This is a genomic window from Streptomyces sp. RPA4-2 (genome assembly GCF_012273515.2).
In the GTDB taxonomy this organism is placed as follows: domain Bacteria; phylum Actinomycetota; class Actinomycetes; order Streptomycetales; family Streptomycetaceae; genus Streptomyces; species Streptomyces kaempferi.
In genome coordinates this window covers 4,926,655-4,983,366 of sequence record NZ_CP050975.2, presented here as the reverse complement: position 1 = coordinate 4,983,366, position 56,712 = coordinate 4,926,655, and the positions used below count along the sequence as shown (strand labels likewise).

The following is a 56,712-nucleotide window of genomic DNA, read 5'->3' as shown; positions in this document are numbered from 1 at the left end:
CGCGGGCAACGGCTCGCGCCCCAGGGCCCACGCGAGGTCGGCCGCGCGCGTGTCGGTGTAGGCGGTGTTCAGGGTCGTGAGCATGGGTCGGCTCCGCTAGCACGCAAAGGGAGGTGGGGGTCCGGCGCACCCGGTCGGTATGGGGGGATCGACCCGGTCAGCCCGGTCAGCCCTGTCAGGAAGGGACGATCCGAGGGCCGCGTTGGCGTTTTAGAGGGAATCATGAACTGTGGTGCCACCACAGCGTTTTTACCCAACTTCGTAGGGTTTCCATCCCCCCGAGGGCTCCACAGTTCAACTGTTCAACCACGCCGTGCGCCGGGCGCGCGGAAACGGAAGCCCGGTCCGGCCTCCCGGAGCGCGGCGACACGCGCCGGTCACGGCCCCCTCGAAGCCCCCGGACGGCTCATGAAGGGAAGCTCCCGGCGGGCCCGGCGTTTCCTCGTGAAAATTTCCCGGTCGCACCGCTGCACCACCTCCCGGCCGCCCCCCGGCACCACCTCCCGGCCCCGGCCCCGCACACGGAGGTGCCCGCCGGAAGTCGTTCCGGCGGGCACCTCCGCGTTCTGCGGACGCGTGGTCCGTGTGGAGCTCGGCTGCCCCGTGTCAGCTGCCTCCACCGCATCCGCCGCCGCCACCGCAGGACGACCCGCCTCCGCAGGACGAGCCGCCGCCGCACGACGAGTGACCGCCGCCGCACGAGTGACCGCCGTGATGACCCCCGTGGTGCCCGCCGCCGGACGAGTCGCCCCCGCCGTACCACCAGCTGCCGCCACCGCCGGTTCCGCCCCCCAGGAGGCTCCCGCTCGATCGGGAGTTCCCCGCCCTCACCGAACCGGCCTTCCCGCGACCGCGGCCGCGGCGGCCGGCCCGGAGGCCGCCGATCAGGACAATGAAGAAGACCGCCAGGATGATGCCGATGACCATGGCGCCACCCTCCTTTCGTTCCCCCGAAGCGGCCCCCCGTGGGCGCCTCGCGTCGTGCGTGACAGGGGGATGCCCCCGCGTCCCGCCCGCCAAAGCAGAGTTGAGGAAGTCCTGAGCATCAGAAGCCGGGACGACCTCCGCCCGGGGTGCGGGCCGGGGCCCGACGGCTGGTGAGTTGAGGAACTCCGCGGCTTGGGCGCAGGATGACCGGCATGACCTCCAACGGCCGCCGTCCGCTCCTCAACCGCCGCCTCACCGAGTTCGGCACCACGATCTTCGCCGAGATGTCGGCCCTGGCGCTCAGCACCGACTCGATCAACCTCGGCCAGGGCTTCCCCGACACGGACGGGCCCGAGGAGATCCGGGAAGCGGCCGTGCGGGCGCTGCGCGACGGACGCGGCAACCAGTACCCGCCGGGCCCCGGCGTGCCCGAGCTGCGGACGGCGATCGCCGTGCACCAGAAGCACCACTACGGCCTGTCGTACGACCCCGACCGCGAGGTGCTGGTCACGGCGGGCGCCACCGAGGCCATCGCCGCCAGTCTGCTGGCCCTGGTGGAGCCCGGCGACGAGGTCATCGCCCTGGAGCCGTACTACGACTCGTACGCGGCCGGTATCGCGATGGCGGGCGGCACCCGGATCCCGGTCACCCTGCGCCCGCACGAGGGCCGCTTCCGGCTGGACCTCGACGAACTGCGCGACGCGGTCACGGACAACACCCGGCTGCTGCTCCTCAACACCCCGCACAACCCCACCGGCACCGTCCTCTCCCGCGAGGAGCTCGGTGAGATCGCGAAGCTCGCCGTCGAGCGGGACCTGCTCGTCGTGACGGACGAGGTGTACGAGCACCTCGTGTTCGACGACGCCGAGCACGTGCCGCTGGCCTCCTTCCCCGGGATGCGGGAGCGGACCGTCACCATCGGCAGCGCGGGCAAGACCTTCTCCTTCACCGGCTGGAAGGTCGGCTGGATCACCTCCACGCCGGACCTCGTCACCGCCGTACGGTCGGCGAAGCAGTTCCTCACGTACGTGGCCTCGGGACCGTTCCAGTACGCGGTGGCCGAGGCGCTCGCGTTGCCGGACACGTACTTCGAGGCGTTCCGTACGGACCTGCGCGCCAAGCGGGACGTGCTGGCCGCCGGGCTCACGGCGGCGGGGTTCGAGGTCTTCCGGCCGGCCGGCACGTACTTCGTCACCACCGACATCCGCCCGCTCGGCGAGAGCGACGGCTTCGCCTTCTGCCGCGCGCTGCCGGAACGCGCCGGGGTCGTCGCCATCCCGAACGCGGTCTTCTACGACCACCGGGAGGAGGGCGCGCCCTTCGTGCGCTTCGCGTTCTGCAAGCGGACCGAGGTGCTGGAAGAGGCGGCCCGGCGGCTCCGGTCGGCCCGCTAGGGCGTGGGCCCGGCATTAGCACGCGCGGTACGGCTCCCGCGGGCGGCGCGCCGCAGCGGGGGAAACCGCACCCACGCGGACGCGCAACGCTCGCAAACGCCCCGTGACGGACGCAGAGTTCGGGTGTGACCCACGCCAGTACCCTTCCGGCTCCCGTCGTCCAGAAGCCCGCTGACGGGGACCGCGCCCGCGCGGCGCGGTCCGGGCGGAGCGTGCCCGCCGTCGTGTACGCGCTGGGGCTGTTCGTCCTGGCCCGGCTGGTCGGTGTCCTGGTGCTCGCCGGGACCGCCCGGGCCCACGGAAAGCACCCCCTCGCCCTGCTCGGACGCTCCTGGGACTCCCTCTGGTACCTGGGGATCGCGGCGCACGGCTACGTACGCGCCCAGCACTTCAGACCCACCGTCGTCCACAGCGACCTGGCGTTCTTCCCGCTGTACCCGGGGCTCGTCCGGGCCGTCACGGCGGTGACCCCGCTGAGCGGGGGCGCGGCGGGACTGCTGGTGTCCTGGCTGGCCGCCGCGACCGCCGCGTGCGGGATCTACGCGGTCGGGGCCCGGCTGCACGGCCGCGCGGTCGGCACCACGCTCGTCCTGCTCTGGGGCCTGCTCCCGCACTCGGTGGTGCTGTCCCTGGCGTACACCGAGCCCGTCCTCACCGCCTTCGCCGCCTGGTCCCTGTACGCGGTGCTCACCGGACGCTGGCTGTGGGCCGGCACGCTGGCCGCGCTCGCGGGCCTGTCACGGCCGAACGGGTTCGCGGTCGCCGCCGCGGTCCTCGCGGCGGCAGCCTGCGAGGTCTGGCGGCGGCGCGGCCGGAAAGTTCCCCACAGCCTGTGGACGGGCGCCGCGCTCGCACCGCTCGGCTGGTGCGGCTATGTGCTGTGGGTGGGCCGCCGCCAGGGCGATCCGCTCGGCGGCTACTTCGAGGTGCAGCGGCTGTGGGGCTCGCGCTTCGACTTCGGCGTGGGCGCGCTGCGCTTCGCCAGGCACCTGCTGCTGCGCGGGGACCGCTTCGTGTTCCCCATGTCGCTGGTGATCGTGGCGGCGGCCGTGCTGCTGTACGCGCTGCTGATCGCGGACCGGGCCCCGCTGCCGCTGCTCGTCCACAGCGGCGTCCTGCTGCTGATCGCGCTCGGCGGCGCCGGGTTCTTCGAGTGCAAGCCGCGCTTCCTGCTGCCCGCGTTCCCGCTGCTGCTGCCGCTGGCACGGGCGCTGGTGCGGACGGCAAGAGCCCGGCCCTGGCACGCCGTCCTGGTGGTCGGCGCCCTGGCCGGGCTCTCGTTCGCCTACGGCGCGTATCTCGTCGTCATCGCGCACACGCCGCTGTAGAACCTGGCGGAAAACCAGCGGGAGGACTACTCGTCGTCGTCCTCGGGCTTGTCCGCCTCGTTCACTTCCTGCTCCAGGCCGAGCTGCTCGACGAGCCACTTGTCGAACTCGATGGCGGCCCGCACCCAGCTGACCGTCGACGACACGAAGTGTTCGAGGGCGACGCCGGTGCCGATCAGCATCTGCGCCTCGCCGATCAGGCGGACGGTGCCGTCGTCGTGCGTGTGCGTGTAGACCTTCGGCCACAGCGTGCGGCGGTTCCAGTCGTCGATCGACTCCAGCAGCGTCGGCTTCTCGTCGATCTGGTGCGGCCGGTCGTAGAACGTCCGCACCGAGAAGACCTGCTGGTCTCCCTCGCCGCGGAACATGAAGTACGTACGGAACTCCTCCCACGGCGCCGCGAGGTCACCCTCGTCGTCGACGACGTACTTCAGCTCCATCTGGTCGAGGAGCTGCTTCACGAGGTCCTGATCCGGGACGACGGGGCCCGCCGGTCCGCCGGGCTGCGGCTCGGGCTGGCCCCCGAAATTCGGAATCGAGGACGGGTCGATGCTCACCGTGTATTTCCCTTCGTACGGATACCGCCATCCTCCCCCATCCGGGGCGGGGAGTGGCAACCCCTGACGGGGCCTGTCGGCCGGGGCGGCATGTTCTCGTCACCGGCGGCGGGGGCGGAATCCGTCGTCGCAGGGGCGTGGGGCCCGGTACGGCGGCCTCGGGCCCTCTGCGGCGCGGACCCGGCGGGGTGCGGGCGGAGTGCCGTCCCCCTCCGTCCCCGGCGCCGAACCGTTCACGAACGTGAACGAACGGGGTCCGGTACGAGGGCGGGGGCCGCCCGCCCTCGTCACCTTCGGCGCGTCACCTCCGGCACCTACCCGTGCCGAGCGGGCGCACCCGCCGGCGTCACAGCGTCTTGCCGGTGGCGGGCCCCACGATCAGGCCGTCCCCGAAGGCGTCCACCCGGACCGTGTCGCCGTCCTTGATCTCGCCCGCCAGGATCTCCTTGGCGAGCCGGTCGCCGATCGCGGTCTGGACGAGGCGGCGCAGCGGGCGGGCACCGTACGCCGGGTCGTTGCCCTCGGTCGCGAGCCAGGCCAGAGCCGGATCGGTGACCTCCAGGGTGATCCGGCGCTGCGCCAGCCGCCCTGCGAGGCGCTGGACCTGGAGCCTGGCGATGCGCTCCAGCTCCTGCTTGTCGAGGGCGGAGAAGACCACCAGGTCGTCGAGCCGGTTGAGGAACTCCGGCTTGAAGGAGGCCCGGACGACCTCCAGCACCTGCTGCTTCTTCTCCTCCGCGGAGGTCAGCGGCTCCACCAGGTACTGGCTGCCCAGGTTCGAGGTGAGGATCAGGATGGTGTTGCGGAAGTCCACCGTCCGTCCCTGTCCGTCCGTCAGCCGCCCGTCGTCCAGGACCTGGAGGAGGATGTCGAAGACCTCCGGGTGTGCCTTCTCGACCTCGTCGAGCAGGACGACGCTGTACGGGCGCCGGCGCACGGCCTCCGTGAGCTGGCCGCCCTCCTCGTACCCGATGTAGCCGGGCGGGGCGCCGACCAGCCGGGCGACGCTGTGCTTCTCCCCGTACTCGCTCATGTCGATGCGGATCATGGCCCGCTCGTCGTCGAAGAGGAAGTCCGCGAGGGCCTTGGCGAGTTCGGTCTTGCCGACGCCGGTCGGGCCGAGGAAGAGGAAGGATCCGGTGGGCCGGTCCGGGTCGGCGATTCCGGCGCGGGTGCGCCGTACGGCGTCGGACACGGCCTGCACGGCCTCGCTCTGGCCGATCAGCCGGCGGCCCAGCTCCTCCTCCATGCGCAGCAGCTTCTGCGTCTCGCCCTCCAGGAGCCGCCCGGCGGGGATGCCCGTCCAGGAGCCCACGACGTCGGCGATGTCGTCCGGGCCGACCTCTTCCTTCACCATCGTGTCGCCGGCGGCCTCCTCCTCCGCCTCGGAGGCTTCCTCCAGGTCCCGCTCCAGGGTGGGGATCTCGCCGTAGAGCAGCTTGCTGGCGGTGTCGAAGTCGCCGTCGCGCTGGGCACGTTCGGCCTGACCGCGCAGCTCGTCGAGCTTCTCCTTGAGCTCACCGACGCGGTTGAGGGACTGCTTCTCCTTCTCCCAGCGGGCGGTCAGCCCGCGCAGTTCCTCCTCCCGGTCGGCGAGGTCGCGGCGCAGCTTCTCCAGACGCTCCTTGCTGGCGACGTCCGTCTCCTTGCTGAGCGCGAGTTCCTCCATCTTCAACCGGTCCACGGAGCGCTGGAGTTCGTCGATCTCGACGGGGGAGGAGTCGATCTCCATGCGCAGCCGGGACGCCGCCTCGTCGACGAGGTCGATGGCCTTGTCGGGCAGGAAGCGGGAGGTGATGTAGCGGTCGGAGAGGGTCGCGGCGGCCACCAGCGCGCTGTCCGCGATCACGACCTTGTGGTGGGCCTCGTAACGCCCCTTGAGTCCGCGCAGGATCGCGATGGTGTCCTCGACGCTCGGCTCGGCGACCAGGACCTGCTGGAAGCGGCGTTCCAGGGCGGGGTCCTTCTCGATCCGCTCGCGGTACTCGTCGAGGGTCGTGGCGCCGACCATGCGCAGCTCACCGCGGGCGAGCATGGGCTTGAGCATGTTGCCCGCGTCCATGGCGGAGTCGCCGCCGGCGCCCGCGCCCACCACCGTGTGCAGCTCGTCGATGAAGGTGATGATCTGCCCGTCGGAGTCCTTGATCTCGGCGAGGACGGTCTTGAGCCGCTCCTCGAACTCGCCGCGGTACTTCGCCCCGGCCACCATGGCGCCGAGGTCGAGCGCGACGAGCCGCTTGTTCTTGAGCGACTCGGGCACGTCGCCCTTCACGATCCGCTGGGCGAGGCCCTCCACGACGGCGGTCTTGCCGACGCCGGGCTCGCCGATGAGGACGGGGTTGTTCTTGGTGCGCCGGGACAGCACCTGCACGACCCGGCGGATCTCCTGGTCCCGGCCGATGACCGGGTCGAGCTTGCCGTCGCGCGCGGCGGCCGTGAAGTCCGTACCGAACTTTTCGAGTGCCTTGTACTGGCCCTCGGGATCCGGGGTCGTCACCCGGCGCCCTCCCCTGGTCTTCTGGAACGCCTCCAGCAGCTTCTTCGCACTGGCGCCCTGCTGCGAGAGTACGTCCCCGCTCCGGCCGCCCTTCTCGGCGATGCCGATGAGCAGATGCTCGGTGGACAGGTACTCGTCACCGAGTTCCCTGGCCTTGTCGGCCGCCTCGGCGATGACGGCGAGCAGCTCGCGGTTGGGCTGCGGCGGTGCGACGGTGGACCCGGTCACGCTGGGCAGGGCGGCCAGGACACGCTCGGTGGCGGCGCGTACGGAGGCCTGGTCGGCGTCGACGGCGGCCAGCAGATCGATGATGTTCTCGTTGTCCTGCCCCCCGAGCAGCGCGAGCAGCAGGTGTGCGGGGGTCAGGTCCGGGTGCCCCTCGGACACGGCCCGGCTGGTGGCCGCGTTGATCGCATCCCGGCTCCTGTTGGTCAGCTCGGCGTCCACGTTCGCGTTCTCCTCCTGTGCACGGACTTCCTGAACAGACTTCCGGTACGGACTTCGCGTACGGAGTTCCCCTCGGGAGTTCCCGTACGGACTGACTCAGCCAACGTACATAAAGTTGAGTCTATTCCACTCAAGGTGGGCCCGGGGCGACTTACGGCGAACCGGGCGGGCTACATTTCGGACCATGGCCGCATATCCGGTGGACCCGCACGACCCCGATCCCGCCTACCTCGCCTTCTGGCGGGAGCGGCACCTGTGCACCCTGACCACGCTCCGGGCGGACGGCAGCCCGCATGTCGTTCCCGTCGGGGTCACCTACGATCCGGGGGCCGGTCTGGCCCGGGTCATCGCCGGCGGGTCCAGCGCGAAGGTGGGGCACGTGACGGCAGCGGGGCCCGGCGGCGCCCGGGTCGCGGTCTGCCAGGTGGACGGACGGCGGTGGGCGACGCTGGAGGGGCGCGCGACCGTCTCCACCGAACCGTCGCGCGTCGCGGAGGCGGAGCGGCGGTACGCGGAGCGGTACGGAAGGACACCCTCACCCAACCCGGCCCGGGTGGTGATCGAGATCAGACTGACCTCGGCGCTGGGGCGCGGCTGATTCCGGCGCGGGGGCGGTTCCGGCCTCGGTCACGCACGCGGGTCCGCAGGACGAGACTCGAATACCCGGATTTTTCGCCCAAAACTGCAGCGGCGTCACCGTGTTCAGGTCACGGTGACGCCGCTGCGGGGGGAAGTACCTGCGCGATCTACTACGACGGGGGAATCGCGTCAGGCACTGCGGGGGGTGGCTGAGATGGTCCTTACGTCCGGGGCTTCCGGCTCGGCCAGCTGATGGTCACGCTGATCGAGGTTCACAAAGATCATTCCGTACCGGATGGCACATCGCACCGGCTGCGGCGCGCCGCGCGGCCGTCGCAGACACCGGTACGCCCGTACGTCCTCGTCCTCGTCCCGGGTGACGACGACCGGCTCGCCGAACACGGTCACCATCAGCGAATCGCCGGTGTGCGGGATCGCGGTCGCCAGGTCGATGAAGTGCCAGCCGGAGCGGTAGGCGGTGGCCATCTCGCGACGGAAGGAGCGGTCGTCGGGGGGCGTCGTCACGTCAACTCCCGGAGCCGTCATCCGCCGCCGGAGTCACCACCACGTCGTTCGGGGCTGGCGCCGGCCAGTGACTGTCCGCCAGGACACCGTCCGCGGCCGCCGTCGGCCAGTGGCTGTCCGCCAGCACACCGTCCACGGCCACCGACGGCCAGTGACTGTCCGCCAGTACATCGCCCTTCGCCCCGGAGAGGCCGCCCAGCGCTCCGAATGCCACCACGGCGGAGAAGGCGGCGACAAGCACCGAGCGAAGCATTTTGTTACGCATAGTCGGCTTCGTCCTCACTTGAAAGTCCCGTCTTCCCCCGTCGAATAAGACGATGGCTCATTCGGGCACGTCGTGGCCACATAATCGATGCATCATGTTCCTGCACGTTCAGGACCCTGGGGGGTGGAGTTTTGGTGACACATCAGACGAATGCGACACATCCCCACAGTGTGACCCGGCTGTGCGAGGACGGAGGCCGTCTTTACGCGAACGCGCTGCGCATAGGACGTATCGCGCGCGCCGACGTGGAGGCCGCCCCCTGCTTGATGGAACTCTCACTCCTCCACCCCGATCCCGATGACGCGAACTGGCTGCGACCGGTGCCCCCTTCGGTGGCCCTGGCCCAGCGACTCAACCCCATAGAGCGCGAGATCACCGAACGCAGGCGACTCTCGATCGAGCTGAGCGACGCTTTTGAGCCGTTCATGGCCCTCAGTGTCCCAGGAGCGACGCCCACCCACTCCATCACGGTGCTGGAGGGCGGCGACCGCATCAACGCGGCACTGAACCTGGCGACGGCCCAGTGCCAGAACGAGATGCTCACGATCCAGCCGAGCGACCGCGGCTCCGAGCGCAGCCTCCTCCAGGGACTGGAACGCGACCGGCCGCTGATCGAACGTGGTGTGAAGATCCGGACGCTGTATCAGCACACCGCCCGCTACAGCCCCGACAAACTGGCCTACGTCGCACAGCTCTCCGACGGCAAGGTCGAGTACCGCACCATCGACGAACTGGTGGAGCGCCTCATCGTCTGCGACGAGAGCGTCGCCTTCATCCCCACCCGCGACGACCAGCAGGTCGCCCTGGAACTGCGCCATCCGGGACTCGTCCGCTACCTGATCAAGGTCTTCGAGTTCATCTGGGGCCGCGCCGTCCCGCTCACCGCCGGCGCCCCCTACGAGACCGCCCCCGGCGGCATCACCAACATCCAGCACTCCATCGCCAAACTCCTGGTGGAGGGCCACGTGGACGAGGCCATCGCCCGTCGCCTCGGCATGAACGTCCGCACCTGCCGCGCCCACATCGCGAAACTGGCCACCTCGCTCGGCAGCGGCAGCCGGGCGCAACTCGGCTACCTCATCGCCCAGTCGGGGATTCTGGACCAGGAGCACTGACCGGCAGCGGCTCCGGGGAGCGCGGCGGCCCGTCGAGCCCCGCCTGCGCGATCCGGACGCCCAACTGCGTACGGCTCGCCGCTCCCAGAGTCTCCGAGAGGCGTGCGATGTGCGCCCGGCAGGTCCGCACGCTGATCCCCAACCGCTCGGCGACCACCGCATCCTGGTGCCCCTCGGCGAGCAACGCGGCGATCGAACGCTCGCGATGGGTGATGCCGTCGATGCCGGTCTCCGGGAGCGGGGCGGCGAGCGGGATCGCCAGCCGCCACAGCCGCTCGAAGACCGTCACCAGGTAGTCGACCAGCGCCGGATGCCGCAGCTCCAGCGCGATCGTGCGGTCGTCGTTGGCGGGGATGAACGCCACCTTGCGGTCGAAGAGGATGAGCCGCTCCACGACCTCGTCGAGCGTCCGGGCCTCCGCCGCGCCCCCCATCATCTCCATGTAGTTATGCAGGCCCTGGCCGTGCCGTGCCACGTGCGTGTACAGGTCCCGCATCCGCACGCCCCGCCTGCGCATCTCCAGCGCCCGGTGCAGCCCCTCCGACAGCTCGTCCTCGCGGCGGATGCCGCCCGGCTGCACCGTCAGCACCTCGCTGGTGCACGCCTCGGTCGCCTCGTCCATCGCGGCCCGGATCCTGGGCAGCCCGTCGAGGACACGGATCGCGACCCCCTCGGCCTGCGCCTGCACGCGGCCGCCTAGCCCGGCGTACCACTCGAACGCGGTCACCGCGTCGCCCAGCCGCGCCTGGCTCGCGCTGACCTCCTCGTACACACCCCGGATCAGCCGCGTCATGACCTCCTGCGGCGAGGTCGGCACCAGCCACCCCATGTCGTCGGGGTCCGGGTGCAGCAGCGCCAGTTCGACCAGGCAGGGCACCGCCTCCGCGTCACCGCGCGGCACCCGCCCGCGCCGCACGGCCCGGGAGTACACCCGGTCCCCCGCGTCACACAGTCGGTCAGCGCCGTGCGGATGCCTGTCCGCCCCGTGCCCGGCCATCTCCCACCCCTGGCTCCAACCTCCGGCTCCAGCAACCTCCGTGATGCGACGCTGCGTACCGTCCACGGCGGAGCACTTCCGCACCGCGGGACCCGTGGCCCGCGTCTTCCGCAGCGCAACTATGCGCGGCCCCGACCGCCATCGCAACACGGGCGCGCCCCCCGCACGCCCCCTCTCGCCCTCATACGTCCTGACATTTCCCCACCTCCGCACGGCACTCTGCAACAACATGACGGCGACACCGCTCCACCCCCACGCCGCCGGAGCCCGCACCGGGGCCGGCCGGGGCCGCGACCATGGCGACGTGCCCCCGCGCGGGGGCATCCACCCGGGGAGGGGCCGGCGGACCGGCGGAGACGACGGTGAGTTCCCCAGGGCGGCGTGCGGGACGGCCCGGGGGCGCACGGCCCGCGGGGGCGCGCACGGGCCGGGGTCGGCCACGCGCGGGCCTCCGGAGGCGCAACGAGTGCGTGGGGCGCGTTCAGCCGCGTCCGGGCCCGGTGACCGCCTTCCCCCACGCGAAGCCCCAGGCGGGGCCTTCGGGGACGGTGACTCCCGTCGTCTCCCGGGAGAGCGACGCCCCCGGCGCCGCCCGCACCGCCTCCCGCTCCCGCGAGGGGCTCGCCTCAGGCAGTCGTGGCCCAGCTCCTGAGCAGCGCCTCCCGGGCGGCCCGCCAGGGCGTGATGCCGTCGCCCTCGGCGCTCCCCCACTCCAACAGCCGTGACACGTCCGCCGTGCCCTCGACGAAGCGGTTCAACAGGTCCAGCGACAGCTCGTACTCGGACTGCACGTAGCCCCCGACGGCCGCCGTGTACACCGTCAGTTCGGCCTTCTCCTCGTCCGTGGCGACGTGGAGTTCGAAAGCGGGCGGTGCCTCACCGCCGCCCGTCGCCACGTCGAGGACCGTGTCCATCACGCTGTTCACCAGCCATCGGGTACTGGAGCGCACCTGCACGTCGTGCACGGTCACCGCGCGCACGTCCCGCCACGCCCAGAAGCCCTTCTGGTCCGTGCCCACGGCTTCCAGGCCCTCGGGAGTGAGCCGCACCCCGCGCCCGTTCCCCGCGGGCTCGGCACCCACGTAGACGCTCTTCTCGGTGATCCAGAACAGGCCGATCATGGCCACGGGCGCCTCCAGTACGTACGCGTCGAGCACGGTCTCCCGGTGAGACCACGGCCGGCCCGCAACGGTTCACCCGGGCCGTGAGAGACGTACGCGCGGGAGTCCCCGGCCAGGGACTCCCGCGCGTACGTGGCAGGACGGCAACGGCTACTTGATGTGGGCCGCCGCGCAGGCCGTCTTGTACTTGGCCGTGCAGATCTCCGCGACGGTGTAGATGTCGTCCTGGAGGACCGTCTCCTTGACGTTGTCCTTGGTGAGGGCGACCACGGGCACGAGCTGGGACGGGATCTTCTTGGTCGTGGGGCTGTCGACCTTGTCGCGGGTCAGCGCGTCGAACTCGATCCCGCGGCCCTGGACCTTGGCCACGGCCATCTCGGCGGCGGCGGTGGCCTCCTGCGGGTACGACTTGTAGACGCTCATGTACTGGTCGCCCGCGAGGATCCGCTGCACGGCGTCGAGCTCGGCGTCCTGGCCGGTGACCGGCGGCACGTTGCTGACACCCATGGTCTTCATGGCGTCGATGACCGCGCCCGCGATGCCGTCGTTGGCGGAGTAGACACCGGCGATGTTGTTGACGCCGACGGCCGAGATCGCCTCCAGCATGTTGGACTTGGCGTTGGCCGGGTCCCAGTCCTTGGTGTCGTACCTCCGCGCGATCTCGACCTTGCCGTCGAGCACGGACATGGCGCCCGCCTTGAACTGCGCCGCGTTCGGGTCGGTGAGCGAGCCGTTCATCATCACGATCTGCTTCGTGGCGGCGTTGGTGCCCAGCGCCTTCAGCAGTTCCTTGGCCTGCACCTCGCCGACGAGTTCGTTGTCGAAGGAGATGTACGCGTCGATCGGACCCTGCGCCAGGCGGTCGTAGGCGATGACGGGGATACCCGCGGCCTTGGCCTTGCGCACACCGCCCGCGATGGCCTTGGAGTCGACCGCGTCCACGAGGAGGACGTCGACCTTTTCGTCCACCATCTGCTGGAGCTGGGTGTTCTGCTTGCTCGCGCTCTGCTCGGCGTTGGCGTAGACCACCGAGCCCTTGCCGTTGGTGAGCTTTTTGACCTGCTCCTCGATGATCGGGTGATCGAACTTCTCGTAACGCGTGTTCCCCTTCTCGGGCAGAAGGAGACCCACCTTGATGTCGTCGCCCTTGGTCGGGCTCGCCTTGGAGTCGCTGCCGCCGATCCCGTCCACGACCCCGCAGCCGGCGAGTGAGACGGCCATCGCGGACGAGGCCAAGGCTATGGCCGTACGACGAAGCCGGGTGTTACGAGTGTTCACATCAGGTGCCTTCCGGGCGAGGTAGCTGCATTGCGACCCAGGTGGCTGAAAGCCAACGCGGCGATCACCTCAGCGTCAAGGAGTAACCACTTAACGAGATGGCAACAGCGTTCTGTGTTCCCCAAGTGAACACGATGGGAAGAGCGTGCACCTCCACTTCCACGTAACACCTGCGGCGCGCGTCGTTCCCACACACCCCGTCAGGGCCGGACAACCCCCGCCCCCGACCTGGAGACTTGAAGTTGGCCGAGTATCACCGCAGCTCCGGACGGGCGAGCGCGAGCCCGGCCCGACACGACGGGACGGCCCGCACCAGGACCGCAGTGATCTGCGTCACTCATGAACCCGGCTGTCGCACGCATCGCACAACTCCGGCCGCAATGACCGTTTATGTCTCGCCCACCCGCAAACGGCAGTGCACGTGAACGTCACTTTGTGGGGCACACCGAAGAAAACGGACCGCGGCGTCCGGGGTGCGGACTTGGCCGATTCGGCCCCCTCTCGGCGAACACCCGCGCGACCGGCCTCCGGCGGGACGTGACCACCGCCCGGAGACAGGCCGTCGGCCGCACCGTTCCCGCCGGCAAACACCTTCGCGTCGATCGCGCCGCACGGGCCCCCTCCCGCGGATGTCGGGCTCCCCCGCGCCTCCGCGGACAACTCGCCCGCCCGGCAGGCCACTTCGCGGGACGTGCGCGACCCCCGGCCGCGGACACACGAAGGGGCCGGGAGGTGATCCACCTCCCGGCCCCTTCGACGAACTGGAACTACTCCGGCGACCGCTTCGGCCGCCACACCACCAGCGCGCTCGTCTGCTGGACCTCCTGGTACGGGACCAGGTCCCGCCGGTAGGAGGCGTGCACGGCGGCCTCACGCTGCTGCATGGCCGCCGCCGCGCCGTCCAGGGCCGACTCCAGTTCCACGACACGGGACTGGAGCGCGGCGACCTGGTTCTCCAGCTCGATGATGCGTTTGATGCCGGCCAGGTTGATGCCCTCGTCCTGCGACAACTGCTGGACGGTGCGCAGCAGTTCGATGTCGCGGGCCGAGTAGCGCCGGCCACGCCCGGGCGTGCGGTCAGGTGAGACCAGGCCGAGGCGGTCGTACTGGCGCAGGGTCTGCGGGTGCAGGCCGGAGAGCTGGGCCGCCACCGAGATGACGTAGACCGGGGTCTCCTCGGTCAGTTCATAGGGGTTTCGACGACGGCCGTCCATCTGCTCATGCTCCCTTCGCGGCCTGGAACAGCTCCGCACGCGGGTCCTCGTCCGCGGTTGCCTCGCGATACGCCTCCAGGGCGTCACGCGCCTTGCCCGACACGTCCGTGGGGACCGCGACCTCGACGGTGACGAGAAGGTCGCCGCGGGTGCCGTCCTTGCGGACCGCGCCCTTGCCGCGGGCCCGCATCGTACGGCCGTTGGGCGTGCCCGGGGGCAGTTTCAGGGTGACCGGGGGGCCGCCCAGGGTCGGTACCCGCACCTCGCCGCCGAGGGCCGCCTCCGCGAAGGTGACGGGCACGGCGACGGTGAGGTTGTCGCCCTTGCGGCCGAAGACCGGGTGGGCGTCCACATGGACCGTGACGTACAGGTCGCCGGCCGGGCCGCCCCGTTCGCCGGGCCCGCCCTTGCCGCGCAGCCGGATCCGCTGCGAGTCGGTGACGCCCGCCGGGATGCGGACCTGCATCGTGCGGGACGACTTGGCGCGACCGCTGCCCGAGCACTCCATGCAGGGGTGCTCGGCGATCAGACCGCGGCCCTTGCAGTCCGGGCAGGGGTCCGTCAGCGAGAACCCGCCACCGGAGCCCCGCGCCACCTGGCCGGTGCCGACACAGGTCGGGCACACACGCGGTGTGCCGTTCTTGTCGCCGGTTCCCGAACAGGCCTTGCAGGGAGCCTGGGACGTCATCCGCAGCGGGACCGTCGCGCCGTCCACCGCCTCGGTGAAGCTCAGCGTCACCTCGGTGTCGATGTCCTGGCCGCGCCGGGGCTGGGTCCGGGTGCCGGTGCCCGCGCCGCCGCGGTTGAACAGGCCCCCGAAGACGTCGCCTATGCCGCCGCCGAAGCCGCCGGCCCCGCCGCCCGCTCCGCCCTGGGCGCCGCCTCCGAAGAGGTCGCCCAGGTCGAAGTTGAAGTTGCCGCCGCCCGCTCCGGGCCCCGGACGGAAGCCGCCGTTGCCGAAGAGGGCGCGTGCCTCGTCGTACTCCTTGCGCTTCTTGGCGTCCCCGAGGATGTCGTTCGCCTCGGAGATCTCCTTGAAGCGCTCCTCGGCCTTGGCGTTGCCCTTGTTGGCGTCCGGGTGGAACTCGCGGGCGAGCTTCCGGTACGCCTTCTTGATCTCGGCCTCGGTGGCGTCCTTGGGGACGCCGAGGACCTTGTAGTAGTCCTTCTCGATGAAGTCCTTGGTGCTCATCCCCGACGTCCCTCCTTCCTCATCGTGTCAACGTCAGCCCTCGTCCGGGCCACCGTTCTCCTTGTCCTCGGCCGCCTCAGCCGTCGTGTCGTCGGACTTGACGGACTGTGCGCCGGGCTGCGGCTCGGCGACCGCCACCCGCGCGGGGCGGATGGTGCGCTCGCCGAAGCGATACCCGGGCTGGAGAATCGCCACGCACGTCGTCTCCGTGACGTCCGGCGCGTACGAGTGCATCAGGGCCTCGTGGATCATCGGGTCGAAGGGCTCGCCCTCCTTGCCGAACTGCTGAAGCCCCATCTTCGCCGCGACGGTCTCCAGCGACTCGGCCACCGACTTGAAACCGCCGACCAGTTCACCGTGTTCCCGCGCGCGGCCGATGTCGTCGAGGACGGGCAGGAGCTCGGTCAGGAGGCTCGAGATGGCGAGCTCCTTGACCGCGATCCGGTCCCGCTCGACCCGGCGGCGGTAGTTCTGGTACTCGGCCTGGAGCCGCTGGAGGTCCGCGGTGCGCTCACCGAGCGCCGTACGTACCTGGTCCAGCTGGGCCGTCAGACCGGCGGTCTGTGCTGCGGCTGATGCGTCCCCGGCCGGGGACGCCCCCTCCGCGGAGGGGGCGTCCTTCGGCTCGGCGTCGTCAGGGGTGGCGCCGGAGGGGACGTCAGGCTTCTCTTCGAAACCCGGGGTCTCCTCCGTCACGCGGCACCGTCCTTGCGGTCCTCGTCGACGATCTCGGCGTCCACGACGTCGTCGTCGGCCCTGGCGTCGGCACCGGCGGCACCCTCGGCGCCACCGCCGGCCTGCGCGGCCTGGGCGTCGGCGTACATGGCCTGGCCCAGCTTCTGCGAGACGGCGGCGACCTTCTCGGTGGCCGTACGGATCTCGGCGGTGTCCTCGCCCTTGAGCGCGGCCTTCAGCTCCTCGACGGACGCCTCGACCTCGGTCTTGACGTCACCGGGGACCTTGTCCTCGTTGTCCTTGAGGAACTTCTCCGTCTGGTAGACGAGCTGCTCGCCCTGGTTGCGGGTCTCGGCGGCCTCGCGGCGGGCGTGGTCCTCCTCCGCGTACTTCTCGGCCTCTTCGCGCATCCGGTTGACCTCGTCCTTCGGCAGCGAGGAGCCGCCGGTGACGGTCATCTTCTGCTCCTTGCCCGTGCCCAGGTCCTTCGCGGTCACGTGCATGATGCCGTTGGCGTCGATGTCGAAGGCGACCTCGATCTGCGGGACGCCGCGGGGCGCCGGCGGCAGACCGGTCAGCTCGAACATCCCGAGCTTCTTGTTGTACGCCGCGATCTCGCGCTCGCCCTGGTAGACCTGGATCTGCACGGACGGCTGGTTGTCCTCGGCCGTCGTGAAGATCTCGGAACGCTTGGTCGGGATCGTGGTGTTGCGCTCGATGAGCTTCGTCATGATCCCTCCCTTGGTCTCGATGCCGAGGGACAGCGGGGTCACGTCGAGGAGCAGGACGTCCTTGACCTCACCCTTGAGGACACCGGCCTGCAGGGCGGCGCCGATGGCGACGACCTCGTCCGGGTTGACGCCCTTGTTGGCCTCGTTGCCGCCGGTGAGCTCCTTGACGAGCTCGGCGACGGCCGGCATACGGGTGGAGCCACCGACGAGAACGACGTGGTCGATCTCGGACAGGTTGATGCCCGCGTCCTTGATGACGTTGTGGAACGGCGTCTTGCAGCGCTCCAGAAGGTCGGCGGTGAGCTGCTGGAACTGGGCGCGCGTGAGCTTCTCGTCCAGGTGCAGCGGGCCCTCGGCGGACGCCGTGATGTAGGGCAGGTTGATCGAGGTCTCGGTGGACGAGGACAGCTCGATCTTGGCCTTCTCCGCGGCCTCACGGAGGCGCTGAAGAGCCATCTTGTCCTTGGCGAGGTCCACGCCGTGACCGGACTTGAACTGCTGCACCAGGTAGTCGACGACCCGCTGGTCCCAGTCGTCACCACCGAGGTGGTTGTCGCCGTTCGTGGCCTTCACCTCGACGACGCCGTCGCCGATCTCCAGGAGGGACACGTCGAAGGTGCCGCCACCGAGGTCGAAGACGAGGATCGTCTGGTCGTCCTTGTCCAGGCCGTACGCGAGCGCGGCGGCCGTGGGCTCGTTGACGATACGCAGGACGTTCAGGCCCGCGATCTCGCCGGCCTCCTTCGTCGCCTGACGCTCGGAGTCGTTGAAGTACGCCGGAACGGTGATGACCGCGTCCGTGACCTTCTCACCCAGGTAGGCCTCGGCGTCGCGCTTCAGCTTCTGCAGGATGAAGGCGCTCATCTGCTGCGGGTTGAAGTGCTTCCCGTCGAGCTCGATCTTCCAGTCCGTACCCATGTGACGCTTCACCGAGCGGATGGTCCGGTCCACGTTCGTGACCGCCTGGCGCTTGGCGACCTCGCCGACGAGCACCTCACCGTTCTTGGCGAAGGCGACGACGGACGGCGTGGTCCTGGCACCCTCGGCGTTGGTGATGACGGTGGGCTCGCCGCCCTCCAGAACGCTGACGACGGAGTTAGTCGTGCCCAGGTCGATGCCGACCGCACGTGCCATTTCAATTCCTCCAGCAATGACTTGAGTGGAACGGACTCAAGTGTGCACGACGTCCCGCTCCCGGTCAACAGAGCTGAGTCGAGGGGGCTCAAGTCTTATCTGTTCCTTACACGCAGGTGGGCGCCGACCTGCGGTTTTCCCGGGAGGCTCGCCCCATAGGCGGGAACACGAAGGAGTACCAGGACCATCCCGGCGGCGCCGCCCGCCACCCACAGGGCCGCCGTCGCCCCCACCCACCCCAGGTCGATCAGCATGCCGACGAGTGCACCCGCGAAGCCGGTGACACCGACGAGGACCGCGGCACCCTGCGCCGTGACACCGAGGTGCCGCAGCCGGTGGACGAGGTGGTCGGGAGCGCCGCTCAGCAGCGGACGCCCGGCCCGCCGCCGCGACACCAGCACCAGCACCGCGTCGGCGGTCGCCACCGCCGTCAGCGCGAACACGGCCCCCACGCTCGGCCCGGCCCCCCGGCCGGCCGTGCACCAGCACCGCGGCCGAGGCCAGCACGAACCCGGCGAACAGGCCGCCACAGCGCCCAGGCACGATCCGGGCGGGCGGCCAGCCGTGCATCAGGAACCCGGTCAGCGCGGCGGCCAGCACGCTCAGCAGCGTCGCCAGCCCGTCCATGACCTCGGCGGCCGCGCACCCGCTCAGGGCGAAGGCGGTCACCACGGCGACCGTCCCCATCACTCCGTCGGCGTGATCGAGGGAGGTGAAAGCGAGCGTGACGAGGACGACCCACCCGACGGCCAGGACCCCCAGGACCGGTCCGAGTTCGTCGAACGGCACGGTCAGCGCGGTGGCGGTGGTCACGACGGCCGCCCGCACCGGGAGCGGTACGGGTCTCAGGTCGGCGACCAGCCCGAGGGCGCCGACCACCATCCCGGCGACCAGCAGCCGCCCGGCCGCGGGGCCCAGCGGGGCCACGTCCGTCCAGTCACCGGCCCCGGCGACGAACGCGGTCGCCACGATCACCGCCGGCCCGCCGAGCAGCGCGACCAGGCGCCCCCGCCGCCGCTCGACCGCGCCGAGGCGCAGGGCGAGCGTCCGCAGCAGCGCGGCGAGCAGGGCGGCGAGGAGCAGGGCGGCGATGGCAGCGGCGATTCCGTACAGCACAGCGTCAACTTAGGGTTGAATGTCTGAAATGTGCAGCAGATAACACGATCGGGTTTACGTGTCGGCCCCGCGACCCCGGGAAGGGACACTCCCGTCAGGCAACCCTCAGCGACGCAGATCACCGCACCGCTGGCTACAGTGCGGCGCAAGAAGTGGGTAGTCTCAGACGGACTGCATAAGTTACCGCTTAGTAATCACACAAAGCCCCACCTCGCAGGCCCGAGGAGCCCCCAATGCAACTCGCCGCGATCATTGTGTCGCTGACCCTGACCGTGGTCGGCGTTGCGCTCATCGCCCGAGCCGTCGCGCAGATCTACCGGTTCATCAAGCTCGGCCAACCCCTCCCGGCCGGATCCAGGACCGACGCCTGGAAGGCCCGCAGCATCACGCTGGCCAAGGAGTTCGTCGGCCACACCCGGATGAACCGGTGGGGGATCGTCGGCGTCGCGCACTGGTTCGTCGCCGTCGGCTTCCTGACCCTCGGCCTGACCATCGTCACGGCCTACGGTCAGCTGTTCAAGGCCGACTGGACGCTGCCCGTCCTGGGCGGCTGGCTGCCGTACGAGCTGTACACCGAGTTCATCGCGCTGTTCACGACGCTCGGCATCCTCGTACTGATCGCGATCCGGCAGCTCAACCGGCCGTCGAAGCCGGGCCGCAAGTCGCGCTTCGCGGGCTCCAAGACCGGCCAGGCCTACTTCGTCGAGGCCGTCATCCTCGTCATCGGCCTCGCCATCATGACCCTGCGCGGTCTGGAGGGCGCGATTCACGGCGTCCACCACTACGAGGCCGCGTACTGGGCGTCGTACCCCCTGGTCGCCGCCTTCAAGGGCCTGAGCCTCGGCACCCTGCAGAACCTGGTCTACCTGACCGCCATGATCAAGCTCGGCGTCACCATGGGCTGGGCGATCACGGTCGGCCTCAACACCAACATGGGTGTCGCCTGGCACCGCTTCCTCGCCTTCCCGAACATCTGGTTCAAGCGGAACGCGGACGGCGCGACCGCGCTCGGCGGCCTGCTCCCGATGACCTCCGGCGGCAAGGACATCGACTTCACCGACCCCGGGGAGGACGACGTCTTCGGCGTCTCCCAGGTCGAGCAGTTCTCCTGGAAGGGCCTGCTGGACTTCTCCACCTGCACCGAGTGCGGCCGCTGCCAGTCGCAGTGCCCCGCCTGGAACACGGGCAAGCCGCTCTCCCCCAAGCTGCTGATCATGTCCCTCCGGGATCACGCGCACGCCAAGGCCCCCTACCTGCTCGCGGGCGGCGGCAAGGACATGGAGGGCAACGAGAAGGCCTCGGCCGAGGCCCTCGCGGACGTGCCCGCCGCGGCGCTGGCGGAGGCCGAACGGCCTCTCATCGGCACCGTCGAGGAGAACGGCGTCATCGACCCCGACGTCCTGTGGTCCTGCACCACCTGCGGCGCCTGCGTCGAGCAGTGCCCCGTCGACATCGAGCACATCGACCACATCGTCGACATGCGCCGCTACCAGGTGATGATCGAGAGCGCCTTCCCGTCCGAGGCGGGCACGATGCTCAAGAACCTGGAGAAGAAGGGCAACCCCTGGGGTCTGGCCAAGAAGCAGCGGCTGGAGTGGACCAAGGAGGTCGACTTCGAGATCCCCGTCGTCGGCCGCGACATCGAGGACCTCACCGAGGTCGAGTACCTGTACTGGGTCGGCTGCGCCGGCGCGCTGGAAGACCGCGCCAAGAAGACCACGAAGGCCTTCGCGGAGCTGCTCCACATGGCGGGCGTCAAGTTCGCGATCATGGGCGGCGACGAGAAGTGCACCGGTGACTCCGCCCGGCGCCTCGGCAACGAGCCCCTGTTCCAGGAACTCGGCATGGAGAACGTGGCCGCGCTGAACATGGCGTTCGGCGAGGAGACGGACGACGAGGGCAACACCACCCCCGAGTCGAAGAAGCCGAAGTCGGCGAAGAAGATCGTCGCCACCTGCCCGCACTGCCTCAACACGATCGGCAACGAGTACCCGCAGCTCGGCGGCGACTACGAGGTCATCCACCACACCCAGCTGCTCCAGCACCTCATCGACGAGGGCAAGCTGCTCCCGGTCACCCCGGTCGAGGGTCTGATCACGTACCACGACCCCTGCTACCTGGGCCGCCACAACAAGATCTACACGCCGCCGCGCGAGATCATGTCCGCCGTCCCTGGCCTGCGCCAGCAGGAGATGCACCGCCACAAGGAGCGCGGCTTCTGCTGCGGCGCCGGTGGTGCGCGGATGTGGATGGAGGAGCGGATCGGCAAGCGCATCAACAACGAGCGTGTCGACGAGGCGCTCTCCCTCAACCCGGACATCGTCTCCACCGCCTGCCCGTTCTGCCTCGTCATGCTGACCGACTCGGTCAACGGCAAGAAGAACGACGGCAAGGCCAAGGAGTCCATCCAGGTCGTCGACGTCGCACAGCTGCTGCTCGACTCCGTCAGGACGCCGGTCGATCCGGCGGGAGCCGCGGAGGCCGAGAGCGAGCCGGAGCCCGAACCGGTGAAGTAGACCGCAGACGCCCCAGGAACGCCGGAGGAGCTGATGACAGCGCCTCCGGCGTTCCGCGTTCTCCCCGGCTCCCGCGTCCGGATTCCCTGGAGATCGGCACCGGAGATGAACACCCGGCCCGTGCGCCTCACGTCTCCCGCAAGAAATCCGAACTCCCGTACAACCCTGCTGCCCCCCTGCGGGTCTCCTGTTCGCTGACCGGCCCATGAACGCCAGGACAACTCCCGGCGAACGTGAATCGTCCGCACCCCATTGACTGGGAGTGTCCGCCAGGCATTCCCGCATGCCGCAGGAGAACCCCGCATGCACAAGCAGCACCCGCACCACCGCCCCCGTGCCCTGCAGCTCGCCCTCGCGACGGCCACCGCGGCCGCTCTGACGGGCGGTCTGCTCACGTTCTCCGCCGCGACGGCCACGGCCGCCGACTCCACGGTCGTCCCGGCGGCCGACTTCAACGGCGACGGCATCGGCGACGTCGCCTTCTCCGCCGAGGGCGCCTACGTGAGCGGCCACAAGGCCGCCGGCCAGGTCGTCGCCCTCTACGGCACCGCCACCGGTGTCTCGGCCGCCAAGCGCTCCACGATCAGCCAGAACACCGCCGGGGTTCCCGGCACCGCCGAGGCCGGAGACGCCTTCGGCGCGGAGACGGCCTACGCCGACTTCAACGGCGACGGATACGACGACCTCGCCGTGTCCTCTCCGCACGAGAAGTTCGGCACCGACACCGACGCCGGTGGCCTCGCCGTCCTCTGGGGCTCCCGGAGCGGCCTCACCGGCAAGGGTGTGGCCATCGCCGACCCGGCCTCCTCCTCGCACGACCTGTGGGGCAAGAACCTGGCCGCGGGCGACTTCGACGGCGACGGCAGGGCGGACCTGGCCGTCGGAAACACGTCGAGCACGATCTACGTCTACAAGGGCGGCATCACCGCCGGCGGCGCGGCCGGCCTCGCCCGGACCACGATCAAGCCCCCGATCCAGTCCGGCGGCAGCGCCCGCGGCCCGATGAACCTCACCGCCGGTGACATCAACGGCGACGGCCGCACCGACCTCGTGGTCGACGGTTTCGAGACCAAGACCGACTACGGCTGGAACACGAACTACTACGTGCCCGGCACGGCGAACGGCCTGAGCGTGTCCGCCGCGAAGGCGCTGAAGACCGGCATCATCACGGCCATCGGCGACATCAACGGCGACGGCTTCGGCGACATCGTCAGCGGCGCGCCCTGGGACAACACCAAGCTCAGCGACGGCACGACCCCTCCGGACTCCGCGTACGGCGGGAAGGTGAACATCACCTACGGTTCCGCGTCCGGCCCTGCCGGGACCGCCGGGATCAGCCAGAACACCGGCAGCGTGCCCGGCACCGCGGAGAAGAACGACAGCTTCGGCTACGAGCTGGACCTCGGTGACATCAACCACGACGGCTACCAGGACCTCGTCGTCAGCACCGCGTACGAGGACCTCGACGGCCACGCGGACGCCGGCATGGTCACCGTCCTGTACGGCTCCGCGCACGGCGTCAACACCTCCTCCGGCGCCCAGGCCTTCGCCCAGAGCACGCCGGGTGTCCCGGGCAACGACGAGAAGGGCGACCACTTCGGCCTCGACGTGAAGCTCGACGACGTGACCGGCGACGGCAGGGCCGACCTCCTGGTGGGCTCGTACGAGAACGCCGGCGACGGCACGGTCACCTACCTGCCCTCCAACGGCACGAAGATCACCACGACCGGCTCCCGCTCCGTCTGGCCGGCCGACGCGGGCGTCTCGACCACGGGCACCCCGGCCTTCGGCGCCAATTTCGCGGACTGAGTCCGTTTCCGGCGGAGGGCGCGCTCCGACGGAGGCGCCTTTCGGTGGAGGGCGCCTTCCGGCGAAGAACGCGTGGCCGTACGTCCGGCCGCGTGACATGGCGCGTACGGCTTGCGTGACATGACTCGTAGGCCTGCGTGACTCGTACGGCCCATGCGGAGGGCACCGAACGCACCGCACGCAATTCCACGCGACTCAGGCCGGGCCCGCACCCGCGGGCCCGGCCTGAGCTCCGCCACCCCCAGCCCCGCCGAACATCCCTCACAAGGCCCCCGTGCAACCCCCCGGACAACCCCCATTCGGCCCTTGTGCGGCCCCTTAAGGGATGTCACAGCTCGGACCCAAAGGCGGCCCCACGGGCCCAGGCCCGACACGTCACTGTGCGGGACCAGGTACGTTCGATTACGTGGCTGGATTCAGGATCGGGCGGGGCCGGGACAACCGGGCCCCGCAAGCGCGACCGCAACAACACCAACCGTCGTACGGGCAGCAGGCCCCGCAGGGAGGCCAGGAGCCGTACGGCTACCCGCCCGCGCCCTCGCGGCAGCAGCAGCCGTACGGGGGTCAGCCCTACGGCGGCAACCAGCAGCCCTACGGCCATGGCCGGCAGGGTGGCGGGCAGCAGGGCGGCTGGCCCCAGGCCGGCGGCCCCGGTGGCGGTGAGCCGGAGTACTTCGGCGACGGGCACCCGCAGCAGGGCCCGGACCCGTACGCGGCGAACAGCCCCGGCCACACCCAGGCGTTCTCGGTCGGCGAGGACCCGTACAGCCAGGGCGAGACCTACCGCGCGGGCCAGGCGGCGGCCCCGCCCGTGGGCCCCCGCCTGCACTGGAAGGACCTGCTGAGGGGCATCGTCATCAGCCCCAAGCAGACGTTCCTGCAGATGCGCGACTACACGATGTGGGCTCCGGCCCTGATCGTGACGTTCCTCTACGGCCTGCTGGCGGTCTTCGGCTTCGACGGTGCCCGCCAGGACGTCATCAACGCCACGCTCTCCAACGCCGTCCCGATCGTCCTGACGACGGCTGTGGCGATCGTCATCAGCACGTTCATCCTGGGCGTGGTGACCCACACCCTGGCCCGCCAGCTCGGCGGCGACGGCGCCTGGCAGCCGACGGTCGGCCTCTCCATGCTGATCATGTCCATCACGGACACTCCGCGCCTGGTCGTCGCCATGTTCTTCGGCGGCGACGCGTCCTTCGTCCAGCTACTCGGCTGGGTGACGTGGGTGGGGGCGGGCGCCCTGCTCACCCTCATGGTCAGCAGGTCCCACGACCTGCCCTGGCCCAAGGCCCTGGCCGCGTCGGCGATCCAGCTGATCGCGATCCTGTCGATCATCAAGCTGGGCACGTTCTGACGGACGTTCCTCGGCGGGCGCGCCACGCTACGCACGAGAAGGGGCTTCTCCCACGCCGCACGGCACGGGAGGGGCCCCTTTTCCGTTGCCCTCAAAGCGCCGAAATCGCAACGGGCGTTGTCTCGGCTCGATGGGCCGCCTGAAAATCCGGGGCTGTACGGGGGAAAGGGCGGACCCCGTAAGCGTGCCTGGTAATCGTTCGACACCTGCCGTCGCCATCCTGTCCATCGAGACTCAGGATTCGGCAACAGGAACGATGAAGGGTTGGTCGAGTGAAGCTCACCCAGAGTATTTCCATGATCAGCATCGCCGCGACGGCAGCGGTTCTCTTCGGCGCCGGAGGCGTCCAGGCCCAAGGAGACGGGGGACACCTCCCGGTTCTCGGAACTCCGAACACCATGGACACCACGAACGATGGTGGGGGTACGAATAACAACCATAACAACAACATCGGCAGGGGCCCGAACAACAATAACAACAACAACGGCGGCAGGAACAACAACAACAATAACAACAACATCGGAGGCCAGAGCCTCAACAACGGGGGGCTCCTCTCCGTTCTGGGCATCACACGACTCTTCAACTTCCAGGTCTGTTATCCGACGGGGCAGGTCGGACGGGGAAACACCTCCGTCAATCAGAACGTCAACTGCAATCAGAGCTGAGGCGACAGCCGGTCGCCGCCTGATCAGGCACACCACAGCCTGAGCTCGAGATCCGGGCGCCGGCGACGCGCTCCCACGCCAACCTCGTCCCCAGCAGGGCCGGGCGCGCGAAAGTCCGGAGGTCGGGTGACTTTATCCACCCGACCTCCGGACTTTGAAGTTCAGCCGTTGTTGTTATTGTTGTTGTTCCCTCCGCCTCCGTTGTTGTTGTTATTGTTGTTGTTCCCGCCTCCGCCGTTGTTGTTGTTATTGTTGTTGTTGTTCGCGCCCCCGCCGTTGTTGTTGTTGTTATTGTTGTTGTTGGCTCCGCGGCCTCCGTTGTTGTTGTTATTGTTGTTGTTCCCGCCTCCGCCGTTGTTGTTGTTATTGTTGTTGTTGTTCGCGCCTCCGCCGTTGTTGTTGTTGTTATTGTTGTTGTTGGCTCCGCGGCCTCCGTTGTTGTTGTTGTTGTTGTTGTTCCCGCCTCCGCCGTTGTTGTTGTTATTGTTGTTGTTGTTCGCGCCCCCGCCGTTGTTGTTGTTGTTATTGTTGTTGGCTCCGCGGCCTCCGTTGTTGTTGTTGTTGTTATTGTTGTTGTTCCCGCCTCCGCCGTTGTTGTTGTTATTGTTGTTGTTGGCTCCGCGGCCTCCGTTGTTGTTGTTATTGTTGTTGTTCCCGCCTCCGCCGTTGTTGTTGTTATTGTTGTTGTTGTTCGCGCCCCCGCCGTTGTTGTTGTTGTTATTGTTGTTGGCTCCGCGGCCTCCGTTGTTGTTGTTGTTGTTATTGTTGTTGTTCCCGCCTCCGCCGTTGTTGTTGTTATTGTTGTTGTTGGCTCCGCGACCTCCGTTGTTGTTGTTATTGTTGTTGTTCCCGCCTCGGCCTCCGTTGTTGTTATTGTTGTTGTTGTTCCCGCCCCGTCGGTTGTTGTTGTTGTTGTTATTGTTGTTGTTGTTCCCGCCCCGTCGGTTGTTGTTGTTGTTATTGTTGTTGTTGTTGTCGCTCGGCGCTGTCGCGTGAGTTCCTGTAGGTGCCGGAGCAGCGAAGGCGACAGAGGGCACCATTGCGCCTCCCGCGGCCAGAGCAACCGAAGCAGTCAGCATTGCCGCGCGCTTTGCGATCTTGTTGAGCATGATGATCCCTTTCCGATGAATGTGGGCCTTCCGATTTGCCGCCCCAGTGGATTACGGAAGTAATTCTCCGTAAAGATGCCACCAGCTCACTAAGCCGGTCCTGGCACTCACACCACTCCGCGCTCCGAAATTTCATGGATCGACAGCCGACGGCAACATTCGCTTTGCGTGTGTTGTGGCCGGATTCACTGCCGGAGATATTTCGGAGGCGCGGTCGCGCGATATTCTCGGCGCGGGTCGGTTTGAGCCGCGAACCGGTAGACCCGGTTTCTGGAACTCCTAGGCCAGCATGCCCTGCGATAGTCGGGGGTACATCGGGCGAACACCCCAACTTCCACCTCCGCGCACCCCACATCCCACCCCGGCATTCCACGACCCACCCCACCAGCCGACCTGCCCTGGTCCATCTGGATCTTTTGCGCGGCTCCGCCCACGGAGGGAAAATGGCTGGTGATGGACCTACTAGAGCGAAAGGCCGTGCTCCAGGACCTCACCGGTCACCTGCAGGCGGCCGTGAGCGGCCCTGGACGCCTCGCACTCGTGCGCGGCGAGGCCGGCATCGGCAAGACCAGCGTCGTCCGCCGTCTGGCCCAGCTCGCCGACCCCCGTATCAGGGTGCTGGCCGGTGCTTGCGACCCGCTGGCGACCCCCCGTCCTCTGGGCCCTCTGATGGACTTGGCTCCACGCCTGGGACCGGCGGTACGCACGGCCCTGACCGGGGCCCTGGCAGGCACCTGCCGTTCCGACGAGGTCTTCGACTGCCTGCTCGCCGACCTGAGCGCCTATCCCAGCCTGCTGGTCCTGGAAGACGTCCACTGGGCCGACGAGGCCACCATGGATCTGCTGCGCCACCTGGCGCGGCGCCTGCCGACCGTTCCGGCCCTGGTGGTGGCCACCTACCGCGACGACGAGGTCGGCCGCACCCACCACTTGACCGCTCTCCTCGGCACTCTGGCGGGCTATTCGTGGGTGCACCGCCACGACCTGGCACCCCTGAGCCGCCCGGCCGTGGCCCGGCTGGCCACCGGACACGCCGTCGACGTCGAACAGCTGTACCACGTCTCCGCCGGCAACCCGTTCATCGTCACCGAGATCCTGGCCTCCCCGGCCGAGACCATCCCGGCCACGGTGCGCGAGGCCGTGGCCGGCCGCCTTGCCGGCCTCTCGGCCGCCGCACGCACGGTCGTCGACGTGCTGGCCGTCCTGGGCCACCGGGTCTCGCCACCGCTGCTTGCCGGTGTCCTGCCGGCCCCGGAAGAAGCACTCGAGGAGGCCGTGGCCTGCGGAATTGTCCGCACCGACGGACAGGCGACCGAATTCCGCCATGAGCTGACCCGGCTCGCGGTGCTGGAGACCGTCCCTGCCGCATGCCGGCTGCGGGTACACCAGCAGGTGCTGGCGGCGATGCGGGCCGGCCCGGTCACCGCGGATGATCTGGCGCTGCTGGCCGATCATTCCGAGGCCGCCGGCGATCCGACCGCCGTATTGGAGTACGCGCCCGCGGCGGCCGCCCATGCCGCCGCGACAGGCGCGCACCGGGAAGCGGCCGCCCAGTACGCCCGCGCCCTGCGGCACGCCGACCGCCTGCCCCTCGACCAGCAGACCTCCCTGCTGGAAGGACACGCGCAGGCCTGTCTCCTGTCGAGCCGACTGGAGGAAGCGGTCGAATCCCGCCGTACGGCGGTACGGCTGCGGCGTACGGCGGGCGACCGGCTGCACGAGGGGGAGGACCTGCGCCGGCTGTCGTACTCGCTGTGGCCAGCGGGACGGACCGCCGAGTCGGGACAGACCGCCCTGGACGCGGTGCGGGTGCTCGAGGAACTGGGACCGAACAAGGAGCTGTCCTGGGCGTACCTGAACCTCTGCCAACTGGCCTGCTACGAACACGAGGCGGTGGCGGTGACCGCCGCACACGCCGAGAAGGCGATCGCTCTCGGTGAGCGCTTCGGCGACGCGGGGGTGGTCGTCCAGGCGCGCTTCCACGCCGCGGCGGCACGGATGCTGAGCGAAGGGTCCGGCTGGGAGGACTGCGAGCAGGCGGTGGCCAGCGCGATGGCACAGGATCTGCCGGTGGACGCGGCCTCCTGCGCGCTCGTCATGTGCTGGTTCGCCGCGCTGCGGCATGACGTCGACAGGACCACCGCGGCCGTGACCCGGGCGGAAGCCCACTGCCTCGATCACGACCTGCTGTTCCACCTGCTGTGCACGAGGATCTGGGGCAGCTGGGGGCTGTTGAACCGGGGCCTGTGGACCCAGGCGGCCGATGCCGCACAGGAAGTGCTGTCCCACCCCCACTCACCACCGATCGTCAGAGCCCTGGCCTTCACCGTCCTGGGGCTGGTGCGAGCCCGGCAGGGCAAGGCCCAGGTGTGGCCGCTGCTCGAGCAGGCGGCGAGCCTCGTGGACCCGGACTGCCTGACGGCCACGGGCCTGGGGTGGGAGGCCCGGGTCGAGGCGGCCTGGCTGTCCGGCGACCACGAGCGGGTTCGGGCGGAGGCACGACGCGGTCTGGACGCGTTGGCGGAGCGCAGCCATCCCTGGCTGTCCGGGGCGCTGGCCTGCTGGATCCGCCGCGCCGGAGGGACACCCCCGCAGGTGCCGGCGGCCGAACCCTACGCGCTCGAGCTGGCCGGCGACTGGGCCGGCGCCGCGGCACGATGGGACACGCTCGGCTGCCCGTACGACGCCGCGCTGGCCCGCCTTTCCGGCGACGGGCCCGCGCTGCACCAGGCCCTGGCAGCCCTCGAGGCCCTCGGCGCCCGGCCGGCCGTGGCGCACGCCCGCGCCGTGATGCGTGCCCGGGGCGTCCGCCCGATCCGGCGAGGCCCCCGGGCGGCCACCCGGGCCAATCCGTACGGGCTGACCAACCGGGAGCTGGACGTCCTGAAGCTGCTGCACGAGGACCTGACGGATGCCGAGATCGCGGCCCGTCTCTATATCACTCCCAAGACGGCCGGGCATCACGTCGGCGCGATACTGAACAAACTCGGCGTCCACACCCGCCACGAAGCCGCTCGCAAACTCCACCATTCCGATCGCCGATAGGGCGGGCCCGGCTCGATTTCCGCCCCACTGAAATGGCGCCGGGGACGCGGAGATCATCCGACGCACATCCACCCGGCGTGCGACACTGGAACGCATCAGTGCACTCGCAGCTTGCTTCAGCTTTCAGGGTGATGAGAATGAAGAAAGCAGCCTTGCGGAGTGTCGGACTGGTCGCGGCCTGCTGTTCCATGGCGCTGGGTGCATGGAGTGCGTCAGCGGGTGAAGCAGACGCTCTTTCTCAGAATTCGCGGGCCGCATCCATGAAGTCGGCACTTCAGTGCTATGCGACGCACGGCAGCCCGAATGAGATCGTGTGCTACCGGAATTCATGGAAGGCCGAGTTCAGACACGGGGACGTGGTCTACGTCCCCATTCTCATTCAGGTGCCCGCGCCTGCGCATCCGTCTGTGACGATCGTCGACAGTCTGAACGACATACGTCCGAGCGCCACAAGTTCCGACTGAGGACCCGAACCGCCCGGCCGTGCCCCGCGGGCCCGACGACTGCTCGGCCGACAGGTCACCCAGCCCACCGGCTCAGAGCGCGTCTTTCGACGGCGTGATCGGCTCCCCCGCCTTACGTACCGGAGGCAGAACACTCCACGGGAAGTTGATCCATTCATCGGTCCGCTTCCACACATACTCGCATTTCACGAGTGAGTGGGGCTTCTCGTAGATCACGGCGCTGCGGACCTCGGCAACGGTGTCGACGCAGAAGTCGTGGACGAGTTTGAGGGTCTTGCCGGTGTCGGCGACGTCGTCCGTGATCAGGACCTTCTTGTCGGAGAAGTCAATCACGTTGGGGACGGGGGCGAGCATGACGGGCATCTCGAGCGTGGTTCCGACGCCCGTGTAGAACTCGACGTTCACCAGGTGGATGTTCTTGCAGTCGAGGGCATAAGCGAGGCCGCCCGCGACGAAGACACCCCCGCGCGCGATGGAGAGCACTATGTCCGGCTCGTATCCGTCGTCGGCGATGGTCTGGGCGAGTTCACGGACGGCGGTCCCGAACCGCTCGTAGGTGAGGTTCTCCCGCGCTCCGGTCATGCTCACGCCCTCAGACCTGGGTCCGGTGGAAGTTGAGGAAGGACCGGGAGGCGGTCGGTCCGCGCTGCCCCTGGTAGCGGGAGCCGTACCGGTCACTGCCGTACGGGAACTCGGCCGGCGAGCTGAGCTGGAACATGCACAGCTGCCCGATCTTCATGCCCGGCCAGAGCTTGATGGGCAGCGTCGCCAGGTTGGACAGCTCCAGGGTCACGTGCCCGGAGAAGCCGGGATCGATGAACCCCGCGGTGGAGTGCGTGACGAGGCCGAGCCGCCCGAGGGAGCTCTTGCCCTCGAGCCGCGAGGCGAGGTCGTCCGGCAGCGTGATGACCTCGTACGTACTGGCGAGGACGAACTCGCCGGGGTGCAGGATGAACGGCTCGTCGCCCTCGGGCTCGACCAGCCGCGTCAGATCCGCCTGCTCGATGGAGGGGTCGATGTGGGGGTAGCGGTGATTCTCGAACACCCGGAAATAGCGGTCGAGCCGCACGTCGATACTCGACGGCTGCACCATGGATTCGTCGTACGGAGCGATCCGCACCCGGCCGGCGCCGATCTCGGCCCGGATGTCCTTGTCTGAGAGAAGCACGCCCCGAGGATACGCGTGGGGCTGCCCACAATTGTGGACAGCCCCACGCCTACGCCTGCTGAGACCGCTCAGCGGTTGCCGTTACTGCTTCTCCAACGCCACCGGAACGACGTTCCGCAGCCGCGCGCACCGCGGGCACCGGATCAATCGACCGGGTCCGAGCCGCTCCGCCTTCTGCATCGGGAACGAAGCGGTGCTGAACACGTGCCCCTCGGCACATCGGACGACGGTGCGCTCCATCAAGTCCACAGAGTCCCTTCCCCAAGAGCCTTCGCCAGGCACTGGCGTGACTGACGACGAAAGCCACATTACGGGATGAATGGGACGGCTCTCCAGGCGGCACTCCGGCCCCGCCAGGACCCTCTCCCTCGCCTCCACCGTACGCCCCAACTCCGTTCCCCCGCAGCCGTGTCCATCCCCCGAAACGCGCACCGGCCCCGCGGCTTCAGCGCCGGGGGCCAGGCATGAGGTAGAGTGAGCGGGCATTCGACACCGGTCCAACCGATGTCTTACGCGGGTGTAGTTTAGTGGTAGAACATCAGCTTCCCAAGCTGAGAGTGCGAGTTCGATTCTCGTCACCCGCTCCATGTGAAACCCCCAGGTCGATAACCTGGGGGTTCTTTGTCGTCTAGACCTGCGAGTGGGGCGCGCACCATATCCGCACCACTACGGCCGACCACACCGCTCAGCTAGTTCAGCGGTGGGAGGACCGGAGCCAATCGGAGCTCCCTCGCAACCGAACGCAAGAACTGCTTGCGCGGCTTGCCGTTGATCATTTCATCGAAAGCCCGACCTGCCCAGACCAGGCACATGGCAAGAGTGACCTCCCCCACGGATGCGGCACTCCCCTTGGGATCCGTCCGAAGGCCAGGGGGCTCGGTCGTCCACTCGACGAACTCAGAAGCGCTGGTTGCACTGGGGTGCGCGTAGTCGCAGAGGTAGCGGTACACGGAGCACAGCTCCCTCTTCGGAGAGATTTCATCGCACTGCGCCTGGAACTTGCGGAGGATCTCACTCTCGTCGGTCTTCTCGACCGGGGCACCCTTGATCGAATCGATGAGATCCTGCGGCACATTGAACCCCTTCTGCATGTCCTCAGCAGCAGCTCGGTTCAAGCGGGTTCCCTCGGCAAACACCCCGAGCGCTCCGGCGTCACCCTTCTGCGAGAGCCAGCGCAGACTGATGGCTACTCATGTGCCTTCCTGTCTCGAACACCCATGGCCTGACCATGCCATCGGTCTCATCGACCGCTCTTCCGAGCTACCCGAGTTGGTGCGGCTTCGGATCGCAGGGCCTTCGGAGGTCGATGTCGTCGCATCCTGCCTCACCGTCCACACCGCGATGAGCGACGACGAAGCGAACTTGCCGCTACATGGATGAGCAAGGCCCAAGCGGTCGCTGTACCGCAGCGAAGTACAGCAACCACAGCAACCGACCCCAACCATCATTGCCCTGCAAAGGCCGTGGAGGGGCTGGTATGACCGTCAGCGACTGATCTCTGCAGAGCTACGGATCATAAGGTGCCCATGTCCCTGTCGTGCCCGATCGAACGGGAACTGACGAGGAGTCACGGCTACTGACGGACCGTGCAAATGAGGACGCCGACGGGCCCGGAACCCCTTCGGAAGGGTTCCGGGCCCGTTCGCTCCCCGGTGCGGAATGCGTTAGATCATCCAGAGCAGGCCCGCGCCGCCCAGATAACTGGGACTGCGGTCGCTGAGGCCGACGGAGGACGGGGTGAACTCGTGGCAGCCCCGTGCCGTCGGGCCGGTGGTAGTGCCGGGGAAGACCCAGACAGCACCCGGGCCCATGTTCTCGAATGCCGCGCTGACGAACAGCTCGGGCCTGCCGTCCCCGTTCACGTCTCCCACGGCGACCGTCGTGCCGAACGCATCGTCGGACTCCGAGGTGTCCGGGACGTCGGCCGTGTCCTGGGTGAAGGAGTACGATCCGGCGCCGAGCGCACCGGAGCGGCGGCCCGGAATGATGGTGACCTGCCCAGCGTGGGACCTGCCCTCGTACGGGGTCCCGACCACGATGTCGGCGAGTCCGTCCCGGTTGAGGTCGGCCACGGCAAGTGCGCCGCCGAAGTCATCGCCCTTGTCACTCGTGCCGGGCACTCCGGCAGTGTTCTGGGTCAGCTGCACCGGCTTGGCGTCGAAGGGGATGCCCTGCTTCGCCCCGTACCAGACCAGGACACGCCCGCCGTGCGCCCCGTCCACGCCGTCCTTGGCGGGCTCGTCGGGGTCGCCGACCACCAGGTCGGCGTACGAGTCGCCGTTGATGTCACCGGTGGCAGCGATGAGGCCGTTGCCCTGGGCCATGTAGTCGTCGTACATCATCCCAGGGCCCCTGTAGACCTCGCCGCCGCTGAGGCCGGCCAGACGGACAGTGATGGCAACCGGGTCGGGGGCACCGTCGTGGTTGAAGTCGCCGAGCGCGACGCTCGCGACGGAGGGCGTGTTCCGGTTGTACGCCCTGGACCCGTAGGTGCCGGTACGGCTGAACGGCCCGGTGAAGTAGACGGAACCGTCGGTACCGGCGACCGCGACCTGCGTCTTGGCTCCGGGGCCGCCGGCGAACACAGCGACATCGCGCCCGTACTCTCTCGCCCCGTCGTGGGGTCTGGCGGGATTCGGCAGGTCGGTGGCGCTCGTCAACCCGTTCTTGCTGCCCCACAGCGCCACGACCGCGCCCGAGTCGTTGCCCTTGGACGTGTCCTCGTAGGGGGCGGCGACCACCAGGTCGGCAAAGCCGTCGCGGTTGATGTCGGCCGTGGCAGTGGCCGCCCCGAACCCGTCGCCCGCCTCGGCCGAGTCCGGCACGCCCGCACTGTTCTGCGTGATGGCCTGCCGCCTGCTTGCCGACAGTCCCGACTTCGACCCGTACAGCACGACGACGGCACCGGCCCCGTCCTTGCCGGCCACATTCGCGCCCGGTGCGGGCAGAACCGCGTCCCGGTACCCGTCCCCGTTGAAGTCACCCGGCACCGCGCCGTGCACGGCCACCGCAGGGGTGACCGGCCCCAGGGCCGTGGTCCCCAGCGCGACGACCACGGCTACGGCTCTCCATCTCCCCCTGAACCTCTGACGTGTCATACAGCCCCCTCCTTCTCGGCGCACCGACCGTGCGCCGACATCACGGCGGGATTGTAAAGCCAGGAGATGACGAGAATGGGGGTGGAGCCCAGAGGTTCCGCCCCTGGTTCGCGGCACTCGGGAGGCAAGCGGGGGACTTGCAGGGTGTGGTGGACGGTCTGGGTGACGGCTATGCCGACCAAGTAGGGCAAACACCTCTGATACGCCCACCGTCGTTGATCCAGGCGCCGTCCGCCGGTCTCCAGTGAGCAGGGGGCCATTGACCCTGCTCCTCAAGAAGCATTCTCGCTGTACGGTCCGCTCCCTGGCTGAGAGACCTACGACGAACTGGCGCAACTGCATAGCCAAAGAAGCCGAAGAGCTTGCCGCCGGCACCCTGGACCCTGAGTGCGCGTGCATGGCGGGACCGTCCCCCGAGGAACTGCTCACGTCGACCGATGCCGTCCTCGACACCTTCAAGAGCGAGCTTCCCGGGCTGGGCGAGGCAGACGACGCACAGATCATCGGCGTCGCGGGACGCGTCGTCCTGGCCTTGAACGCCGTGAACGAAGCCCACAACGAAAGCGCCTACGAAACCGACGAGCGCGAGCAACTGCGCGAGTTCATCGACCAATCGCTCACCGAGCACGGCGTCGACATCGTCGCACTGACCGCACGACATGGACTCGGCCGTTACCAGACCACGAACAAGTGGCCGAAGTGGTAACGCCGTTCGCCGACGCTGCCCGCTTGGGATCCGCTTCCCGACACAGCACCGCTCCCGCACCACAAGCGCACCAGATCGAGCGGGGAACAGCGGGGAATCACGGTGAAAGCGGCCAGACCCGACGGGACCGCACCGCAACCGTTCGCCCAGGTCAGGGCACGAACGTGCCGCAAGTGCCCGCAGCTTCCCAAGCTGAGAGTGCGAGTTCGATTCTCGTCACCGACACAGGTCAGCGAGGGGGTGACACTCGTCCCGAAGGTCGCCCGCCCTGTCGTTTCGCGGAGGCGATCACGGTGATGACGGCGGTCACGACGAGGCTTCCCATCGTGACCGACCCCACGCCGACCATGAAGAGGCCGCTGGAGTCGTCCGACCAGTCGCAATAAGCAGCAACGGTGAGGCCGGCCGTGGTGCCGAGCACGGCGCCCGCGATGTAGCGCCGGGATGCCGCCCAGTACACCGGTGCGAGCAGAGTCAGCACCAGCCCGATCACCTGCCACGCCTCGTACGGACCGGTCGTCGTGCCGTCAGGTTGCACGTCACGATGCTGGTCCCAGCCCAGCCAGGCAGCCCAGGCCGCCAGCGACACCCCGGCCAGCAGGAGGATCGACACCAACTGGGGAACAGGTTTCAGTGGTCCTTCACGCATGACCCAAGCGTTACCGTTCACTCCGTCCCCGGCCAGAGCGCAAGTACTCAGCTCCGCCCGAGTACGTCAGCCACGAACAGATCAAGTGCACCAGGACTGGGCCCAGTTCGGCGGTCCGGGAGTTGAGGGAGCAAAGCGACCTCGCTGCGGCCACAACGGTCCCGCCGCATGCGTGTCGACGTCGCGGACGAGGCTCCGGTCACCGTGTCCGGCGAGGCTCCGCGCTCGGAAGTACGTGCTAGGCGCGGCTCCGTTTCCGGGGCGGCAAGCCCTACTCTGAACCCCGTGAGGCAGGCAGGCGCTGGGAAGGATGATCGGCGATGACGCCCCTGAGCACCGGGGACCCGGAGTCCATAGGCGGGTACACCCTTCTCGGCCGGCTCGGGGCGGGCGGCATGGGAGTCGTCTATCTGGGAGTCGCCGCCTCGGGACGGCAGGTCGCGGTCAAGCTCGTGCACGGGCCGTACGCCCAGGAGGAAGAGTTCCGGACGCGCTTCCGGCAGGAGATCGAAGCGGCGCGCAGAGTGAGCGGCGCCTTCACCGCGCCTGTCGTGGACGCCGACCCGGACGCCGACCAGCCGTGGATGGCGACGCTCTACGTGCCGGGGCTCAACCTCGCCGAAGTCGTGCAGAAGGACGGCCCGCTGAGCCAGCGGGAACTGCGTGCGCTGGGGCTGGGGCTCACCGAGGCGTTGCGCGACATCCAGCGGGCGGGCCTGGTGCACCGGGACCTCAAACCGGGCAACGTCCTGATGACCGAGGACGGGCCGCGCGTCATCGACTTCGGCATATCGCGGGCTTCTGACCACCAGAGCCTCACCACGACCGGGCGGATGATCGGCACTCCGCCCTTCATGTCACCGGAACAACTGGCCTCTCCCCGGGACGTCACCCCGGCCTCGGACGTGTTCTCGCTGGGGTCCCTGCTGGTGTTCGCGGCCGTCGGCACGGGACCGTTCGACGCCGACAGCCCGTATATAACCGGCTATCAGGTGGTGTTCGGGACCCCGGACCTCGGCGGCGTGCCCGAGGCGCTCCTGAACATTGTCGAACGCTGCCTGGACAAGGATCCGGCCGCGCGGCCGGAACTGACGGACATACACCGCATGCTCCAGGCCCTGCCGGAATCCGACGCCACCGGGTCCCCGAGGACCGGGCGGTCCGCGGAACCCCGGCGCCGCCCCGCTCCTCGGAGCGCAGCCACCACCTCCGCGGGCGCCGCGACCGGCATCGGTACCGGCAAGCGACGCCGGGCCCGGATGCTGCTCACCGGCCTCGGTGCGGTGCTGGCCGTCACGGGGCTGGGTGTCGGGGTGGGTGTCTCCGTGTCCGATTCGGACACCGCCACCGCCACCACCACGGCGACCGCCTCGGCCACCGCCCAGGCCGCCTCGCTGCCCCACGGCTGGCGTCCGTGGCGGACGAAACTGCGGCACGACGTGAAGGGTGTCCCTCTCGACTACGACAGCCCTGGATGCGTGACGGAGGGAAGCGCCCTGTTCTGTGGCGGTACGGGTTTCACGGCCGCCAGGATCGACGCGGCCTCCGGCCGCACCCTGTGGCGGGCCGGCACCCGCCCTCAGGGGACGCAGCCGGTCGGCGTTCGCGACGGGCTGGTCTACATGTACGAGGAACCGGACGACAGGACCAGGCGCGTGGTGGCCCTCGACGCCGGTACCGGGCACCGGCGGTGGCAACGCGACATCAACACGTCCGAGGAGGCGGTCCTGTACGACGGCGGACTGCTGACCCTGTCCCCCGACTCCTCGTCGTTCATGGCTTACGGGCCTTCCGGCAAGGAACTGTGGCGGGCACCCTCCCTGGACGAGTACTGCACTCCGTCGGCGCTGGGAGGCGCCCCCTACGCCCTGTGCTCGGCGGGCAACGAGCCCGGCCACACCCCGGTCGAGCTGATGAAACTCGGACCCGGCAGCCTGTCCGAAACGGCCACACTCCCCAAGAAGGCGGAGGCGCTCGGCGCTGTCGACGGGCAACCCCTGTTCCTCGCCCCCCAGACCGCCAAGGACGTGTACGAAGCCGGGTACGAACGGCCGTACAACGCACTGCTGCGGGTGGCCTCGGAAACCGGGCAGGTCAGACGGATACCGCTGGCACATCCGCTGACCGGCGCGGCCACCCTTGTGGACGGCGTCGTCTACTTCGTCCGGTCCGACGGATCGGTCACCGCGGTGTCGGCGGACAGCGGCAAACAACTCTGGCAGAAGGTGACGGACATGGAGAGTCTGTCCGCGCCCGCGGTGTCGGCGACGTACAAGCGGGTCTATTTCTCCAACCGCTTCGGCCGTCTGCTGGCACTGGACAGCCGCACCGGAGCGGAGGTCTGGCGCACTTCCGCACTGGACGACCCCGGGGACAAGGTGCAGAGCTACCCGCCGCGCCTGCTGCTCGTCAAGGACGCGATCGTGGCGATGGCCGGCGACACGGCCTTCTCCCGGGAGCCTGACGGGCCCACCTGACCGGCCGGGGCCATCACCGCGCACCGTGCGGATCGTCCCTGGGCGCACGAAGATGGGGCACGCGGAGCGCGGACCTGACCGACGTTGTGCGCGCGGCGGCGGCGATGCCTGCCGAAGTCCCCCTCACCGAGTGGGACTTCGATGCCGGAAGCCCGTCATGGCGGCTGATCGTCGGGCAGGGACCGGAATGCCTGGTGGCGGTCCAAAGGCCGTACGATGCACGGAAGTCACGCTGGCCGAGGGTGAGGATCGCGGCGGTGCCGTGGTCCGCGGCCGGTACCCCAGGCCGAGAGCGCGAGTTCGGTTCTCGTCACCCGCTCCCTGTGAGCCGACGAAACTCCCAGGCCGGTGACCCGGGGGTTCTCTCTGGTCCGCGTCCGGCCCGGTTGTCCGTGAACTCCCCCGGGATTGTCCGTGATCGGTAACGGACGCATCCCGTGACCGGAATCCTTCGTCCTGCCAAGTGGTCGCGACGCGACCGGGATCGACGGGGCACTGGGCGAGAGCGGGGCGGACATGGCGCGGCACGGCGGAACACGGGGCTGGTACGGCAAGCTGGTCGGGGCGGCGCTCGGGGTGACGGTGTTCGCCGTCGGTGCCTCGATGTGGACCGCGCAGGCCGGCGCCGTGGGCGGCCCCTCGCCGAAGGCGACCGCGACGGCCGCGCCGCGCAGTGACGTCAGGACGGTCGCGATGACCATCGCGCACGCCTCGGACAAGGGGGCGCACGGCGTCAACATCACCATCGACGACGGTCCCGACCCCGTATGGACCCCCCAAGTCCTCGATGTGTTGCGGGAGTACGGGGTGAAGGCCACGTTCTGCATGGTGGGGACGCAGGCGCAGGCCCACCCGGACCTCGTGAAGAAGGTGGTCGCGGCCGGACACCGGCTCTGCGACCACACGGTGTCGCACGACACCACGATGGACAAGAAGTCCCCGGCCTACCGGTCACAGCAGATACTCGACGCCGAAAGCATGATCACCAAGGCGTCCGGGGGCGTCCGGCCGATGTACTACCGGGCCCCCGGCGGCGCCTTCACCCCCGACAGCCGCAAGCTCGCCGCTTCCCGGGGCATGCGCCCGCTGGGCTGGAACGTGGACACCAAGGACTTCGAGCGGCCGGGCACGGACGCCATCGTCGCCACCGTCCAGCGCGAGCTCCCCAACGGGCCGACGCTTCTCTTCCACGATGCGGGCGGCGACCGCTCCCAGACCGTCGAAGCGCTGCGCCGGGTCCTGCCCTGGCTCAAGCAGCAGGGCTACTCCTTCGGCTTCCCCGTGCGCTGACCCACCGGATCCGTCGGATCCGTCGGATCCGTCGGAATCGGGGAAGCCATCAGTCCTGGCGACGCGTACACCCCTGGCTCACCCTCCTCGCGTACCCCCGCAAGGCGGCGCGTCGTCCAACCGCCCTCCCCGGCCGAAGTGTTGCTGTGTCACGACGCTGCCACGGCGGTGTCCGGAAGGAACGACGGGCGTGACCTGCGGACCCGGGCAGCCCTCATAGTCGGCACAGAGCGGGAGACCGGCAACGCCGTCGCCTCCCCACCGTCCCGCCGGAAGGAACCTCCCGTGATGAACCGCCACCTGCGCAAGGCCGTCTTCGCCTCCGTCGCGATCACCGCCGGGCTGCTGATGACGGCATGCCAGAGCGGCACCGACGCCCACTCGTCCGGCAAGAGCGGAACGGGCGCGACGGCCGTCGCGGAGAAGGTCTCGGACGCCAAGAACGCCAAGTTCCCGGCCAACTCCAAGGGCGTCAGCGGCTCGTTCAAGAACGGCAAGGTCAGCTACCTCGCCCCGGGCAAGTACATGGTGTCCGTGCCGGGCAAGCAGGGCCAGGAGTTCTGGGTCGCCGACGACACCGAGGTCTACGGCACCGGCACGATCTGCGGCGAGGCGGGGGCCAAGGTGGACGCGCCCTGCACGCTGGACCAGTTGGAGGCGGCGACCAAGAAGGCCGCCGTGGGCGCCGACGTGCAGATGAAGAACGGCGTCGCGACCCTGGTGACCGAGCGGCGCGCCGCCCAGCCGGGCTCCGGCTCCGGCTCGGGTTCCGGCTCGGATTCCGGCTCGGGCTCGGGTTCCGGCTCGGGCTCCGACGCCCGTGACACCGCCGTCGAGGGCATCAACAAGGGCAAGGGCGTCAACGGCACCTGGTTCGGCAACGTCTCCTTCGTCGCTCCGGGCAAGTACACGGTCTCCGACATGAAGGGCAGCGAGCAGGAGTTCCTCGTAGCCGAGGACACCGAGATCGTGGGCTACGACGACATCTGCGGTGCCCCGGGCGCAGCCGGCCAGGACGGCACCAAATGCACCGAGGACGAGCTGGAGACGGCCGCCAAGAAGGGCTTCGGCGCCGAGGTCGTGATCAGCAACGGCATCGCGACCAGCATCCGCGACGACCACTGAACCCGGATCCGACGCGGGCGGCCGGGCGACGTCTTACGGAGCGGTGACATGCCCGGCGTGGCGCTGTGGCGGCGCAGCTCCGGGGCCTAACGTGCCCGGCATGCGTGTACTGGTCACCGGCGGTGCCGGGTTCATCGGGTCCCATGTCGTCGAGGCGCTGGCGCGAGACGGGCACGAACCCGTCGTGTTCGACCTGCGCGACGGCCTGGACGTGCGCGACGCCGGAGCGGTGGCGGCCGCGCTGCCGGGCGTGGACGCCGTCTGCCATCAGGCGGCGATGGTCGGGCTGGGAACGGGGTTCGGTGACGCGGTGGAGTACGTGTCGCGCAACGACCTCGGTACGGCGGTACTGCTGGCCGCCATGGCGGAGGCGGGAGTGCGGCGGCTCGTGCTCGCCGGGTCGATGGTGGTGTACGGGGAGGGGCGGTACGCGTGCGAGTGGCACGGTGTGGTGCGGCCGGGCCCCCGGGCCGTGGCCGATCTGGACGCGGGACGGTTCGAACCCCGGTGCCCTCGGTGCGGTGAGGAACTGACCCCGGGGCTCGTCGGCGAGGACGCGCCGGCCGACCCCCGCAACGTGTACGCGACGACCAAACTGGCCCAGGAGCATCTGGCGGCGGCCTGGGCCCGGGCCACGGGCGGCTCCGCGGTGTCGCTGCGCTACCACAACGTCTACGGCCCCGGTATGCCGCGCGACACCCCGTACGCGGGCGTCGCCTCCTTCTTCCGGTCCGCCCTCGCCCACGGCAGGGCGCCGCGTGTCTTCGAGGACGGGCGCCAGCGACGGGACTTCGTGCACGTACGGGATGTGGCGGCGGCCAACGTGGCCGCGCTCACGGCCGAATCCGGGGACGGCGCGCTGACCGCGTACAACACCGGCAGCGGGGAGCCGCACACGGTCGGGGCGATGGCACGGGCGCTGGCCGCAGCGTACGGCGGGCCCAAACCCGTGGTGACCGGTGAGTACCGCCTGGGCGACGTACGCCACATCACGGCGGACTCCTCCCGGCTCCGCGCCGACCTGGGCTGGAAGGCCGAGGTCGGCTTCGAGGCCGGGATGCGGGAGTTCGCCACGGCGAAGCTCCGCGGGGAGTGACGACGCGATCGGGGTCACCCTTCACGGATCCTGATCGCGGGCGGCCTACGGCCCGCTCACACCACGCCGTCCTCCACCGCGCCCACAGCCCCCACAGCGCCTTCCATAAGTCGGCCGGCCTCCTCCTCCGTGGCGGTGGGCGACACCACCAGGAGGTCCCACCGGCCTCGGCCGGGAGTCACCAGACAGACGGTGGGCGGGGCGTGCCTGGGGGTCGTCCGGCGCAGGCGCACGACCTCGCCCGCGACGAACAGCCGGCCCGGGAACGGGGACCACTCGGCCCCGTCCACCAGAACGCCCTCGATCCGCCCCCAGGAACGCGGAAGTCCGCCGAGCAGCCAGGGCAGTTCGGCGGTCAGGTCGTACGAGCGGGGCCACCAGGCGCCGTCGATGGGCCGGGGCATGCGGCCGTGCTCGGGCTGGGCCGCCAGGCGCAGGCGGACACCGACCGGGGAGAAGAGCGGGGGCGGCGGGGCGAGAGTCATCGGAACTCCTGGGGCGAGGGCGGGGGCGAGTGAAGCGCGGCGGCCGGAGTGGAGGGGACCGGGAGACGTCGGGCGCTCCTCGGCCTCGGTGACGACCGTGCGGCCGGGGTCGTGGGCTGCGCCTCTTCGACTGCTTCCGGGGAATGCGCGGGGGTCCGGGTGGGTTCGGCGGCGGGGCCGTCAGACCGTCTCGCCCCGGTGGGTGCGGTCGGCGGGCGGCCTGCTGGTGTCGAGCCAGGGACGGAGCGGTCCGGCGGTGTGCGAGGCGTCGAGCGTGAGGTGCAGTCGCGTGCCGGTTCCCGCGGGGCCGTCCGGATAACTGCGCTGCTCGTCGCCGGCGAACAGCACCCGGAGCGCGTCCGCGACGCGCCGCGCCGCTTCGGGGTCCCCGGAGACGATGCGGACCTCCACCCGGCCCGGCGCGTCCGTCCGTACGCCGGCGGTCTGGGGGGAGGCCGTGCTGACGGAGTCCGTGCTGGGGGAGTCCGTGCTGGGGGAGTCCGTGCCGGGGGAGTCCGTGCCGGGGGAGTCCGTGCCGACGGAGTCCGTGCCGGGGGAGTCTGCGCGCTGCGGACCGGGCGGGCGACGTGTGGCTTCGGACGTCATAGGGCGGAACCTGCCCCGGACCGGAGCGGCCCGTATCTGCTGCGCGGCGAGGACGAGACCGGTCCGATCACCGGCATACGAGGTGCCCTCGGCTCCTCCACCGTACTCCTGCCGGTCGCTCCGGCCGCCGCGACGCCGGGCGGTTCCGGCACGGGAGGTTCCCGCACGGGAGGTTCCGGCACGGGGACGCCCGGGGGCGGCGGAGTAGGTTTGGTGTACCGAGAGTATTTCGTGCGCCGGCATCCGCGCCGGGTCGTTCCCGGCGAGTGATGAGACCCGGACCGCGGTGCGAGAGCGGCCCGGAGACGGGTCCGCGTCATGTCCGCGACCTTCGAAGCGACGCGCCACGGCCTGCGGCCCCGCCGCCGCCCGGTCACCGGCGAAGGACGACGCTGTCATGGACGCCTTCGTGACCGTCACCCTCTGTCCGATGCCCGTCGCCACCGGGGCCTGCCCGCTCCGGCGTGGGCGGTGCACCGCCCGGACCTCGGCCCGGACCTCGTCGGGACCGGCCGGACCTGCGAAGCCCGGCGAGTCCCCGGAACGGAGGCGTCATGTCCCTACCGCGTCTGACCATCTACCGGCACGACCGGAGGAACCGGGCACTGATCACCCTGGCCGGTGAGATCGATCCGGCCACGGCGCCCCGGGTGCGTGCCGCCCTGGAGGGGTGCCTGGACGACGGCATCAGCACCATCGACGTCGATCTGACCCCCCTCGGCTCCTGCGACGACAGTGGTCTGAAGGTCTTCCTGGACGCGTCGGAGCACGCCGCCACGGCGCACGCGTCGCTGCGGCTGCACCACCCCTCCCCCCAGACCTCACAGCTCCTCGCCCGCACCGGCGCCGCTCCCCAGCTCCTCGGCCCGCCCAGGGCACCGGTGCTGCCACCCCACCTGCGCGACCTCCGCAGGACAGCTCCCCCGTCGAGTCCGTACGGCATGTGAGACGGGCCGATCACGGCGGAACAGCATGCCGTCGGGGCCCGCCCGGATTCCGGGCGGGCCCCGACGGCGCCACGGCCGCCTGCGCGAGCCGCTGGGCGAACGCCGTACGTGGACCCTCATCGCCGGCGGACGGCGTGCGTGAGGCGTCAGCGGCCGCCGTGCGTGAAGCGCTCGAAGGTGTGGCTGAAGTACCAGGTGTCCTGGGCGATTCCGGAGCAGGCGTTGGCGCCCGCCGTGCCCACGCAGCCGCCGTTGTCGCGCTGGAGGGCCCAGAAGGAGAGTGTGTTGATGCCCCTGGCGGCGGCCCACTTCTCGACCGCGACGGCGTCCTGGGTGGTGAAGGTCTCCTCGGGGCCGTAGTCGTCGATGCCGGGCATCTCGGTGACGCCGATCGTGTTCCACAGCTTCGCCGGGGACTTCTCCGGGTGCAGCGCGGCCAGTTGGTCGTGCAGTCCGGTCGCGGCGGTCCTGGTGTCGGCCGCCATGTCGTGGGTGGCGCCGTCCCAGTAGTCGAAGGTCATGATGTTGACGACGTCCACGCGTGCGCCGTTGTCGACGGCGTTGCGCAGCAGGGCCACCCCGCTGGGCGCGAGACCGTTGGCGAAGGTGGGCAGCGTGTAGGAGAACTGCACGTGGTGGCGGGTGCGTTCGGCCCAGCGCTGGACCTTGGCGATGGCCTTGTTGCGGCGGTCGATCCCGGCGGTGTTGTTGATCGAGTCGGCCTCGATGTCGAGGTCGATACGGGTGACGCCGTACGTCGTGACGAGGCTCTCGTACACCTTGGCGATGGCGTCCACGCTGGTGCAGCTGTCGGCGAGTTCGGTGCCGGTGGTGTCGGCGCTGTAGCCGCCGAAGGACGGGATGACGTTGCCGCCGCGGGCCTGGATCCGGGCGATGTCCGCGCCGAAGGACGCCTTGTCGATCGGCTGGGCGGTGGCGCCGTTCCAGTACGCGGTGCACGAGCCCGGCGCGTCCGTCTGGAGGAAGGCCATCGTGAGGTACTTGTTGCCCGACGCGGCGGCGAGCGCGGCCGGGCTCTCGCCGGTCCACGCCTCGAAGTACGGCGCCGCCACGTGCGCGGGGAGCGGCTTCGGGGCGTGCGAGCGGGCCGGTGCCGCGGCCAGCGCGCCGCCTCCGCCGAGGACGACCAGCCCGGCGGACAGGGCGGTCACGGTCATGCAGGACAGCAAGGTGCGAAGCGGACCAGGTCGTCTCATTGACGCTCCCATGGTGGAAAAGAGCAGGCGGGATGAGCGGAAGGGCATCACCGCGGGAGCCTGCCGGGACGGTGCGTGCCGGAGGGCTCCCGCTGGACCAGGAACGAACAGCGACCATCGTTGGACTAGACCAATCAACTGTCAAGGTTCTTTACGGTGAACTGACCCGAACCGCGGGGGCGATGCTCCGGACCCCGGGCGCGACACCCCCGGACCGCCGACGCCACGGCGGCCCCCGCCCGTGCTCAGACGGGCAACTCCATGAGGGCGACCGGCGCCGAGGTCGGGCGGGCCGAACCGCCGGCCGGTTCCACCGTGATGCCCACCGCGGAGGCCCCGCCGGGCGACCCGTCCAACAGCACGGCCTGCGTGACCCGGTGGGAGTCCATCAGCCCGGCCGGCCGCATGGTTCCGGAGTCGTCGAACCAGAGCTGGTAGACCTTGCCGCGGGGCGGCACCGCCATCCCGGAGGCCACGAAGGCCCCTTGGTCACGGCGCCTGGAGACGAGAAGCGTGCCGGCCGCCCCGTCCGCGAGGCGCACGTGGCGGGATGTCACGTCGGGGGCCGAGAGGACCGCCGCGAGGTCGTCCGCACGCTGCCGGGCCGCGCTCTCCCGCCGCCCCGCGTCGTCGGCCCTGGTGTGCTGCCAGACCGTGGTCCCGGCGAGCCCCGCGGCGGCCGCCACGCAGGCGGCCAGTGTCCAGTGTCCGAGCCGCCGGGTGAGCGCGCGGGACGGAGCGGGCAGGCGGACCCGTGGAACGTCCTGGCGGACGGCGGGGACCCGGGCCACGACCCGTGCCTTCATCGCGGGGTGCGGCGGAGCGGCGACGGCGAGCCCCAACCTGACCGCGGCGGCGGCCAGTTCGGCCACCTCGTCGGCACAGGCCGCGCAGTCGGCGAGGTGTTCCTCGAACTCGGCGCGCTCCTGGTCCGGGAGGGCGTGCAGCGCGTACGCACCGGTCAGGGTGTGCAGGTCGGCGGTGGTCGTCATGCGCTCACTCCCAGGCAGTCACGCAGTCGGATGAGACCGTCGCGCAGACGGGTCTTGACCGTCCCCAGCGGCACGGACAGTTGGGCGGCCACCTCGCGGTAGGTCAGTCCCCGGTAGTAGGCGAGCGTCACGGACTGGCGCTGCAGATCCGTGAGTGTGCGCAGGCAGCGGCGTACCTGCTCGCGTTCGAGCCGGATCTCGACCTGCTCGGTCACCTCGTCGTACTCGGGCAGCCGGTCGAGCAGCGCCGCCCGGTGGTCCCGGGCGGCCGTGGCCTCGGCGAAGCGGACCCGGTCCACGGCACGGCGATGGGCGAGGGTGAGCACCCAGTTGATGGCGGTGCCGCGCGCCGCCTCGAAGCGGGGCGCGGTGCGCCACACCTCGACCAGGACGTCCTGGGTGACCTCCTCGGACTGGGCCCGGTCGCGCAGCACCGCGCGCACGACGCCGAGCACCGGACCGGCGACGGCGTCGTAGAGACCGGCGAAGGCCTGCTCGTCGCCGCAGGCCACGGACCGCATCAACGCTTCCAGGTCGGGACGCCGGGACGGGTCGCTGCCGATGTACACGGCTTCTTTCACTTGGCCATCCTTCGGAGCACACGGGCACGCGGACGGGTGGCCGGGTGGCCGGGTGGCCGGCCGGCCCGGCCACCCTCCTGCTCCTCCCCGTCACGGGAGTCGTGGTGCGGTGTCGGTTCGCCGACGTCGGCTCTTCGGCGTCGGCGCACCGACATCGGCTCGTCGGCGTCAGCTCTTCGGCATCAGCACGGTGTCGACGATGTACACATTCGCGTTGGCGGTCCTGACGTTGCCGCAGACGACCTTGGAGGCGTCGTTGACCGTGTAGGACTCGCCGGAGCCCGCGGTGGCCAGCTCGGACTTCTCCAGCGTGGCGTAGGAGCCGTTCTCCAGGTCCTTGGGGGCGAGCTTCTGGCCCACGACGTGGTACGTGAGGATCTTCGTCAGCTGCGCCTTGTCGGCCAGGACCTTGTCCAGGGTCGCCTTCGGGATCTTCGCGAAGGCGTCGTTGGTCGGCGCGAACACCGTGATGTTCTGCGCGCTGTTGAGCGTGTCCACCAGACCGGCCTTCTTCACCGCGGTGACCAGCGTGGACAGGGCCGGGTTGTTGGACGCGGCGGTCGCCACCGGGTCCTTGGCCATGCCGTCGAAGGAGCCGGCGCCGTTCTTCGGCACCGTGGCGCAGCCCGGCCCGAAGGGCTGCCCGGTGCCGGCCATGTCGCCGGAGCCGGTGGTGGCGCTGTCGGTCGCGGTGTCGCTCGCGGCGGTCGACGACTTCCCGTTGTCGGAGGAGGCGCTGTCCTTGCCGCTGTCGGAGCAGGCGCTCAGGGCGAGGGGCAGGACGGCGGCCGCGGCGACGGCGAGGGCGGTGCGGCGGAAACGCATGTTCATGGAGTTCTCCTAGGACGACGCGGCGGAAGCCGCGTTCGGGGGGACATTTCGACGGGGATGGAGGGAAGTCGACGGGGAGGGAGGGAAGTCGGGGCGTCCGGGTGGGTGGAGCGCGCCGGTAATCCCGTACGGGTGCGGTGGGGCGGCTCGGTGGGGGTCGCTCAGTCCACGGTCACCACCACCGAGTGCCGGCCGCTGGCCCCGTCCGGGATGGTCCGGGCGCGCAGCGCGGTCTGCACCTGGCCGGTGCCGTCGGTGGCCCGGACGGTCAGGGTGTGGCCGCCCTTGGCCGCCTGCCAGGGAAAGGACCACTGCCGCCAGGTGTCGACGGTGTCCTCGGCGGCGAGACGGGCCTGCTGCCAGGGCCCGTCGTCGACACGCACCTCCACCTCGCGGATGCCGCGGCGCTGGGCCCAGGCGACACCGGCGACCATCACCGTGCCCGCCCGGGGACGGGCGAACGGCTTGGGGGTGTCGATGCGGGACTGGGTCTTGACCGGTGCCCTGCGCGCCCACTTCCGCTTCACCCAGTACGGGTCGTAGGCGTCGAAGGTGGTGAGCTCGATGTCCTGGATCCACTTGCAGGCGGAGACGTAGCCGTAGAGGCCGGGCACCACCATGCGGACCGGGAAGCCGTGTTCGAAGGGCAGCGGCCGGCCGTTCATGCCGAAGGCCAGCAGCGCGTCCCGGCCGTCCATCACGTCGTCGACCGGGCTTCCGATCGTCATGCCGTCGACCGAGCGGGCGACCAGCTGATCGGCCGGACCGCCCTTCGAGGGGGGTGTCACCCCGCACTCGGCCAGCAGATCCGCCAGCCGTACCCCGATCCAGCGCGCGTTGCCCACGTAGGGGCCGCCGACCTCGTTGGACACACAGGTCAGCGTGATGTCCCGCTCGATCGCCGCACGGCGCAGCAGGTCGTCGAAGGAGAGCGACACCGGACGGGTCACTCCCTCGCCGTGGATGCGCAGCCGCCAGGTGGTGGCGTCGACCTTGGGCACGACCAGGGCGGTGTCGACCCGGTAGAAGTCCTTGGTCGGCGTCACGAACGGACCGATGCCGGGAACCCGCAGCCGCGCGCCTGCGGGCACGGGTGCGGCCGGGGAACCCGGCGCGGGCAGCAGCACGTCGGCGCGGGAGGCCACCGCGTCGCGGCCGCGGCCGCCGTTCAGCGACCGGCCCAGCGCTCCGGCACCGGTCGACGCCGCCGCGGCCGCGGTGGCCGCCACGAGAAAGCCGCGCCGGTCCCAGCCGGGTTCCCCCGGCGTGGCGGCCGGGGGAACGGTGTCGTCGGCCGCCACGGGACGCTCCCCGCCCGGCCGGACGACCGGCACGGCGTCGGGGGGCCCGGTCACGGCCGGACGGCCGCCGAGCCCGTACAGCAGCAGCCCGCCCGCCAACGCGCCCGCCACGGACGGCAGGGCGTCGGCCGCGCCCGTGGAATCCGGGCGGCTGAGCGCGGCCGCCGCGCCCACGACACCGAATACGAGTACCCCGGCGGACCCGGTCGCGCGGTGGGCGAGAGCGAGTAGACCGAGCAGGACCGCCAGGACGGCGAGCACGACGAGAATTCCGAGTTGCAGAACGAGTTTGTCGTCCGTGCCGAAATGACGGATCGCCCAGTCCTTCACGGACGCCGGGGTCCGGTCGATCGCCGCCGACCCGACCGCCACGACCGGGCCGGCCTGTGGCCGCACGAACGCGGACACCAACTCGGCGAACGCCAGCGCCGCGTATCCGGCCAGCAGCCCGCTCAGCGCGGCCCGCGCCCGCCGCACCCACCGGATGCCGCGCCTCGACGTACTCGGTTCTTGTCTCACGGCCGGAATCCGAAGCAGAACAGTGCCGTGGATTGGTCACTCACCACATCGGAGGAATTTTCGTTTCCGACCAATCCGCGCCGCGTTCGGCTTCGGATAAAGAGCCGCGAACGTGCCACGAAAGGGCCCCGGAAGTTCCGCGCGGGGGCCGCGAATGAGCCCGCAAAGCCCTGGGATTCATCGGAAGAAAGCGCGGGGTGAATACGGACGGGACGTCATGTGCGGACGTCGCAGCGGTCGGAGAGCCTCACGCCGGCCTACGTGCACGGGGCCGCCGCGCCCCGCGCGCGGGGCGCGGCCCCACTTCTCCGGCCCGCTGACCACTTCCTCACATGTCCCGTCCAGGATGATGATCATGTCTTTCTCCATCAACCGCACGGGCGGTGTCCGCCCGGGGCTGTCCGCGGTGGTCCTGGTCCTGTCCGTCGCCCTCACCGGATGCGGGGGCGGAACCGACTCCGCGGGCGGTGCACGGTCGTCGGCCGTCGGCACGGCTGCCCCGGCCGCCACGTCCGGCACGACGCAGGCCCGGCCCTCGCGGCCGTCCGCGGACACCGGAACGTCCGGCAGCGCCGACTCGGCGCGGCTGCCGGGCCTGGGCCCCCGTACGCTGGCCGCCATTCCCGCGAAGGCGCGGCAGGTCGTCCTGGTCACCGGCCGCGGCAGGAACTCCCCGATATCCGAGGTGGCGCTGTACCGGCGTACGGACACGGGCTGGGCACCGGGAGCCGAGTGGCCCGCCCACAACGCGCTCAGGGGCTGGACGGACGACCACCACGCCGGTGATCTCCGGTCCCCCATCGGCGTGTTCGCCCTCACGGACGCGGGAGGGCTGCTGGCCGACCCCGGCAGCAAGCTGCCGTACGACCGGTCGGGGGGCTTCACCACCGTCGGTACCGGTTTCGAGGGCGAACCGCTCGCGGGTTCCTTCGACTACGTCGTCGCGATCAACTACAACCGCGAGCCCGGCACTTCACCTCTCGACTGGACCCGCCCGCTCGGCGCGGGCCGCGGCGGCGGCATCTGGCTGCACGTGGACCACGGCGGCCCGACGCACGGCTGCGTCAGCCTCGCCCAGCGGCACATGAAGGAACTCCTGCTCACGCTCGACCCCGCCCAGCATCCCGTGGTCGTCATGGGTGACGCGACGTCCCTCACCCGCTGACACCGGGGCGGAAGCCGGACGGGGGCTCCCTCCGCCCGAGGTCAGCCGGGGTGCGCCGAGCGGGTTCTCAGGGGCGTTTCGAGGGTCTTCTCGGTCAGGGGATCGAGGAGTTTGGCGGGACCGGGCGGGGGCGCGGTACGCGGGGTGCTCGGGGTTCGCCGGGTCCGCGAGGCGCTGGGGGTCGGCGAAGCACTCCGGGCGCCGGGAGCGCTCGGGGCGTCTGAACTGCCGGGCGACATCCGCGGGTTCGGGATGGACGGCGTGTGCGGGATGCCGGGGGCGGGCCGTTCCGGCACGGCGACGGCGGGCTCTTCGCGGGTGCGTCCGCCCGTGGGACGGGTTCCGATCAGGGACCGGTACGTCGCCGGATGGACCACGAAGAACATCATCGCGGCGTGCAGCGGGGCCAGCAAGGGAGCCGTCAGCCGTTCCGTACGGCTCAGGCCGGGCCGCAGGACCGCGTACAACAGCGCTTCGGCCAGCGTGAACACCCCGACGGCCGCCAAGGCGTGGAGGAGGAGGCCGGTGGAGCCGGTGCGCCGGACGCCGGTCACGAGGCCGAGGGACAGGAGGGGCAGCAGGGCCCCCGCGCCCAGCTCGACCAGCCGGGCGGTCCTGGCGGACGCCGGCAGGACGAGGAGTTCCCAGGGGACCAGGCGCCGGACCGCCCTCGCCCGGCTCAACTGCTGCCGGTAGGTGTCACCGAGGGTGCCCGGCGCGTCGGCGGTGACGTAGGCGCGCGGCACGGAGACCACCCGGCCGCGCGAGCGGGCGTAGCCGCACAGTTGGCGGTCGTCGTCGCCTCCGCCCTCGCCCGAGGCCACATAGTGCTCGAGATGGCCGGACAGGACCGGCGCCCGGTACAGCGAGAGCCCGCCCGGGGCCGGGCGCGCCGCCCCCACGGCGGAGCGCAGTCCGCGGCCGAGCACGCACAGGACGAACAGTCTGAGGTCCGACAGACGGGCCGTGAGGCCGGCGTGCCGGTCCCGGGTCAGAACGGTTCCGGTACAGGCCTGGACGCGGGGGTCGTTCAGGACGCGCAGCATCTGCCACACCGCGTCCTTGTGGACCTCGGAGCCGGCGTCCACGGTGAGGACGTAGTCGAACGGCTCCCCGCGGTCGCGCAGTTGACGGATCACCGCGGCGCGGGCCGCGCGTCTGCCGCCGCCGGGCAGCCGGTGCCGGGTGACCGAGGGGTGGTCGAAGGGAGCGACGGTCAGGGCCGGTCCGTCGTCGACGACATGGACGGCGTCGACCGGCCGGGACTGGCCGGTCAGCGAGCGGACGGTCGCGTACAGAGGCTCGGCGGCGCTCCCGGCGCGGCCTTCTCCGCCCCCCGCGCCGTCACCACCGCCGTCGCCACCGCCATCACCATCGCCATCGCCGACGCGCACGGAGACGATCGCCACCACGCGCCCCGGCGCGGCGCGCTTGTGTCTGCTGCCTGTCGGGAGGGCGGTGAGAGCCGTGCAGAGCAGGACGGACACCGCCAGCAGGACGGGCCATGACTCAGTCGGCATGCCGCTTCTTCCCCGCGGCGCGGCGGTGGCCCAGCCCGCACACGATGATCAGCACGACAGCGAACAAGATATTCATACTTCTCCCTCGTTACCCGCCCAAGGCTTCAACAACGGCAAGGCCACGGAAGGCCCTGTTGCCGTTTCGCGACATACGGGTGGTTGCGCGGACAAATGCGCGCCCCTCGCGCACGCCTCACACGCCGCGCGCCCTCGCCCCCAACGCCGCGCCCGCACCCACTTCAGAACCGTGTCGCGAGTGTCAGGAACTGTCGTCTCCGCGTTAGGTGAGGGCCAACACCGTGGCCCCGCCGTCCTCCTGGCGCGTTCCATGGGACCCGGATGCCCGAGTGGACGTACGCCGAGGGGTGGGCCAGCGATGAGCGAGGCGGAGCGGCGACGCGTCGTGGTCGGGGTCAGCGGCTCGCTGGGCAGCCTCGCGGCCCTGCACCGGGGCGCGTTCGAGGCCCACCGGCGGGGCGTCGGCCTGGTGGCCGTGGGCGCCTGGGAACCGCCGCGGGGGGCGCTCGCCCACCCGAGCTCGATGCTCACGCCGCCCATGGCCGAGTTCCGGCAGCTGGCGGACGAACGGCTGCGCACGGCCCTCGACTCGGCCTTCGGCCTCGCCGGGCCGGGAGTCCCCCTGCGGGTGGTGGCCGTGTGGGACCGGCCGGGCCGCGCCCTGGTGCGGGCCGCCGACCGCGCCGGTGACCTCCTGGTGATCGGCGCCGGGCGCCGCGGCAGGGTGCGCCGCGCGCTGTTCCCCTCGGTGGCGCGCTACTGCCTCGCGCACGCCGCCTGTCCGGTGCTGGCCGTACCCCGCTCCCCCCTGCACCGTGAACTGGCCGCGGTGCGACGCCGCGTCAGCCTGCGCCTGCCACTGAACGCCGGCGAGCTGACGGACGACCGCCCCTGAGACCGACCGCCCCGGCGACCTGGGAAGGTCCGCCCCGCTCGGCCCGGTCGACGGCGCCCGGGGCGCGACGTGCGCGACCTGTACCGACGTACGGCCGGCCTTGCTTGCAGATGCAAGGATCGCGTGCCTATGTTGGCGCGCATGCAGTCCTACACCATCGGCCAGGCCGCCCGGCTGCTCGGCGTGAGCCCGGACACCGCGCGGCGGTGGGCGGACGCCGGGCGCATCACCACGCGACGCGACGAGGGCGGGCGGCGTGTCATCGACGGACGCGATCTCGCGGCCTTCTCCGTCGATCTGGCGAAGACCGGCGAGGAGGACGAGACCTCCTACACCTCGGTGCGCAACGCGTTCCCCGGCATCGTCACCGCCGTCAAGCTCGGTGACGTGGCGGCCCAGGTGGAGATCCAGGCAGGCCCGCACCGGCTGGTCTCCCTGCTGACCCGGGAGGCCGTCGAGGAACTCGGCCTGGAGGTCGGCATGGAGGCCACCGCCCGTGTGAAGTCCACCAACGTGCACATCGACCGCACGTAGAGACAGGGGACGTCGGGGGGGGCGGTGGCCCCGCGTTCTCAGGACGTGGTCGTCGGGGCCGTCGCCGTCGCCGTCGAATAGGAGTGCGCCCCCGTGCCCGCGAGCCCGCCGCCGTCGACGATCAGGTACTCGTCCCGGATCGGTGTGCCCTCCAGCCACGATTCCAGGATCTCGCGGGTGCCCGCCGCGTAGCGGGCCTGCGCGGAGAGCGAGGAGCCGGAGATGTGCGGGGTCATGCCGTGGTGCGGCATGGTGCGCCAGGGGTGATCGGGCGGCGCGGGCTGCGGATACCAGACGTCACCCGCGTATCCGGCCAACTGACCGCTGCGCAGGGCCCGTTCCACGGCGTCCCGGTCCACGATCAGGGCCCGCGCCGTGTTGATCAGATACGCGCCGCGCTTCATCGTGGCGAGCAGCTCGTCCCCGAACAGCCCCTCCGTCTCCGGGTGCAGGGGCGCGTTGACGGTGACGACGTCGCAGTGCGGCACCATGTCCGCGGTGGTCGGGTGGAAGGTCAGTCCGAGTTCCCGCTCGACCGCCTCCGGCAGCCGGTGCCGGTCGGTGTAGTGCAGTTTCACGTCGAAGGGCGCCAGGCGGCGCAGTACCGCGAGCCCGATGCGCCCGGCGGCGACCGTACCGACGTGCATGCCCTCCAGGTCGTACGAACGGGCCACGCAGTCCGCGATGTTCCAGCCGCCGTCCAGGACGACCTGGTGCGAGGGCAGGTAGTTGCGGACGAGGGAGAGCGTCATCATCACCACGTGCTCGGCGACGCTGATGCTGTTGCAGTACGTCACCTCGGCCACGGTGACGCCGTGCTCGATGGCCGCGTCGAGGTCGACGTGGTCGGAGCCGATGCCCGCCGTGACCGCCAGCTTCAGGTTCTTCGCGGCGGCGATCCGCTCGGGGGTCAGGTACGCCGGCCAGAACGGCTGCGAGATCACCACGTCCGCGTCGGGAAGTTCACGGTCGAAGACCGAACCGTCGCCGTCCTTGTCGGAGGTGACGACCAGGGTGTGTCCGCGTTCCTCCAGGAAGCGCCGCAGGCCCAGTTCGCCCGTCACGCTGCCGAGCAGATGGCCGGGGGTGAAGTCGGTCGCCTTGGGGGTGGGTGTGGTCTGCCCGCCGGGATAGTGGTCGATGGCGGGCAGGTCGTCGCGGGCGTACGTCGTCGGGTATCCGTCGGTCGGGTCGTCGTACAGCACACAGAGCACCTTGGCCATGGCGCGGCTCTCCTCAACTCCGGTTACGGAAGGTTCCCTTCACCATCCTCGGGGTCGATTCCGCAGGTCAAAGCGAACGTCGCTATGCGGAGATAGCCGACGGCTATCAACTCCGGCCGCCGCCCAGGTAGCTGGTCAGCAGGGCGTCCAGCGCGTCCCGCACGCCCGCCTCGCGCGCCACCTTCAGCAGGGCCTCCGCCAGCACGGACGGAGGGTCGTCCCGCGCCACCACGAGCCCCACCCGCGGTCCGTGCGCGGGCCCTTCGAGCGGCACCACCCGCATGCCCTCCGGTACGCCGAACATGTGGAGCCACGCATGGGAGATCACGCTGGACCAGCGGCCGTTCGGCAGCTGCGCGTACAGCCCGGCGACGCTGTCGGACTCGATCGTGGGCACGGCCGTCGCACCGTCGGCGGCGAAGCACTCGTCGATGATGCGCCGGTTGCGCATCCGGGGATTGAGCAGGCACAGCGGCAGGTCCGCCGCCCGTGACCAGCGGGCCGTCGACGCCGTGGCCAGCGGGCCGTCCACCGGCGTCAGCAGCACGTACCGCTCCTCGTACAGCGGGAAGCGCCGTACGTGCCGCAGCCCGTCGTCGTCGAGATACGTCATCGCCGCGTCCAGCTCGAACTCGGCGAGCCCGTGGGTGATGTCCGCGGACGACAGGGACTCGAGGCTGACCCGGGCGCCAGGGTGGCGTTCGCAGAACGGGGTGGTCAGGAGCGAGGCGGCCGGCAGGGCGGTGGGCACGATGCCCAGACGCAGGGTCCCGGTCAGGCCGCCGCGCAGCGCCGACAGTTCCTGGTGCAGGGCGTCGCGTTCGGCGAGGATGCGGTGCGCCCAGGCCAGCACCACCTCGCCCTCCGGGGTCAGCCCCTCGTACCGCCGTCCCCGGCGCACGATCGGCACGCCCAGTTCGTGTTCGAGGCGGCGGATCGCGGCGGACAGCGAGGGCTGCGAGACGAAGCAGGCCGCCGCCGCGCGGGCGAAGTGCCGCTCCCTGGCCAGCGCGACCAGGTACTCCAGCTGACGCAGCAGCATGCGCGACCTCCCGCGAACGGCGACCCGTCGACTGCCGACCGCCGACCGCCGACCGCCGACCGCCGACCGCCGACCGCCGGCGGGTCAGGGTCGCAGACGGGTTCGCCTCACGTCCATGGACGGGAGGGACCGTAGCGGCCGTCCACGTGGATGGTGTCGATGCCGCTGATGTGCCGCGCACCGCAGCGGTCCTGGGGCAGCACGAGCTGGGGGCCCGCCCGGTCCAGCGGGTCGCCGTCGATCCCGACCGCGAGGAGGACCGGGGCATCGGCGAAGTCGGGGTCGATCTCGGCCCAGGTGAGCAGCGCGTGGTGGCCGTCCGCGCCGCCCACGGCGATGAGGAAGCGCAGGCGGTCCTTGCGGCGGGCGGGGTCGAACCCGGGACCGGCGTCACGCAGCACGTCGTGCAGCAGCGGGCCCTCGAAGCGGTGGTGCTGCACGCCGCTGGTGGCGCACTCGAAGCTGACCCGGGCCCGGTGCTGGGGCCACGCCAGCAGATCGGGCACGGTGAGCCGGGCCGGGCGGGCGAGGTCCCCGGTCAGGGAGACCGACGCCGGCGAGTACGCGGGCGGATGTGTCAGGGACCGGCTCACTGGGCACCACCTCCCGGAAAACGTACCCAGAGCACCGTCCCGTACAAACGCACATGCGGACACCCGGTCCTTGATCGTGCGGCTCATGCGATGCGACAGGAGACTTATGGCTCGCATCTGCGAAAGTATGATCGGCGTAAGCATGCCTGAGGCCTCCGAGGGAGTACACCCGTGATGACCCGATCCGCGAGCCGGACCCGCCGCACCGGCCGGATGCTGCAGGTGGCCGGTGTCGGCGCCGCCGCGCTGCTGGCCCTGAGCGCCTGCTCCTCCGACTCCGACAGCTCCACGAAGTCCGACGGCCCGACGAAGTCCGGTTCCTCCGCGAAGTCCGACAAGCTGTCGGGCACGGTGACGGTGTTCGCCGCCGCCTCCCTCAAGGAGAGCTTCACGACCCTGGGCAAGGACTTCGAGCAGGCCCACCCGGGTACGAAGGTGACCTTCAACTTCGGCGGCAGCGACACGCTCGCCGCCGGCATCACCGGAGGCGCCCCGGCCGATGTGTTCGCCGCCGCGAGTCCGAAGACGATGGCCATCGTGACGGACAAGAGCGACGCGGTCGGCACTCCGGCCGTCT

The 56,712-nt window shown here is 70.3% G+C and carries 48 protein-coding genes, 2 tRNA genes and 1 pseudogene (2 of these 51 cut by a window edge); 21 read left to right on the top strand and 30 right to left on the bottom strand.

Annotated features, from left to right (window positions below):
- Window positions 1-84, bottom strand: partial view of a DUF2617 family protein gene (locus HEP85_RS21790; RefSeq protein WP_168529213.1) — the 5' end (the start) only. Its footprint begins 459 nt before the window's first position; 84 of the gene's 543 nt are visible here — the first part of the coding sequence; the start codon lies at window positions 82-84; its stop codon lies beyond the left edge, outside the window.
- Window positions 85-1,130: 1,046 nt separating this feature from the next.
- On the opposite strand from HEP85_RS21790, the gene HEP85_RS21785 reads away from it, so the two are divergent.
- Both HEP85_RS21785 and HEP85_RS21780 read left to right on the top strand, forming a co-directional pair.
- Window positions 1,131-2,321, top strand: coding sequence for a pyridoxal phosphate-dependent aminotransferase (locus HEP85_RS21785; protein ID WP_329289295.1), 1,191 nt, complete (start codon window positions 1,131-1,133; stop codon window positions 2,319-2,321).
- Window positions 2,322-2,446: 125 nt separating this feature from the next.
- Complete coding sequence (locus HEP85_RS21780; RefSeq protein ID WP_168529211.1) at window positions 2,447-3,649, top strand: glycosyltransferase family 39 protein; 1,203 nt, start codon at window positions 2,447-2,449, stop codon at window positions 3,647-3,649.
- 26 nt (window positions 3,650-3,675) lie between these two features.
- Here HEP85_RS21780 and HEP85_RS21775 read toward each other — a convergent pair whose 3' ends face one another.
- Both HEP85_RS21775 and clpB read right to left on the bottom strand, forming a co-directional pair.
- Window positions 3,676-4,206 carry a YbjN domain-containing protein gene (locus HEP85_RS21775; protein WP_153289451.1) on the bottom strand — a complete coding sequence of 177 codons (531 nt, stop codon included), beginning with the start codon at window positions 4,204-4,206 and terminating at the stop codon, window positions 3,676-3,678.
- 346 nt (window positions 4,207-4,552) lie between these two features.
- A complete protein-coding gene (gene clpB / locus HEP85_RS21770) occupies window positions 4,553-7,150 on the bottom strand; it encodes an ATP-dependent chaperone ClpB (protein ID WP_168529210.1) in 2,598 nt (865 codons plus the stop codon).
- Window positions 7,151-7,334: 184 nt separating this feature from the next.
- Here clpB and HEP85_RS21765 point away from each other — a divergent pair, with 184 nt between their 5' ends.
- Window positions 7,335-7,748, top strand: a complete 414-nt coding sequence (locus HEP85_RS21765; protein ID WP_168529209.1) for a pyridoxamine 5'-phosphate oxidase family protein — start codon at window positions 7,335-7,337, stop codon at window positions 7,746-7,748.
- 170 nt (window positions 7,749-7,918) lie between these two features.
- Here the strand turns inward: HEP85_RS21765 and HEP85_RS21760 are convergent, their stop codons facing one another.
- A complete protein-coding gene (locus tag HEP85_RS21760; protein ID WP_168533875.1) occupies window positions 7,919-8,215 on the bottom strand; it encodes a (2Fe-2S)-binding protein in 297 nt (98 codons plus the stop codon).
- Between the two features lie 40 nt (window positions 8,216-8,255).
- Window positions 8,256-8,507, bottom strand: coding sequence for a hypothetical protein (locus tag HEP85_RS21755; protein ID WP_168529208.1), 252 nt, complete (start codon window positions 8,505-8,507; stop codon window positions 8,256-8,258).
- A gap of 143 nt (window positions 8,508-8,650) precedes the next feature.
- Between HEP85_RS21755 and HEP85_RS21750 the strand changes: the two genes are divergently transcribed.
- On the top strand, window positions 8,651-9,634 hold the full coding sequence (locus tag HEP85_RS21750; RefSeq protein WP_168529207.1) for a helix-turn-helix transcriptional regulator: 984 nt from the start codon (window positions 8,651-8,653) through the stop codon (window positions 9,632-9,634).
- Here HEP85_RS21750 and HEP85_RS21745 read toward each other — a convergent pair.
- From HEP85_RS21745 to HEP85_RS21710, 8 genes and pseudogenes are all read right to left on the bottom strand, one after another.
- Window positions 9,597-10,631, bottom strand: coding sequence for a helix-turn-helix transcriptional regulator (locus HEP85_RS21745; protein ID WP_168529206.1), 1,035 nt, complete (start codon window positions 10,629-10,631; stop codon window positions 9,597-9,599). The genes HEP85_RS21750 and HEP85_RS21745 overlap by 38 nt on opposite strands.
- Before the next feature lie 626 nt (window positions 10,632-11,257).
- Window positions 11,258-11,788, bottom strand: coding sequence for a hypothetical protein (locus HEP85_RS21740; RefSeq protein ID WP_248002030.1), 531 nt, complete (start codon window positions 11,786-11,788; stop codon window positions 11,258-11,260).
- A 114-nt stretch (window positions 11,789-11,902) separates the two neighbouring features.
- Entirely contained in the window at window positions 11,903-12,973 is a 1,071-nt protein-coding gene (locus HEP85_RS21735; RefSeq protein ID WP_168533871.1) for a substrate-binding domain-containing protein, read from the bottom strand.
- Between the two features lie 824 nt (window positions 12,974-13,797).
- Window positions 13,798-14,244, bottom strand: a complete 447-nt coding sequence (locus tag HEP85_RS21730; protein WP_168529205.1) for a heat shock protein transcriptional repressor HspR — start codon at window positions 14,242-14,244, stop codon at window positions 13,798-13,800.
- A 4-nt stretch (window positions 14,245-14,248) separates the two neighbouring features.
- Window positions 14,249-15,436 (bottom strand): molecular chaperone DnaJ, encoded by a 1,188-nt coding sequence (gene dnaJ, locus HEP85_RS21725; RefSeq protein WP_168529204.1) that lies wholly within the window; start codon window positions 15,434-15,436, stop codon window positions 14,249-14,251.
- Window positions 15,437-15,469: 33 nt separating this feature from the next.
- On the bottom strand, window positions 15,470-16,132 hold the full coding sequence (gene grpE / locus HEP85_RS21720) for a nucleotide exchange factor GrpE (RefSeq protein ID WP_168529203.1): 663 nt from the start codon (window positions 16,130-16,132) through the stop codon (window positions 15,470-15,472).
- A complete protein-coding gene (gene dnaK / locus HEP85_RS21715) occupies window positions 16,129-17,976 on the bottom strand; it encodes a molecular chaperone DnaK (protein ID WP_168529202.1) in 1,848 nt (615 codons plus the stop codon). Before dnaK ends, grpE begins: the two co-directional genes overlap by 4 nt.
- Before the next feature lie 95 nt (window positions 17,977-18,071).
- Window positions 18,072-19,092: pseudogene (locus HEP85_RS21710) on the bottom strand (MraY family glycosyltransferase).
- Between the two features lie 233 nt (window positions 19,093-19,325).
- Between HEP85_RS21710 and HEP85_RS21705 the strand changes: the two are divergent.
- The 4 genes from HEP85_RS21705 (at window position 19,326) to HEP85_RS21690 (ending at window position 25,439) form a co-directional block, all read left to right on the top strand.
- Window positions 19,326-21,608: a (Fe-S)-binding protein gene (locus tag HEP85_RS21705; RefSeq protein ID WP_168529201.1), complete on the top strand. Its 2,283-nt coding sequence runs from the start codon at window positions 19,326-19,328 to the stop codon at window positions 21,606-21,608.
- 303 nt (window positions 21,609-21,911) lie between these two features.
- Window positions 21,912-23,417, top strand: a complete 1,506-nt coding sequence (locus HEP85_RS21700) for an FG-GAP and VCBS repeat-containing protein (RefSeq protein WP_168529200.1) — start codon at window positions 21,912-21,914, stop codon at window positions 23,415-23,417.
- Between the two features lie 325 nt (window positions 23,418-23,742).
- Complete coding sequence (locus HEP85_RS21695) at window positions 23,743-24,774, top strand: Yip1 family protein (protein ID WP_168529199.1); 1,032 nt, start codon at window positions 23,743-23,745, stop codon at window positions 24,772-24,774.
- Window positions 24,775-25,070: 296 nt separating this feature from the next.
- A complete protein-coding gene (locus HEP85_RS21690; RefSeq protein ID WP_168524953.1) occupies window positions 25,071-25,439 on the top strand; it encodes a hypothetical protein in 369 nt (122 codons plus the stop codon).
- A gap of 161 nt (window positions 25,440-25,600) precedes the next feature.
- Here HEP85_RS21690 and HEP85_RS21685 read toward each other — a convergent pair whose 3' ends face one another.
- The gene (locus HEP85_RS21685) at window positions 25,601-26,479 is read right to left on the bottom strand and encodes a hypothetical protein (protein ID WP_168529198.1); all 879 of its coding nucleotides are present in this window, start codon (window positions 26,477-26,479) and stop codon (window positions 25,601-25,603) included.
- A 522-nt stretch (window positions 26,480-27,001) separates the two neighbouring features.
- Here HEP85_RS21685 and HEP85_RS21680 point away from each other — a divergent pair.
- Complete coding sequence (locus tag HEP85_RS21680; RefSeq protein WP_369658126.1) at window positions 27,002-29,593, top strand: helix-turn-helix transcriptional regulator; 2,592 nt, start codon at window positions 27,002-27,004, stop codon at window positions 29,591-29,593.
- A gap of 536 nt (window positions 29,594-30,129) precedes the next feature.
- On the opposite strand, the gene HEP85_RS21675 is transcribed toward HEP85_RS21680, so the two are convergent.
- Window positions 30,130-30,639 carry a phosphoribosyltransferase gene (locus HEP85_RS21675; RefSeq protein ID WP_168533869.1) on the bottom strand — a complete coding sequence of 170 codons (510 nt, stop codon included), beginning with the start codon at window positions 30,637-30,639 and terminating at the stop codon, window positions 30,130-30,132.
- Window positions 30,640-30,649: 10 nt separating this feature from the next.
- Window positions 30,650-31,225, bottom strand: a complete 576-nt coding sequence (dcd, locus tag HEP85_RS21670; protein ID WP_168529197.1) for a dCTP deaminase — start codon at window positions 31,223-31,225, stop codon at window positions 30,650-30,652.
- A gap of 513 nt (window positions 31,226-31,738) precedes the next feature.
- Here dcd and HEP85_RS21665 point away from each other — a divergent pair.
- A tRNA-Gly gene (locus HEP85_RS21665) sits at window positions 31,739-31,812 on the top strand.
- A 102-nt stretch (window positions 31,813-31,914) separates the two neighbouring features.
- On the opposite strand, the gene HEP85_RS21660 is transcribed toward HEP85_RS21665, so the two are convergent.
- Both HEP85_RS21660 and HEP85_RS21655 read right to left on the bottom strand, forming a co-directional pair.
- Complete coding sequence (locus HEP85_RS21660) at window positions 31,915-32,340, bottom strand: hypothetical protein (RefSeq protein ID WP_369657798.1); 426 nt, start codon at window positions 32,338-32,340, stop codon at window positions 31,915-31,917.
- A gap of 549 nt (window positions 32,341-32,889) precedes the next feature.
- Window positions 32,890-34,323, bottom strand: coding sequence for an FG-GAP repeat protein (locus tag HEP85_RS21655; RefSeq protein WP_168529195.1), 1,434 nt, complete (start codon window positions 34,321-34,323; stop codon window positions 32,890-32,892).
- A 397-nt stretch (window positions 34,324-34,720) separates the two neighbouring features.
- Between HEP85_RS21655 and HEP85_RS21650 the strand changes: the two genes are divergently transcribed.
- Window positions 34,721-35,029, top strand: a complete 309-nt coding sequence (locus HEP85_RS21650; RefSeq protein ID WP_248002029.1) for a hypothetical protein — start codon at window positions 34,721-34,723, stop codon at window positions 35,027-35,029.
- 150 nt (window positions 35,030-35,179) lie between these two features.
- Window positions 35,180-35,254, top strand: a tRNA-Gly gene (locus HEP85_RS21645).
- A gap of 4 nt (window positions 35,255-35,258) precedes the next feature.
- On the opposite strand, the gene HEP85_RS21640 is transcribed toward HEP85_RS21645, so the two are convergent.
- A complete protein-coding gene (locus tag HEP85_RS21640; RefSeq protein ID WP_168529194.1) occupies window positions 35,259-35,678 on the bottom strand; it encodes a hypothetical protein in 420 nt (139 codons plus the stop codon).
- A gap of 320 nt (window positions 35,679-35,998) precedes the next feature.
- Here HEP85_RS21640 and HEP85_RS21635 point away from each other — a divergent pair, with 320 nt between their 5' ends.
- From HEP85_RS21635 to HEP85_RS21620, 4 genes are all read left to right on the top strand, one after another.
- On the top strand, window positions 35,999-38,155 hold the full coding sequence (locus HEP85_RS21635; protein ID WP_168529193.1) for a PQQ-binding-like beta-propeller repeat protein: 2,157 nt from the start codon (window positions 35,999-36,001) through the stop codon (window positions 38,153-38,155).
- Window positions 38,156-38,671: 516 nt separating this feature from the next.
- Window positions 38,672-39,445, top strand: coding sequence for a polysaccharide deacetylase family protein (locus HEP85_RS21630; protein ID WP_168529192.1), 774 nt, complete (start codon window positions 38,672-38,674; stop codon window positions 39,443-39,445).
- Window positions 39,446-39,733: 288 nt separating this feature from the next.
- A complete protein-coding gene (locus HEP85_RS21625; protein WP_211118240.1) occupies window positions 39,734-40,570 on the top strand; it encodes a hypothetical protein in 837 nt (278 codons plus the stop codon).
- 100 nt (window positions 40,571-40,670) lie between these two features.
- Window positions 40,671-41,666, top strand: coding sequence for an NAD(P)-dependent oxidoreductase (locus HEP85_RS21620; RefSeq protein WP_168529190.1), 996 nt, complete (start codon window positions 40,671-40,673; stop codon window positions 41,664-41,666).
- A gap of 56 nt (window positions 41,667-41,722) precedes the next feature.
- Here the strand turns inward: HEP85_RS21620 and HEP85_RS21615 are convergent, their stop codons facing one another.
- Complete coding sequence (locus HEP85_RS21615; protein ID WP_168529189.1) at window positions 41,723-42,151, bottom strand: DUF5994 family protein; 429 nt, start codon at window positions 42,149-42,151, stop codon at window positions 41,723-41,725.
- A 180-nt stretch (window positions 42,152-42,331) separates the two neighbouring features.
- Window positions 42,332-42,757 (bottom strand): hypothetical protein, encoded by a 426-nt coding sequence (locus HEP85_RS21610; protein ID WP_348772414.1) that lies wholly within the window; start codon window positions 42,755-42,757, stop codon window positions 42,332-42,334.
- A gap of 554 nt (window positions 42,758-43,311) precedes the next feature.
- On the opposite strand from HEP85_RS21610, the gene HEP85_RS21605 reads away from it, so the two are divergent.
- Entirely contained in the window at window positions 43,312-43,704 is a 393-nt protein-coding gene (locus HEP85_RS21605) for an STAS domain-containing protein (RefSeq protein WP_168529188.1), read from the top strand.
- 146 nt (window positions 43,705-43,850) lie between these two features.
- Here the strand turns inward: HEP85_RS21605 and HEP85_RS21600 are convergent, their stop codons facing one another.
- The 5 genes from HEP85_RS21600 to HEP85_RS21580 all read right to left on the bottom strand — a co-directional run bounded on the left by HEP85_RS21600 (window position 43,851) and on the right by HEP85_RS21580 (window position 49,145).
- Window positions 43,851-44,882, bottom strand: a complete 1,032-nt coding sequence (locus HEP85_RS21600) for a chitinase (protein ID WP_348772413.1) — start codon at window positions 44,880-44,882, stop codon at window positions 43,851-43,853.
- Between the two features lie 284 nt (window positions 44,883-45,166).
- The gene (locus tag HEP85_RS21595; RefSeq protein ID WP_369657797.1) at window positions 45,167-45,913 is read right to left on the bottom strand and encodes an anti-sigma factor; all 747 of its coding nucleotides are present in this window, start codon (window positions 45,911-45,913) and stop codon (window positions 45,167-45,169) included.
- Window positions 45,910-46,494, bottom strand: coding sequence for a sigma-70 family RNA polymerase sigma factor (locus HEP85_RS21590; protein ID WP_168529186.1), 585 nt, complete (start codon window positions 46,492-46,494; stop codon window positions 45,910-45,912). Before HEP85_RS21590 ends, HEP85_RS21595 begins: the two co-directional genes overlap by 4 nt.
- A gap of 168 nt (window positions 46,495-46,662) precedes the next feature.
- A complete protein-coding gene (locus HEP85_RS21585; protein WP_168529185.1) occupies window positions 46,663-47,325 on the bottom strand; it encodes a fasciclin domain-containing protein in 663 nt (220 codons plus the stop codon).
- A 161-nt stretch (window positions 47,326-47,486) separates the two neighbouring features.
- On the bottom strand, window positions 47,487-49,145 hold the full coding sequence (locus tag HEP85_RS21580; RefSeq protein ID WP_369657796.1) for a molybdopterin-dependent oxidoreductase: 1,659 nt from the start codon (window positions 49,143-49,145) through the stop codon (window positions 47,487-47,489).
- A gap of 355 nt (window positions 49,146-49,500) precedes the next feature.
- Here HEP85_RS21580 and HEP85_RS21575 point away from each other — a divergent pair, with 355 nt between their 5' ends.
- Entirely contained in the window at window positions 49,501-50,310 is an 810-nt protein-coding gene (locus HEP85_RS21575) for a L,D-transpeptidase family protein (RefSeq protein WP_168529183.1), read from the top strand.
- 41 nt (window positions 50,311-50,351) lie between these two features.
- Here HEP85_RS21575 and HEP85_RS21570 read toward each other — a convergent pair whose 3' ends face one another.
- Window positions 50,352-51,830 carry a hypothetical protein gene (locus HEP85_RS21570; RefSeq protein WP_168529182.1) on the bottom strand — a complete coding sequence of 493 codons (1,479 nt, stop codon included), beginning with the start codon at window positions 51,828-51,830 and terminating at the stop codon, window positions 50,352-50,354.
- Between the two features lie 376 nt (window positions 51,831-52,206).
- Here HEP85_RS21570 and HEP85_RS21565 point away from each other — a divergent pair, with 376 nt between their 5' ends.
- Window positions 52,207-52,743, top strand: a complete 537-nt coding sequence (locus tag HEP85_RS21565; protein WP_365221525.1) for a universal stress protein — start codon at window positions 52,207-52,209, stop codon at window positions 52,741-52,743.
- 141 nt (window positions 52,744-52,884) lie between these two features.
- A complete protein-coding gene (locus HEP85_RS21560) occupies window positions 52,885-53,277 on the top strand; it encodes a molybdopterin-binding protein (RefSeq protein ID WP_153289487.1) in 393 nt (130 codons plus the stop codon).
- Window positions 53,278-53,315: 38 nt separating this feature from the next.
- On the opposite strand, the gene HEP85_RS21555 is transcribed toward HEP85_RS21560, so the two are convergent.
- The 3 genes from HEP85_RS21555 to HEP85_RS21545 all read right to left on the bottom strand — a co-directional run bounded on the left by HEP85_RS21555 (window position 53,316) and on the right by HEP85_RS21545 (window position 56,135).
- Window positions 53,316-54,500: an NAD-dependent formate dehydrogenase gene (locus HEP85_RS21555; protein ID WP_168529181.1), complete on the bottom strand. Its 1,185-nt coding sequence runs from the start codon at window positions 54,498-54,500 to the stop codon at window positions 53,316-53,318.
- Window positions 54,501-54,606: 106 nt separating this feature from the next.
- On the bottom strand, window positions 54,607-55,542 hold the full coding sequence (locus HEP85_RS21550; RefSeq protein ID WP_168529180.1) for a LysR family transcriptional regulator: 936 nt from the start codon (window positions 55,540-55,542) through the stop codon (window positions 54,607-54,609).
- Window positions 55,543-55,649: 107 nt separating this feature from the next.
- Window positions 55,650-56,135 (bottom strand): molybdopterin-dependent oxidoreductase, encoded by a 486-nt coding sequence (locus HEP85_RS21545; protein ID WP_248002028.1) that lies wholly within the window; start codon window positions 56,133-56,135, stop codon window positions 55,650-55,652.
- 174 nt (window positions 56,136-56,309) lie between these two features.
- Between HEP85_RS21545 and modA the strand changes: the two genes are divergently transcribed.
- Window positions 56,310-56,712, top strand: the 5' portion of a protein-coding gene (gene modA / locus HEP85_RS21540; protein ID WP_168529178.1) for a molybdate ABC transporter substrate-binding protein. The gene runs 440 nt beyond the window's last position; the window shows 403 of its 843 coding nt (coding positions 1-403); it begins with the start codon at window positions 56,310-56,312; the stop codon falls past the right edge of the window.

Excerpts from the sequence above, each read along its gene's own strand:
- HEP85_RS21675 (WP_168533869.1), bottom strand. The coding sequence starts at position 30,639 with ATGACCGGAGCGCGGGAGAACCTCACCTACGAGCGGTTCGGGACCGCC.
- HEP85_RS21610 (WP_348772414.1), bottom strand. The coding sequence starts at position 42,757 with ATGACGTCCGAAGCCACACGTCGCCCGCCCGGTCCGCAGCGCGCAGAC.
- HEP85_RS21625 (WP_211118240.1), top strand. The coding sequence starts at position 39,734 with ATGAACCGCCACCTGCGCAAGGCCGTCTTCGCCTCCGTCGCGATCACC.
- HEP85_RS21555 (WP_168529181.1), bottom strand. The coding sequence starts at position 54,500 with ATGGCCAAGGTGCTCTGTGTGCTGTACGACGACCCGACCGACGGATAC.
- HEP85_RS21615 (WP_168529189.1), bottom strand. The coding sequence starts at position 42,151 with ATGACTCTCGCCCCGCCGCCCCCGCTCTTCTCCCCGGTCGGTGTCCGC.
- HEP85_RS21655 (WP_168529195.1), bottom strand. The coding sequence starts at position 34,323 with ATGACACGTCAGAGGTTCAGGGGGAGATGGAGAGCCGTAGCCGTGGTC.
- HEP85_RS21705 (WP_168529201.1), top strand. The coding sequence starts at position 19,326 with ATGCAACTCGCCGCGATCATTGTGTCGCTGACCCTGACCGTGGTCGGC.
- HEP85_RS21630 (WP_168529192.1), top strand. The coding sequence starts at position 38,672 with ATGGCGCGGCACGGCGGAACACGGGGCTGGTACGGCAAGCTGGTCGGG.
- HEP85_RS21745 (WP_168529206.1), bottom strand. The coding sequence starts at position 10,631 with ATGGCCGGGCACGGGGCGGACAGGCATCCGCACGGCGCTGACCGACTG.
- HEP85_RS21575 (WP_168529183.1), top strand. The coding sequence starts at position 49,501 with ATGTCTTTCTCCATCAACCGCACGGGCGGTGTCCGCCCGGGGCTGTCC.
- HEP85_RS21640 (WP_168529194.1), bottom strand. The coding sequence starts at position 35,678 with ATGCGTGAAGGACCACTGAAACCTGTTCCCCAGTTGGTGTCGATCCTC.
- HEP85_RS21730 (WP_168529205.1), bottom strand. The coding sequence starts at position 14,244 with ATGGACGGCCGTCGTCGAAACCCCTATGAACTGACCGAGGAGACCCCG.
- HEP85_RS21735 (WP_168533871.1), bottom strand. The coding sequence starts at position 12,973 with ATGGCCGTCTCACTCGCCGGCTGCGGGGTCGTGGACGGGATCGGCGGC.
- dnaK (WP_168529202.1), bottom strand. The coding sequence starts at position 17,976 with ATGGCACGTGCGGTCGGCATCGACCTGGGCACGACTAACTCCGTCGTC.
- HEP85_RS21760 (WP_168533875.1), bottom strand. The coding sequence starts at position 8,215 with ATGGCCACCGCCTACCGCTCCGGCTGGCACTTCATCGACCTGGCGACC.
- HEP85_RS21765 (WP_168529209.1), top strand. The coding sequence starts at position 7,335 with ATGGCCGCATATCCGGTGGACCCGCACGACCCCGATCCCGCCTACCTC.
- HEP85_RS21755 (WP_168529208.1), bottom strand. The coding sequence starts at position 8,507 with ATGCTTCGCTCGGTGCTTGTCGCCGCCTTCTCCGCCGTGGTGGCATTC.
- dnaJ (WP_168529204.1), bottom strand. The coding sequence starts at position 15,436 with ATGAGCACCAAGGACTTCATCGAGAAGGACTACTACAAGGTCCTCGGC.
- HEP85_RS21650 (WP_248002029.1), top strand. The coding sequence starts at position 34,721 with ATGGCGGGACCGTCCCCCGAGGAACTGCTCACGTCGACCGATGCCGTC.
- HEP85_RS21700 (WP_168529200.1), top strand. The coding sequence starts at position 21,912 with ATGCACAAGCAGCACCCGCACCACCGCCCCCGTGCCCTGCAGCTCGCC.
- HEP85_RS21600 (WP_348772413.1), bottom strand. The coding sequence starts at position 44,882 with ATGACCGTGACCGCCCTGTCCGCCGGGCTGGTCGTCCTCGGCGGAGGC.
- HEP85_RS21595 (WP_369657797.1), bottom strand. The coding sequence starts at position 45,913 with ATGACGACCACCGCCGACCTGCACACCCTGACCGGTGCGTACGCGCTG.
- HEP85_RS21585 (WP_168529185.1), bottom strand. The coding sequence starts at position 47,325 with ATGAACATGCGTTTCCGCCGCACCGCCCTCGCCGTCGCCGCGGCCGCC.
- HEP85_RS21565 (WP_365221525.1), top strand. The coding sequence starts at position 52,207 with ATGAGCGAGGCGGAGCGGCGACGCGTCGTGGTCGGGGTCAGCGGCTCG.
- HEP85_RS21690 (WP_168524953.1), top strand. The coding sequence starts at position 25,071 with ATGATCAGCATCGCCGCGACGGCAGCGGTTCTCTTCGGCGCCGGAGGC.
- HEP85_RS21570 (WP_168529182.1), bottom strand. The coding sequence starts at position 51,830 with ATGCCGACTGAGTCATGGCCCGTCCTGCTGGCGGTGTCCGTCCTGCTC.
- HEP85_RS21680 (WP_369658126.1), top strand. The coding sequence starts at position 27,002 with ATGGACCTACTAGAGCGAAAGGCCGTGCTCCAGGACCTCACCGGTCAC.
- HEP85_RS21550 (WP_168529180.1), bottom strand. The coding sequence starts at position 55,542 with ATGCTGCTGCGTCAGCTGGAGTACCTGGTCGCGCTGGCCAGGGAGCGG.
- HEP85_RS21785 (WP_329289295.1), top strand. The coding sequence starts at position 1,131 with ATGACCGGCATGACCTCCAACGGCCGCCGTCCGCTCCTCAACCGCCGC.
- HEP85_RS21605 (WP_168529188.1), top strand. The coding sequence starts at position 43,312 with ATGTCCCTACCGCGTCTGACCATCTACCGGCACGACCGGAGGAACCGG.
- HEP85_RS21560 (WP_153289487.1), top strand. The coding sequence starts at position 52,885 with ATGCAGTCCTACACCATCGGCCAGGCCGCCCGGCTGCTCGGCGTGAGC.
- HEP85_RS21685 (WP_168529198.1), bottom strand. The coding sequence starts at position 26,479 with ATGGTGCCCTCTGTCGCCTTCGCTGCTCCGGCACCTACAGGAACTCAC.
- HEP85_RS21620 (WP_168529190.1), top strand. The coding sequence starts at position 40,671 with ATGCGTGTACTGGTCACCGGCGGTGCCGGGTTCATCGGGTCCCATGTC.
- HEP85_RS21695 (WP_168529199.1), top strand. The coding sequence starts at position 23,743 with ATGTCACAGCTCGGACCCAAAGGCGGCCCCACGGGCCCAGGCCCGACA.
- HEP85_RS21635 (WP_168529193.1), top strand. The coding sequence starts at position 35,999 with ATGACGCCCCTGAGCACCGGGGACCCGGAGTCCATAGGCGGGTACACC.